58 protein-coding genes (1 of these 58 only partly in view) are annotated in these 57,003 nt (G+C 48.7%); 30 read left to right on the forward strand and 28 right to left on the reverse strand.

All coding sequences use genetic code 11. The annotated features are described in order from the left end of the window. The 5 genes from H6G46_RS04955 to hypB form a co-directional block, all read right to left on the reverse strand. Positions 1-87, reverse strand: an 87-nt coding sequence (locus tag H6G46_RS04955; RefSeq protein WP_242021163.1) for an IS630 transposase-related protein, incomplete at its 3' end; no start/stop codon positions are given. Between the two features lie 204 nt (positions 88-291). After that, a complete protein-coding gene (gene gatB / locus H6G46_RS04960) occupies positions 292-1,779 on the reverse strand; it encodes an Asp-tRNA(Asn)/Glu-tRNA(Gln) amidotransferase subunit GatB (protein WP_014407113.1) in 1,488 nt (495 codons plus the stop codon). A 100-nt stretch (positions 1,780-1,879) separates the two neighbouring features. After that, positions 1,880-3,832, reverse strand: a complete 1,953-nt coding sequence (locus H6G46_RS04965) for a penicillin-binding protein 1A (RefSeq protein WP_010872930.1) — start codon at positions 3,830-3,832, stop codon at positions 1,880-1,882. 192 nt (positions 3,833-4,024) lie between these two features. Beyond that, a complete protein-coding gene (locus H6G46_RS04970; protein WP_010872931.1) occupies positions 4,025-5,599 on the reverse strand; it encodes an NAD(P)H-hydrate dehydratase in 1,575 nt (524 codons plus the stop codon). A gap of 19 nt (positions 5,600-5,618) precedes the next feature. Continuing rightward, positions 5,619-6,476, reverse strand: a complete 858-nt coding sequence (gene hypB, locus H6G46_RS04975) for a hydrogenase nickel incorporation protein HypB (protein ID WP_010872932.1) — start codon at positions 6,474-6,476, stop codon at positions 5,619-5,621. Between the two features lie 182 nt (positions 6,477-6,658). Between hypB and H6G46_RS04980 the strand changes: the two genes are divergently transcribed. The 3 genes from H6G46_RS04980 to H6G46_RS04990 all read left to right on the forward strand — a co-directional run bounded on the left by H6G46_RS04980 (position 6,659) and on the right by H6G46_RS04990 (position 9,349). Continuing rightward, on the forward strand, positions 6,659-7,006 hold the full coding sequence (locus H6G46_RS04980; protein ID WP_010872933.1) for a hypothetical protein: 348 nt from the start codon (positions 6,659-6,661) through the stop codon (positions 7,004-7,006). A 38-nt stretch (positions 7,007-7,044) separates the two neighbouring features. Beyond that, complete coding sequence (locus H6G46_RS04985; protein ID WP_010872934.1) at positions 7,045-7,950, forward strand: LD-carboxypeptidase; 906 nt, start codon at positions 7,045-7,047, stop codon at positions 7,948-7,950. Between the two features lie 403 nt (positions 7,951-8,353). After that, positions 8,354-9,349, forward strand: a complete 996-nt coding sequence (locus tag H6G46_RS04990) for a pentapeptide repeat-containing protein (RefSeq protein ID WP_010872935.1) — start codon at positions 8,354-8,356, stop codon at positions 9,347-9,349. A gap of 75 nt (positions 9,350-9,424) precedes the next feature. On the opposite strand, the gene H6G46_RS04995 is transcribed toward H6G46_RS04990, so the two are convergent. The 10 genes from H6G46_RS04995 to H6G46_RS05040 all read right to left on the reverse strand — a co-directional run bounded on the left by H6G46_RS04995 (position 9,425) and on the right by H6G46_RS05040 (position 18,403). After that, positions 9,425-9,640: a hypothetical protein gene (locus H6G46_RS04995; RefSeq protein WP_010872936.1), complete on the reverse strand. Its 216-nt coding sequence runs from the start codon at positions 9,638-9,640 to the stop codon at positions 9,425-9,427. A gap of 110 nt (positions 9,641-9,750) precedes the next feature. Continuing rightward, positions 9,751-10,569 carry a transporter substrate-binding domain-containing protein gene (locus tag H6G46_RS05000; protein WP_020862325.1) on the reverse strand — a complete coding sequence of 273 codons (819 nt, stop codon included), beginning with the start codon at positions 10,567-10,569 and terminating at the stop codon, positions 9,751-9,753. 61 nt (positions 10,570-10,630) lie between these two features. Next, entirely contained in the window at positions 10,631-11,968 is a 1,338-nt protein-coding gene (locus H6G46_RS05005) for a TRAP transporter large permease subunit (RefSeq protein ID WP_010872938.1), read from the reverse strand. Next, positions 11,968-12,507 carry a TRAP transporter small permease subunit gene (locus tag H6G46_RS05010; protein WP_010872939.1) on the reverse strand — a complete coding sequence of 180 codons (540 nt, stop codon included), beginning with the start codon at positions 12,505-12,507 and terminating at the stop codon, positions 11,968-11,970. The genes H6G46_RS05005 and H6G46_RS05010 overlap by 1 nt, the downstream gene beginning before the upstream one ends. Positions 12,508-12,672: 165 nt before the next feature. Then, positions 12,673-12,990, reverse strand: coding sequence for a 30S ribosomal protein S10 (rpsJ, locus tag H6G46_RS05015; RefSeq protein WP_010872940.1), 318 nt, complete (start codon positions 12,988-12,990; stop codon positions 12,673-12,675). A gap of 138 nt (positions 12,991-13,128) precedes the next feature. Further along, entirely contained in the window at positions 13,129-14,328 is a 1,200-nt protein-coding gene (gene tuf / locus H6G46_RS05020; RefSeq protein ID WP_010872941.1) for an elongation factor Tu, read from the reverse strand. Positions 14,329-14,387: 59 nt separating this feature from the next. Then, a complete protein-coding gene (fusA, locus tag H6G46_RS05025) occupies positions 14,388-16,463 on the reverse strand; it encodes an elongation factor G (RefSeq protein ID WP_010872942.1) in 2,076 nt (691 codons plus the stop codon). A gap of 206 nt (positions 16,464-16,669) precedes the next feature. Further along, a complete protein-coding gene (gene rpsG, locus H6G46_RS05030; protein ID WP_010872943.1) occupies positions 16,670-17,140 on the reverse strand; it encodes a 30S ribosomal protein S7 in 471 nt (156 codons plus the stop codon). A 150-nt stretch (positions 17,141-17,290) separates the two neighbouring features. Next, positions 17,291-17,671: a 30S ribosomal protein S12 gene (gene rpsL / locus H6G46_RS05035; protein ID WP_010872944.1), complete on the reverse strand. Its 381-nt coding sequence runs from the start codon at positions 17,669-17,671 to the stop codon at positions 17,291-17,293. Positions 17,672-17,767: 96 nt separating this feature from the next. Then, on the reverse strand, positions 17,768-18,403 hold the full coding sequence (locus H6G46_RS05040) for a TIGR04282 family arsenosugar biosynthesis glycosyltransferase (protein ID WP_010872945.1): 636 nt from the start codon (positions 18,401-18,403) through the stop codon (positions 17,768-17,770). A 111-nt stretch (positions 18,404-18,514) separates the two neighbouring features. Here H6G46_RS05040 and purD point away from each other — a divergent pair, with 111 nt between their 5' ends. Together purD and H6G46_RS05050 are read left to right on the forward strand one after the other, a co-directional pair. After that, on the forward strand, positions 18,515-19,774 hold the full coding sequence (gene purD, locus H6G46_RS05045) for a phosphoribosylamine--glycine ligase (RefSeq protein WP_010872946.1): 1,260 nt from the start codon (positions 18,515-18,517) through the stop codon (positions 19,772-19,774). 204 nt (positions 19,775-19,978) lie between these two features. Beyond that, positions 19,979-20,593: a hypothetical protein gene (locus H6G46_RS05050; protein ID WP_010872947.1), complete on the forward strand. Its 615-nt coding sequence runs from the start codon at positions 19,979-19,981 to the stop codon at positions 20,591-20,593. A gap of 52 nt (positions 20,594-20,645) precedes the next feature. On the opposite strand, the gene H6G46_RS05055 is transcribed toward H6G46_RS05050, so the two are convergent. The 3 genes from H6G46_RS05055 to H6G46_RS18425 all read right to left on the reverse strand — a co-directional run bounded on the left by H6G46_RS05055 (position 20,646) and on the right by H6G46_RS18425 (position 21,752). Further along, the gene (locus H6G46_RS05055; protein ID WP_020862323.1) at positions 20,646-20,996 is read right to left on the reverse strand and encodes an RpiB/LacA/LacB family sugar-phosphate isomerase; all 351 of its coding nucleotides are present in this window, start codon (positions 20,994-20,996) and stop codon (positions 20,646-20,648) included. A gap of 28 nt (positions 20,997-21,024) precedes the next feature. Beyond that, on the reverse strand, positions 21,025-21,336 hold the full coding sequence (locus tag H6G46_RS18420) for a transposase (protein ID WP_347237682.1): 312 nt from the start codon (positions 21,334-21,336) through the stop codon (positions 21,025-21,027). A 143-nt stretch (positions 21,337-21,479) separates the two neighbouring features. Continuing rightward, positions 21,480-21,752: a hypothetical protein gene (locus tag H6G46_RS18425; RefSeq protein ID WP_020862321.1), complete on the reverse strand. Its 273-nt coding sequence runs from the start codon at positions 21,750-21,752 to the stop codon at positions 21,480-21,482. A gap of 326 nt (positions 21,753-22,078) precedes the next feature. On the opposite strand from H6G46_RS18425, the gene H6G46_RS05065 reads away from it, so the two are divergent. The 3 genes from H6G46_RS05065 (at position 22,079) to H6G46_RS05075 (ending at position 25,555) form a co-directional block, all read left to right on the forward strand. Continuing rightward, on the forward strand, positions 22,079-22,705 hold the full coding sequence (locus tag H6G46_RS05065; RefSeq protein ID WP_020862320.1) for a nucleoside deaminase: 627 nt from the start codon (positions 22,079-22,081) through the stop codon (positions 22,703-22,705). Between the two features lie 148 nt (positions 22,706-22,853). Beyond that, on the forward strand, positions 22,854-23,798 hold the full coding sequence (locus H6G46_RS05070) for a hypothetical protein (protein ID WP_010872951.1): 945 nt from the start codon (positions 22,854-22,856) through the stop codon (positions 23,796-23,798). Positions 23,799-23,884: 86 nt separating this feature from the next. Continuing rightward, a complete protein-coding gene (locus tag H6G46_RS05075) occupies positions 23,885-25,555 on the forward strand; it encodes a carbohydrate porin (RefSeq protein WP_010872952.1) in 1,671 nt (556 codons plus the stop codon). Positions 25,556-25,579: 24 nt separating this feature from the next. Here the strand turns inward: H6G46_RS05075 and H6G46_RS05080 are convergent, their stop codons facing one another. Further along, positions 25,580-25,876, reverse strand: a complete 297-nt coding sequence (locus tag H6G46_RS05080) for a hypothetical protein (RefSeq protein ID WP_010872953.1) — start codon at positions 25,874-25,876, stop codon at positions 25,580-25,582. Positions 25,877-26,177: 301 nt separating this feature from the next. On the opposite strand from H6G46_RS05080, the gene H6G46_RS05085 reads away from it, so the two are divergent. From H6G46_RS05085 to H6G46_RS05095, 3 genes are all read left to right on the forward strand, one after another. Continuing rightward, positions 26,178-28,481: a ribonucleoside-diphosphate reductase subunit alpha gene (locus H6G46_RS05085; protein ID WP_010872954.1), complete on the forward strand. Its 2,304-nt coding sequence runs from the start codon at positions 26,178-26,180 to the stop codon at positions 28,479-28,481. 512 nt (positions 28,482-28,993) lie between these two features. Further along, entirely contained in the window at positions 28,994-30,166 is a 1,173-nt protein-coding gene (sat, locus tag H6G46_RS05090) for a sulfate adenylyltransferase (RefSeq protein ID WP_010872955.1), read from the forward strand. A gap of 42 nt (positions 30,167-30,208) precedes the next feature. Further along, complete coding sequence (locus tag H6G46_RS05095; RefSeq protein WP_010872956.1) at positions 30,209-31,273, forward strand: glycosyltransferase; 1,065 nt, start codon at positions 30,209-30,211, stop codon at positions 31,271-31,273. 49 nt (positions 31,274-31,322) lie between these two features. On the opposite strand, the gene H6G46_RS05100 is transcribed toward H6G46_RS05095, so the two are convergent. The 3 genes from H6G46_RS05100 to chlP form a co-directional block, all read right to left on the reverse strand. Then, positions 31,323-31,709, reverse strand: a complete 387-nt coding sequence (locus H6G46_RS05100; protein WP_010872957.1) for a type II toxin-antitoxin system VapC family toxin — start codon at positions 31,707-31,709, stop codon at positions 31,323-31,325. Further along, on the reverse strand, positions 31,709-31,915 hold the full coding sequence (locus tag H6G46_RS05105; protein WP_010872958.1) for a DUF2281 domain-containing protein: 207 nt from the start codon (positions 31,913-31,915) through the stop codon (positions 31,709-31,711). The genes H6G46_RS05100 and H6G46_RS05105 overlap by 1 nt, the downstream gene beginning before the upstream one ends. A 246-nt stretch (positions 31,916-32,161) precedes the next feature. Beyond that, positions 32,162-33,385, reverse strand: a complete 1,224-nt coding sequence (gene chlP / locus H6G46_RS05110; RefSeq protein WP_010872959.1) for a geranylgeranyl reductase — start codon at positions 33,383-33,385, stop codon at positions 32,162-32,164. 381 nt (positions 33,386-33,766) lie between these two features. On the opposite strand from chlP, the gene H6G46_RS05115 reads away from it, so the two are divergent. The 6 genes from H6G46_RS05115 (at position 33,767) to H6G46_RS05140 (ending at position 37,636) form a co-directional block, all read left to right on the forward strand. Further along, complete coding sequence (locus H6G46_RS05115) at positions 33,767-34,924, forward strand: oxidoreductase (RefSeq protein ID WP_010872960.1); 1,158 nt, start codon at positions 33,767-33,769, stop codon at positions 34,922-34,924. 16 nt (positions 34,925-34,940) lie between these two features. After that, positions 34,941-35,252 carry a DUF433 domain-containing protein gene (locus H6G46_RS05120; protein WP_010872961.1) on the forward strand — a complete coding sequence of 104 codons (312 nt, stop codon included), beginning with the start codon at positions 34,941-34,943 and terminating at the stop codon, positions 35,250-35,252. A gap of 76 nt (positions 35,253-35,328) precedes the next feature. Then, complete coding sequence (locus H6G46_RS05125) at positions 35,329-36,165, forward strand: LapA family protein (protein ID WP_010872962.1); 837 nt, start codon at positions 35,329-35,331, stop codon at positions 36,163-36,165. A gap of 118 nt (positions 36,166-36,283) precedes the next feature. Next, a complete protein-coding gene (locus H6G46_RS05130) occupies positions 36,284-36,637 on the forward strand; it encodes a TMEM165/GDT1 family protein (protein WP_010872963.1) in 354 nt (117 codons plus the stop codon). 202 nt (positions 36,638-36,839) lie between these two features. Further along, positions 36,840-37,349, forward strand: a complete 510-nt coding sequence (locus H6G46_RS05135; RefSeq protein WP_010872964.1) for a glutathione peroxidase — start codon at positions 36,840-36,842, stop codon at positions 37,347-37,349. 26 nt (positions 37,350-37,375) lie between these two features. Continuing rightward, positions 37,376-37,636, forward strand: coding sequence for a DUF3493 domain-containing protein (locus H6G46_RS05140; protein WP_020862315.1), 261 nt, complete (start codon positions 37,376-37,378; stop codon positions 37,634-37,636). Positions 37,637-37,719: 83 nt separating this feature from the next. Here H6G46_RS05140 and H6G46_RS05145 read toward each other — a convergent pair whose 3' ends face one another. The 3 genes from H6G46_RS05145 to H6G46_RS05155 form a co-directional block, all read right to left on the reverse strand. Further along, a complete protein-coding gene (locus tag H6G46_RS05145) occupies positions 37,720-38,361 on the reverse strand; it encodes a hypothetical protein (protein ID WP_010872965.1) in 642 nt (213 codons plus the stop codon). A gap of 42 nt (positions 38,362-38,403) precedes the next feature. Further along, complete coding sequence (locus tag H6G46_RS05150; protein ID WP_010872966.1) at positions 38,404-39,942, reverse strand: sodium:solute symporter; 1,539 nt, start codon at positions 39,940-39,942, stop codon at positions 38,404-38,406. A 146-nt stretch (positions 39,943-40,088) separates the two neighbouring features. Then, positions 40,089-40,556 (reverse strand): hypothetical protein, encoded by a 468-nt coding sequence (locus tag H6G46_RS05155; protein WP_010872967.1) that lies wholly within the window; start codon positions 40,554-40,556, stop codon positions 40,089-40,091. A gap of 221 nt (positions 40,557-40,777) precedes the next feature. Here H6G46_RS05155 and H6G46_RS05160 point away from each other — a divergent pair, with 221 nt between their 5' ends. From H6G46_RS05160 to H6G46_RS05170, 3 genes are all read left to right on the forward strand, one after another. Then, positions 40,778-42,169, forward strand: a complete 1,392-nt coding sequence (locus H6G46_RS05160) for a DUF2330 domain-containing protein (RefSeq protein WP_010872968.1) — start codon at positions 40,778-40,780, stop codon at positions 42,167-42,169. 30 nt (positions 42,170-42,199) lie between these two features. Beyond that, entirely contained in the window at positions 42,200-42,376 is a 177-nt protein-coding gene (locus H6G46_RS05165) for a hypothetical protein (RefSeq protein ID WP_010872969.1), read from the forward strand. 64 nt (positions 42,377-42,440) lie between these two features. Beyond that, positions 42,441-43,229, forward strand: a complete 789-nt coding sequence (locus H6G46_RS05170; protein WP_010872970.1) for an ABC-2 family transporter protein — start codon at positions 42,441-42,443, stop codon at positions 43,227-43,229. Positions 43,230-43,372: 143 nt separating this feature from the next. On the opposite strand, the gene glpD is transcribed toward H6G46_RS05170, so the two are convergent. The 3 genes from glpD to ggpR form a co-directional block, all read right to left on the reverse strand. After that, positions 43,373-45,034, reverse strand: a complete 1,662-nt coding sequence (gene glpD / locus H6G46_RS05175) for a glycerol-3-phosphate dehydrogenase (RefSeq protein ID WP_010872971.1) — start codon at positions 45,032-45,034, stop codon at positions 43,373-43,375. Between the two features lie 145 nt (positions 45,035-45,179). After that, entirely contained in the window at positions 45,180-46,679 is a 1,500-nt protein-coding gene (ggpS, locus tag H6G46_RS05180; RefSeq protein ID WP_010872972.1) for a glucosylglycerol-phosphate synthase, read from the reverse strand. A 275-nt stretch (positions 46,680-46,954) separates the two neighbouring features. Beyond that, a complete protein-coding gene (gene ggpR, locus H6G46_RS18620; protein WP_041428185.1) occupies positions 46,955-47,227 on the reverse strand; it encodes a glucosylglycerol biosynthesis transcriptional repressor GgpR in 273 nt (90 codons plus the stop codon). Positions 47,228-47,467: 240 nt separating this feature from the next. Here ggpR and gghA point away from each other — a divergent pair, with 240 nt between their 5' ends. The 10 genes from gghA to ddpX form a co-directional block, all read left to right on the forward strand. Then, the gene (gene gghA, locus H6G46_RS05185; protein ID WP_010872973.1) at positions 47,468-50,125 is read left to right on the forward strand and encodes a glucosylglycerol hydrolase; all 2,658 of its coding nucleotides are present in this window, start codon (positions 47,468-47,470) and stop codon (positions 50,123-50,125) included. 52 nt (positions 50,126-50,177) lie between these two features. Further along, the gene (glpK, locus tag H6G46_RS05190; protein WP_165746142.1) at positions 50,178-51,704 is read left to right on the forward strand and encodes a glycerol kinase GlpK; all 1,527 of its coding nucleotides are present in this window, start codon (positions 50,178-50,180) and stop codon (positions 51,702-51,704) included. A gap of 74 nt (positions 51,705-51,778) precedes the next feature. Further along, entirely contained in the window at positions 51,779-52,603 is an 825-nt protein-coding gene (locus tag H6G46_RS05195) for an RNA methyltransferase (protein WP_010872975.1), read from the forward strand. A 105-nt stretch (positions 52,604-52,708) separates the two neighbouring features. Next, positions 52,709-53,059: a DUF760 domain-containing protein gene (locus H6G46_RS05200; protein ID WP_010872976.1), complete on the forward strand. Its 351-nt coding sequence runs from the start codon at positions 52,709-52,711 to the stop codon at positions 53,057-53,059. Between the two features lie 149 nt (positions 53,060-53,208). Next, entirely contained in the window at positions 53,209-53,550 is a 342-nt protein-coding gene (hypA, locus tag H6G46_RS05205) for a hydrogenase maturation nickel metallochaperone HypA (RefSeq protein WP_010872977.1), read from the forward strand. Between the two features lie 127 nt (positions 53,551-53,677). Further along, entirely contained in the window at positions 53,678-54,169 is a 492-nt protein-coding gene (locus tag H6G46_RS05210; protein WP_010872978.1) for a DUF4079 domain-containing protein, read from the forward strand. Between the two features lie 12 nt (positions 54,170-54,181). Further along, positions 54,182-55,474, forward strand: a complete 1,293-nt coding sequence (locus tag H6G46_RS05215) for a hypothetical protein (RefSeq protein ID WP_020862311.1) — start codon at positions 54,182-54,184, stop codon at positions 55,472-55,474. A gap of 271 nt (positions 55,475-55,745) precedes the next feature. Beyond that, positions 55,746-56,120: a 50S ribosomal protein L21 gene (gene rplU / locus H6G46_RS05220; RefSeq protein WP_010872980.1), complete on the forward strand. Its 375-nt coding sequence runs from the start codon at positions 55,746-55,748 to the stop codon at positions 56,118-56,120. A 107-nt stretch (positions 56,121-56,227) separates the two neighbouring features. After that, positions 56,228-56,491, forward strand: a complete 264-nt coding sequence (gene rpmA, locus H6G46_RS05225) for a 50S ribosomal protein L27 (protein WP_010872981.1) — start codon at positions 56,228-56,230, stop codon at positions 56,489-56,491. Positions 56,492-56,569: 78 nt separating this feature from the next. Further along, positions 56,570-57,003, forward strand: partial view of a D-alanyl-D-alanine dipeptidase DdpX gene (ddpX, locus tag H6G46_RS05230; RefSeq protein WP_010872982.1) — the 5' portion only. 310 nt of this gene lie beyond the right edge of the window; the window shows 434 of its 744 coding nt (coding positions 1-434); it begins with the start codon at positions 56,570-56,572; its stop codon lies off the right edge, out of view.

Consider the following 57,003-nt stretch of genomic DNA (forward strand, 5'->3'; position numbering starts at 1 on the left):
TTTATATATCTTGGAAGCCTCAGTTATTTTTCCTCCAGCTTCTATATAAGCTACTACCCTTTGCCTTAAATCTAAACTGTAAGCCATTGTTTAAACCTGTTCATTTTGTACACTCCATAATTTTACATTAAATTCTCTCATCGTTAATTGAAATGACTATAAAAATCAAACTTGCAGAGCTTTATAAACGAGTTGATTTTTCCAAATAACCAAGGCAACAATGCTCCCCAACAGTGCAACATCAAGCCATGGGAAGCAATGCCCAAATGCCATTAGTTAGCCGGGGAAACCTTAAGCTTGGGCCAGGAGTTTACCAATTAATTGATTAGTCAACTTTGGATCTGCCTTGCCGCCAGTACGTTTCATGACTTGACCGACAAAGAAACCCTGCATATTGCCCTTACCACTGCGGAATTTTTCCAACTCCTTGGGATGGTCAGCAATGACAGCTTGGATGATGGCAGTCAACTCGTCGGGGTCAGAAATTTGCACCAAGCCCCTAGCTTCAATAATTTTCTGGGGAGAGCCACCTTTTTCCAGCAACTCCGGCAGAATATCTTTGGCAATTTTGCCGCTAATGGTGCCTTTGGTAATTAGATCAATTAACTCCGCCAGGGCCGACGGTTTCAGGGCCAGCCCGCTGATGGTCAAACGGTTGTTGTTGAGGTAGGCGGCAATGTCCTGGGTAACCCAATTGGCCACTGCTTTCGGGTCAGCTCCGGCATTCACCGCTTCCTCAAAATAGAGCGCCACATCCCGGTCTTCGGTCAATACCCGGGCATCATAGGCAGATAAACCCAGTTTCTGTTCATAGCGGGCCCGTTTGGCACTGGGGAGTTCCGGCAAGGTTGCAAACCAAGTTTGTTTCTGTTGCTCGGACACTTCTAAGGGGGGCAAGTCCGGTTCAGGAAAATAGCGATAATCGCTGGAGCCTTCCTTTTTTCGCATGCTGATGGTGCGCTGACTGCCTTCCTCCCAGAGGCGGGTTTCTTGGTAAATCTCCTCCCCGTCGGCGATGGCCTTAATTTGCCTTTCAATCTCATACTCGATCGCCTTTTGGATGGCGCTAAAGGAGTTCATGTTTTTGATCTCCACCTTGGTGCCAAATTCCTTTTGCCCCACCGGACGCACAGAAATATTTACATCACAACGGAGGGAACCTTCTTGCATATTGCCGTCGCTAATGCCTAGGTAACGCACCAGTTGGCGTAAAGACTGGGCATACTCCGCCGCTTCCTGCCCCGTGCGTAAATCCGGCTCCGAAACAATTTCTAGTAAAGGTACCCCAGTGCGATTGAAATCCACCAGGGAATGGGTTGACCCCGCCAGGCGATCGCTCCCCGCATGGACTAATTTGCCCGCATCTTCCTCCATATGTAAACGAGTGATGCCAATGGTTTTGCGGGTAATCTCTTTAGTTTTTTTATCCACCAACTCAATTTCCAAGGAGCCATGCTCCACAATGGGCAAATCAAACTGGGAAATTTGATAGTTCTTAGGTAAATCCGGATAAAAATACTGCTTGCGGTCAAACTTACTGTAGGGGGCAATCTGGCCATTGATGGCTAAGCCAAGTTTAACCGCCGCCGCCAACACTTCTTCATTGAGCACTGGCAGAACCCCCGGATAACCCAAACACACCGGACAGACATTGGTGTTGGGGGGACTGTCAAAATCAGTGGAGCAATTACAAAAAATCTTACTAGCTGTGTTGAGCTGACAGTGGGTTTCTAGCCCAATAATCGCTTCGTAATCGGTTTTAACAGCAGTGGCAGTCATGAATTTCCGGCAGATTGGCTTCCTCCCATTCTGCCATACTCCCGCCGTCCAACGGGCACTTTTCTCCCTCACTAACCCCCAGCGGCGATCGGATCAAAGCCTAGGATTTTTGCTGTTTTTCCGGCTTGGGACGGGGGAATTGGGAAGGAGAGGGGAAGTTTTCCACTGGCATATTTTTGATGGCCTGACTCATAAAAGAGCGCCAAATGGGAGCGGCATAACCCCCTCCTGAAATCCCCTTACCCAGAGAACGGTTAGCATCATCTCCAATCCAGACGGCGGTGGCCAATTGGGGCACATAACCCACAAACCAAACGTTGCGCTCATTGTCTGTGGTGCCAGTTTTGCCAGCAGTGGGACGCCCTAGGTAGGCCGATTTACCTGTCCCTCCCTGGACAACGGAAGTGAGCACTGAAGAAGTACTAGCCGCAGCCCAGGGATCTAACACTTGTTGGGGCTTGGGAGTATTGTCTAGCAGGACATCTCCCCGCACATTGGTAACCCGCAAAATTGCGGTGGGCTCAGAATACCAGCCATTGCTAGCTAGGGTGGCATAACCTACGGCCATATCCAATGGAGTCACATCCACCGACCCCAGGGGCAAGGAAAGAACAGATTGCAATGGTGTTTTAATGCCCATCTGCTTAGCATCCTCAATCACCTTATTAAGGCCAACACGACTACCAATCAACACCGCTGGAATATTGGCAGAACTGGCCACTGCCTGGCGAATGGACATAGAGCCGGAAAAACCGCCGCCATAGTTTTTGGGAGAATAGAAACCTGCTCCGTCTCTCAAACTGATGGGACGGTCTTCAATGGAGGAATCGGGGGTGTATTTTCCACTGGCAAAGGCACTGTAATAAACAAAGGGTTTAAAGGCCGAACCCGGCTGACGACGGGAAATGGTGACCCGATTAAGTTGGCTTTTGTTGTAGTCCACTCCCCCGGCCATGGCTTTGATGAAATGGGTTTCCGGCTCCACCGCCACTAGGGCAATCTGTAAATCCTTTGCCCTTCCCATGCGTCCCCGCAAACCGCTATAGGCGGACTTGACAGTTTTTTCCGCCAGCTTTTGGGTGTCGTAGTCAACGGTACTTTGTACTCTCAAACCGCCCTGGGCCAAGGCTTCTTTCCCGAATCTAGTTTCCAGTTCAGCAATAACTGCATCGGTAACGTAGGGCAATTTGCTGTTTTGCCAAGCAGTGGGTTGACCCAACTTGTTCTGGAGGGGTTCTTTTTTTGCTGCCTCGGCCTCGGCAGGGGTAATCCAACCAATACTGACCATGCGGTCTAGTACGACTTCCTGGCGTTCCTTAGCCGCAGTAAAGTTGTTGAAAGGGCTATAGGCCTCCGGGGCTTGGATCATGCCAGCCAACATAGCCGATTCGGCCAAATCTAGATCAGCAGCGGATTTTTTAAAGTAGCTCTCAGCCGCCGTTTGGATACCGTAGTTATTATGGCCCCAGTAGATATAGTTGAGGTACATGTCCAAAATTTGGTCTTTGTCGAATACCTGTTCGACTCTAATCGCCAAAACCGCTTCGGCCAATTTGCGGGTAAAAACTCTTTTTTGGCTCAGATAAATATTTTTTACCAACTGCATGCTAAGGGTAGAAGCCCCTTCGCTTACTCCACCACTTTTAAAGTTGACTAACAGGGCCCGCCCAATGCTGTTGGGGTTGATGCCTTGGTGTTTATAAAAATTGCTGTCTTCGATCGCCAGTACGGCACGTTTTAGGTTGGGAGAAATTTCCGCCAGGGGCACAATTTTGCGATGTTCTTCCCCGTGGAGGCTGAGCAATTCCCGTCCTTTGGCATCGTAGATATAACTGGTTTGGGCGGGCACGTAGGAAGTTAGACCCCGCACATCGGGTAGATTACGAAAACTAAAGGCCAAGCCAGCCACCCCTCCTGCCACCACAGCGGTAGAAACTAGACCCACCCCCAGAAAAGTGGTGCCGGTGGTGCACAATACCCGCTGGAAAAAATTAGGCTGGGCTTTGGCTTTGACCTTGGTGGAAGACGGTTTTAGGGTGCTAGTGGATGACACGGTGTAAGAACTTCCTCACGCCAGGAAATGGAATTTGTAACCTTGCAGACTCAGATGATTAAAATTAGCTACTCCCCAGGAACAATTTTCCCCGGAATTAATCTTAGTTTAGCTTACCGACATTCGCCCAGAAGTCAACTGAACTAGGCTAACCCAGTCCCAAGCTCGCTTAGAGGGGATTTTTTGCCAAAATCAACTTGAATGGGACAAATTAGCGGGCCAGTTAGCGACATTGGGACCAAGCCACTGGCGACAGGCCGGAATTAAATACTCTGCTAAATGTTGGGCGTCTACCCCCAGAATTGTTCTTTGTTGAGACGCTAAAATACCGGCTTGGGCATGCCACCAGGCTGCTGTTGCCACCCTTTGGGCAAGGTCAAATTTTTCTGGCTGGGCCAAGATACCCCCCATTAATCCCGTGAGGACATCCCCACTGCCTCCTCGGGCTAGGGCTGGAGTACTATCTTTGATTGCCCAGGTGGGGCCCGTTGGACTAGCAATGACCGTTTTAGCCCCTTTGAGCAGCACTGTGGCCTGACACATGGCCGCCGCTGTTTGCACTGCAGTGAGGCGATCGCCTTGGTCAATGTCGGGAAAAAGTCTTTTAAATTCACCTCCATGGGGAGTTAACACGGTGGGGGCTGTCCGTACTGCCAATAGGGGTAGTAATTGTTGCTGAGCCAATTGGTTGAGACCATCGGCATCCAAAATCAGGGGACAATTAACCGACAAAACTTCTTCCACCAGGGGGCCCACGTCCGAGCCTAACCCTGGTCCAAGGGCCACAGCACTGTAACGGGATAGGTCCAAATTGCCCAAACCGGCGATCGCCCCGGAGGGAGTTTCCAAAAGACCTTTCACCAAAACTTCGGGACATTGACTGTGGAGCAAGGCCTTAATCCCCATGGGCACCGCCACTGTCACCATCCCCACCCCACTGGCCCTGGCCCCCAGAGTGGTTAGCAACGCTCCCCCGGCATACTGTTGAGAACCGCAGATCAGTAATAGGTGGCCCTGTTGATACTTGTGGGTCACTAACGGGCGACTGAGGGGCAATGTTTGTTGAGCTTGGTCAGCTCCAAGGACTTGCACTGGCCAAACTTCTCCTAAAACATTGGCGATCGCCTGGGGGGGTAAGCCGATGCCCAATAACTCCGTCTGACCTAGGTGGGCCAAAGCCCTGTCCTGAAAGTAAGCTCGTTTCCAAAGACCAAGACAAAAACTCCGGTCTGCCTCCACTGCTACACCTAAAATTTCCCCCGTATCTGTCTCAATACCTGAAGGTAGATCGATACTGACCACGGGGATAGGTAGATTGTTGATAGTTGTGATTAGGTCGGCGATTGCTCCGGTGATAAGTCTAGTTAAACCAACGCCGAACAAGGCATCAATAATCAGATCGCAATGGGCCAAAGCCTGGACCCCATCCACCCAAGGGATGCCCAAACTTTTGCCGTAGTCAACGTGGTTTTGGGTCAGGGGTTTTAACTTGTCCAAGGGCTGTAAAACCTGAACCTGGTAGCCCTGGAGCTTTAGTTCCCTCGCCACCACTAAACCATCGCCACCGTTATGGCCCGGGCCCACCACCACCCCGATGCGGGGATATGTGCTGAGGGGATAGAGCGTTAGCAATCTCTGGGCGGTCTGTAGAGCCGCTTTTTCCATCAAGGCCGCCACTGGCATACCCTGGGTGAATAGCCAATTTTCAATCTCCTGCATTTGGGCCGCACTGACCACTGCCCGGAACCATGGAGACGTCACTGCCATAATCTTTTTCCTTCAACTCTTAGGCCAATGCTGGATCAACCAACGGCGAATAGTGTTGGAGTTGCCATTGATCCAAATACTCATACCAGGACTGCAATCCTTTCCCCGTGCGGGCAGACACTGCAAAAATTTGGGCTTGGGGGGCCACTTGCCGTAGGTTTTGCCAAGCCAGCTCTGCATCAAAATCCACTGCGGCGGCAATGTCCTGTTTGGTGACTAAAATAACCTGGGCTGATTTGAAGGTGGCGGGATATTTAAGGGGTTTATCCTCCCCTTCTGTGACGGAAAATAATACGACCCGTAAATCTTCCCCTAGATCATAGGTGGTGGGGCAAACCAAATTACCAACATTTTCAATGATCAATTGATCGATATTGTCTAAATCTAACTTTTGGGCCGCCTTGGCCACCATTTCCGCTTCCAGATGGCAAATATTTCCTGTGGTGACCTGAATGGCGATCGCCCCGGCACTGCGGAGACGTTGGGCATCGTTATCGGTGGCTAAATCCCCCACAATGACGGCGGTGGGATGGTCTTTTTGTCGATCGCCGACCATTTTTTCGATCAGAGCAGTTTTACCGGCTCCGGGAGAAGAGAGGAAATTCATCACCAGTAAGCCCTTAGCCTGGAAATAGCCCCGATTCCTTTCCGCTAGGCGGTCATTCTTGCTGAGAATGCCTTGGCCAATGGCAATGGACTGGCGATCGGGTTCAATGGTCACAGTCTGCTGACTTGGACTTTTGCTGTAGTTGCCATGGTGGTGATGATGTTCTTGCTGGTCATGGTCATCATGGCTGTGGGCAAAATTTCCATCGCCATGGTGATGGTGGCTATGGGCAACGGTTCCCACCGCACTACAACCGCAGTTTTGGCACATAATAACCTTCCCCCTCGGGCGGAAATATTAATGTTATGACCCCATGGTAAGAGAGGATGCTTGAAAGAGGTTCTACTTTAATTGCCATTTGGCACAGTAATCTGGAATTGATGGTGGAGACCCAGGTTTGTCTTTTCTGGCTCCATTGATTAAATATCCAATTTCCCAGCCCCATTTTTGTAATGACAGCTCCCCTAACCCTCAACTTACTCCAAGGTTCTGTTCGTTTTCCCTTTAGTGCCGAAGCGGCGATCACCCTCCAGGGGGAGATCAACCAATTGGTCAATCAATTAAAGGCCATTGGTGCTCAGGTTAACCAGGGAGGCCGACCGGAGAAGCAACAGAATTTGGAATATTGCCACAGTGGAGAAGTCTTTTTAGAAGTATTTTGCAACCCAAATATTTACCCCAGCCCCTTTGCGGCTAAGGTATTGCTCACACTACGGGATGACCGGATTCGTTTGACCACGGAAGCGGAATTGCCCAGACTCATTGAAGATTTGGCTGAATATCTAGCCCAGCATGGTTAGATCCAGCCCTGGTAAACCTTGTAAACAGTGCCCAACCAATGTCTTCCCTGCCCAAAAATTTTCTTCAACCTCTCCCTCTCCAACCAGGCGATCGCCTCACTGTGGTGTCCCCCAGCGGTAGTCTGCGGGAATTGGCGGACTTGCAAAAAGGGGTGGATATTTGGCGATCGTGGGGCTACGAGGTAATTTTCAGCCAAGGTTACCACAATCGCTTCGGCTACCTAGCGGGAACAGATCAACAACGTAGGCAAGATTTACTCCACGCTTGGTTAGACCCCCAGTGTAAAGGAATTTTATGTAGTCGGGGGGGCTACGGCTCCGCCCGGTTGCTGGAAGATTGGCAATGGCCGGCAATTAGCCAACCAAAATGGGTGTTGGGTTTTTCCGATGTCACAGGGATTTTATGGAGTTTGCTCAAATCAGGTATTATCAGCCTCCACGGCCCTGTGTTGACTACCCTCAGCGATGAGCCGGATTGGGCCCTGGAACGGTTGCGTGGGCATCTTCAGGGTCTTCCCCTTGCACCATTGACCGGGAACAGTTGGCAGAAAGGAATGGCCCGAGGGCGTTTAGTGGCAGGTAATTTAACCGTTGCTACCCATTTTTTAGGAACAGAATGGCAACCAGATTTTGAAAACGTAATTTTGGCGATCGAAGATGTGACCGAATCCCCCTATCGCATTGACCGCATGGTGACCCAATGGCGAGCCTCCGGCAATTTATCCCAGGTAGCTGGCATTGCCCTGGGGCGGTTCAGTGAATGTGAAGCTCCCGCCGGATTCCCCAGTTGGACAGTGGAAGAAGTCCTTGGCGATCGCCTGGGGGATTTGGGCATACCAGTGGTGGCGGATTTACCGTTTGGTCATGGCGGCGTCAATGCCATTTTGCCCGTGGGTAGCAAAGCGGAATTGGATGGGGACGCTGGCACCCTCAGCTTTTTGTAAAGTTTTATCATCTTTTGCCTCCGGAGATATTCATTGTCATAGCTCCGGTATTAATGCTCCAGATTGGTCTGGGCAATAGCTTTGTGGCGATTATGGCCGGGGGAAAAATTCATAAAACTTATTAAAATTATTTGTTAATGAGTTTATAGCTTAACTACAAAAAGTTAATAGCTTGCTGGCATAAATAATCAATTTTTCTTGAAAAATATTTAGAAAAAATCTTTATACAGCAAAGGTTATGGACTCCACTCTCTATCTTAAGACATAGACAATTTTATTCTTAATAAACAATTAAGAATTGTGTCAGCCCGGCAAAAAAGTGTGTCCAAATAGTTTGTTTTAGGTAAAATCCATTACAGACGGAAGGATTTTTCTGGGCAAATATCTATTCAACGTCACTGCTGTGCTTTCATTGATCAAAATTGCCGCCGCCCAAACCCAGTGGCCAAAGAGAGACAACAGTAAATATTCTCGACATGGAGTTTCCTTGTCTATGAACATCAATCCTCTCCTGCGGGCCTACGAACACGGTGTGCGCCGCTTTCCTCGGGAAAATTTACAAAATGCTGACCTATCGGGATTCACTCTGATTTCTGTCGATTTTGAGCGCACGAACCTGATTGGTAGTAATTTGCAGCGCACCTTTTTGACCAAAGCCCGCCTGGGGCACTGCCAAATGAACTGGGCAGATTTGACCTATGCCAAACTCAACCAAGCAGATTTAAGCCATGCCGATCTGACCAAAGCCAGTCTCTACGGGGCTTTTGCAGTTAAAACTAATTTCAAAGGAGCTAAGCTGAGCGGGGCAACCCTAGCCCATGCCAATCTCCGGGGAGCTAATCTGGAGCAGACTAATCTGACCGGAGCTAATCTGTTTGCTGCCAATTTACGGGAAGCCAATTTCCAGAAAGCCGATTTTTCCTGGGCTAATTTACAGGAAGCTTGCCTTAGTCTGGCTAATTTGCGCGATGCTAGGTTGTGGGCAACGGATTTGCGCCGGGCTTTTATGAAGGAAATGGATTTAAGTGCTCTCAGTCTCCACGGTTTAGCCATGGATGGGGCGAAATTAACCGGCAGTTGCCTGCGGGACACAAACCTTAGTCACTCCAGTTTGCGGGGCGCTAACCTCCGGGGGGCAGATTTAACCGGAGCAAATCTCACTGGAGTGGACCTGACCGGGGCTGATCTGATGGGGGCCAACCTAACCCAGGTAGTTTGGCACGATGCCGTGGTGGAAGGCGTTAATTGGGAAGAGGCGATCGCCGACCAGTCCATGTTTCGCGAAGGGATATTAGGACTGGGAAACCATCACAATCATCGCAGTCATAACGTCCACCAGGGGCGCCAGGGACTAAATATTAGTTGCTTTGGGGGCCTGCAGGCCGCCTATGTCATTTAGCTGAAATGCACTGCAATAATTAAACAGTTGATTGATAATAGTCAATCAAAAGTACCACCGGCGGAAGAATCACCCCTAAAAGATTAATGCTTCCAGGAGAGCGGCACAGCCGAAGGATGCCAGGGCAACTTTAATCAGACGCAGTCCCTGCTGATTCAACCAATCCCGTTGGCGACGGAAAAACATGTAGGCATTCATGGCCCCCATCAAAAAGAACAGCAGAGAGAGCCAGTTGGTTTCTTTGGTAGCTGTGTCTGCGGAGGACATCGCCCAGGTCTGTGAGGATTGCATGTTTGATTTCTCTAGGTAAACCAACTTTGACAACTACACCTTAACAAAAGCCAAGGCAATTGTAAACCTTTGTTAAGTATTGTTGACTGGGGTGAAATTTTCTGCATTTCTTAGAAGGGCAGGCCCCAGGCTTGCCATTGTTGCCGGAGCCAACCAGAAGCCCGCAATTGCAGTAGGGTTTGGTTAACTTCCCGTTGGAGAGCCTGATGTTGCAATCCTTTGGCCATGGCGATCGCTAAGGGGTTAACTGTTAATTGCAAAGGTAAATGATAGTAATCGGATTGGGATTGGGCCCAGCCGCTCAGCACGGAATTGTCCCCAGCAAAGGCCATGGCTTGGCCCTGTTCTAGAATTTGATAGGCTTGGTCGTAGGAATCTACCCCCACAAGGGTAGCTTGGGGAAATGCTTGTTTGATAACGGGAATGGTGCCGCTGTTATTAAGCACCGCAATGGTGTGAGCCTGGTTGCGGTCTATGTTTTTCAGGGAGCTGTTTTTGCTAATTAAACCAACTCCGTCCATATAGTAGGGCGGGGAAAAATCCACCAGGCGATCGCGAGCAGGATTTTGGCCCATTTGGGCAATGATTAAATCCACGTCACCATTGAGTAATAGGGGAAGCCGGTCCTGATTCTGTACCGGAACCAACTCCACCGCCGTTTCATCCCCCAGCAAAGCCAAAGCTAAACGACGGGCCAAAGCAATTTCTAAACCAGTTAATTCCCCCTGTCCATCCCGAAAACCCAAAGGTCGTAAGTTATCCTTCACTCCCACCCTTAATTTACCCCGTTGCCGAATGGCTTCTAGGCTGACTTCTCGGCTAGTCATAGCTATCCCGTTGGTTTCCAAGACCATGGTTTGGGCCGTCGCACTGACAGTTAAACCCGGAATTAAAAATAGTAAACAGCTAGCGACAATTAGGCTACGCATGGAAAGAGTAGTATAAGTAAAAAAGCAGAAAAATTTCCCCATAGGTAGAAAATTAATTACTTTATTGAACACTTAAAGAAGGTAACCAATTAATCAGAGCAGGGAAAATAATAATTAACAACAACACTAAAACTTGCAAGCCAATGAAGGGCACAGCTCCCCGATAAATTTGTCCAGTGGTCAAGCTAGCTGGTGCCACTCCCCGTAAGTAAAAGAGGGCAAAACCAAAGGGCGGTGTGAGGAAGGAGGTTTGTAAATTGGCTCCCACAATGACACCGTACCAAATTAAATCAAGGTTTAGTGCCTCTGCCACAGGCTTAAACAGAGGCAGAACAATAAAGGCAATTTCAAAAAAGTCAATGAAAAATCCCAGGATGAAAATGGTGATCATACTAATGGCTAAAAAGCCAATTTGGCCACCGGGTAAATTAGCCAAAAGATCAAACATAAATCGATCGCCTTCCAGCCCCCGGAACACTAAGCTAAACGCAGTTGACCCCAATAGGATTAGCATCACCATGCTGGTAATGCGTAGGGTGGCGTCACAGACTTCCCAGAGGGCTTTCCAGTTCAGACGTTGATTAAAATGGGCCAAGGCGATCGCCCCGATGGAACCCACGGCCCCTGCTTCGGTGGGACTAGCAATGCCGAAGAAAATACTCCCCAGCACCAACAGAATTAAAACTAACGGGGGCAACATCACCTGCACTATACGTCTGCGTAATTCCTGGCCGCCAATGTTCCTAACTTCGGCCGGTAAAGCCGGGGCTAAGTCCGGTTTTAACCAGGCAATTATCAAGACATAAAGGGCAAAACTGCCGGCCATCATTAGTCCTGGAAGGAGGGAGCCGATAAATAAGTCCCCCACGGAAACTCCCAATTGATCAGCTAAAACGATCAAAACTACGCTAGGAGGAATGATTTGTCCCAGGGTGCCAGAGGCGACAATGACACCGGATGCTAACTCTTTGCTGTAGCCATAGCGCAACATAATGGGTAGGGAAATTAAACCCATGGCCACAACGGTGGCCGCCACAACTCCGGTGGTTGCCGCCAGCATAGTACCCACTAGGATCACCGCCAGGGCTAGTCCTCCCCGCAAATGCCCCAGGATAATACCCATGGTTTCTAATAGTTGCTCAGCAATGCCAGACCGCTCCAGCATGGATCCCAAAAAGATGAAAAAGGGAATAGCCAGCAGAGTACCATTGGCCATAATGCCAAAAATCCTTTGGGGCATGGCGGACAAGAATATGGGGTCAAAGGAACCTAAAGCCGCGCCGATGATGGCAAATAAAATCGCCACTCCCCCCAGGGAAAAGGCAACGGGATAGCCACAGCCCAGGAAGACCAATGCCCCCACAAACATCATTGGCCCTAACCAATCGTAGTCCACCATTAACCCCTAGCCTCCGTATCAACATGACCAAGGGCGATCGCCAGATTTTTAATTACTTCCGCAATGCCTTGGAAAATAAGTAGGACAAAACCGACAATAATCATGGTTTTAATGGGATAACGGGGTAATCCTCCCGGATCCGGCGAAGTTTCCCAAATGTGCCAGGAATTGATCACCGATTCCCAAGAATAAAAAATCACTAGCCCACAAAACGGGAATAAAAATAAACAGGTACCCAATAAATTCACCCAAGCCCGCTGGCGATCGCCAAGGGATTTGTAAAAAATATCCACCCGCACATGGTCATTGGTTTGCAGGGTGTAGGCAGCACCGAGAAGAAAAACTAGATCAAACAAATACCATTGGGCTTCTAGCAAACCATTGGAGGCCAAGTTCTGGCCTACTAAGCGGCCGAGGTAGCGCCCCACCACATTCCAGCCGCCAGTTAGTACCATTGCCAATACTAACCATGCGGTAAATTTCCCAATCCAAGCGGTGAATTGATCGATAAGCTGGGCAATTTTGAGTAATTTGTCCACTAATTACTGGCCTCCCTCAGCCAAAGAACTTCCCATAAAAATAGAGCAAATTCTAGATGTTCAGACTACAACCTAGACCAGCAAGTTTCGCCATTAAACAAATAAAAAATCCTCACCATTTTACTAGCGAGGACAATTTGACTCTAAAAATAAGAATGTCAAATTCTATAGCTTGACTTCGATATCAACCCCGGCAGGGAGATCCAACTTCATCAGAGCGTCAATGGTCTTGGAAGAAGGCTGATAAATGTCGATAATGCGGCGGTGGGTGCGGGTTTCAAAATGTTCCCGGGAATCCTTATCCACGTGGGGAGAGCGCAACACACAATAAATTTTCCGTTTGGTGGGCAAAGGAATCGGCCCCACAGCGGCGGCATTAGTACGATTAGCGGTATCAACAATTTTGTCGCAGGATGTATCGAGGAGGCGACGGTCAAAGGCTTTGAGGCGGATACGGATTTTTTGTTGTTGCAATGTTGCCATGGAAATTTAACTCAGAATTAGCGGACTGTTTAATTGTCAAGGTTCAGAAAGTTGAATAGTCAGTGGGGCTGGCCCAGTCAGAAAAAACTTACCGTAACCAACCCAACACCAACTACATCATGAATGTTGTTCTAAGGACTACTTCAAAATCTTAGAAACAACACCGGCGCCGATGGTACGACCACCTTCGCGGATAGCAAAACGCATCCCCTGTTCAATGGCGATCGGGTTAATGAGCTCAACGGTCATTTTGATACGATCCCCAGGCATAACCATTTCCACAGCACTGCCGTCGTCAGCGGTGTAGCTTTTGATGGTACCGGTTACGTCAGTGGTCCGTACATAGAACTGAGGGCGGTAGTTGGCAAAGAAAGGAGTGTGGCGGCCACCTTCTTCTTTCTTGAGCACGTAAACTTCCCCTTCAAATTCGGTGTGGGGAGTGATGGAACCGGGTTTAGCCAAAACCATACCCCGTTCGATGTCCTCTTTTTGAATCCCCCGGAGGAGCAGACCCACGTTGTCCCCAGCCATTCCCTCTTCAAGGGTTTTTTGGAACATTTCCACACCGGTAACAGTGGCTTTACGGGTATCTTTAATGCCGACGATGGAAATTTCTTCGCCAACTTTAACTTTTCCGCGCTCAATCCGACCGGTGGCAACGGTACCACGACCAGTGATGGAGAATACGTCTTCCACCGCCATCAAGAAGGGCTTATCAACTTCCCGCTCAGGGGTGTCGATGTAGTCGTCAACGGCTTTCATGAGTTCAAGAATCGCATCTTTGTATTCTTTTTCTCCTTCGATCGCCTTGAGGGCAGAGCCAGCAACGATGGGAATGTCATCACCGGGGAAATCGTAGTCGCTGAGCAATTCACGAACTTCCAGTTCCACCAATTCCAGCAGTTCTTCGTCGTCCACCATGTCTTTCTTATTCAAAAAGACCACCAGTTTGGGAACCCCTACTTGCTTAGCCAAAAGAATGTGTTCCCGGGTTTGGGGCATGGGGCCATCAGCGGCGGAAACCACCAGAATCGCACCGTCCATCTGGGCAGCACCGGTGATCATGTTTTTCACATAGTCAGCGTGACCAGGACAGTCTACGTGGGCATAGTGACGGCTATCGGTTTCATACTCAACGTGGGCAGTATTGATGGTAATGCCCCGGGCTTTTTCCTCAGGAGCCGCGTCAATATCTTCATATTTCCGGGCTTTGGCACCACCCAATTCCGCCAAGGTCATGGTGATCGCCGCCGTTAGGGTGGTTTTACCGTGGTCAACGTGACCAATGGTGCCAATGTTTACGTGGTCTTTCGTCCGTTCAAATTTTGCGCGTGCCATGAATAAATAAGTCCTTTGATTGTTTCTACACAGATTGCAGTCCTAGGAGAACTGCCGGCTTAGGCATAGCCTCTGCTTTTGGCGACGATCGCCTCGGCAACATTACGGGGTACTTCTGCATAATGGCTAAATTCCATCGAAAAAATACCCCGGCCTTGGGTTTTTGACCGGATATCGGTCGCATAGCCAAACATTTCCGCCAATGGAACACTAGCGGCCACTTTGGCTATGCCCTGCTCCGTTTCCTGGCCCTCAATATGGCCCCGACGGGCATTGAGGTCACCGATCACGTTGCCCATGAAGTCATCAGGAACTTCAATTTCGACTTTCATGACCGGCTCTAGGAGCACAGGGTCAGCTTGGCCCACAGCCTCCCGGATTGCCATGGAACCAGCAATCTTGAAGGCCATTTCCGATGAGTCCACATCATGGAAAGACCCATCTACCAAGGTGGCTTTGAGGTCAATGACCGGGTAGCCCGCCAATACCCCCGAAGCACAGGCTTCTTTCATCCCCTGTTCCGACGGGGCAATGTATTCCTTGGGAATAACGCCACCGACGATTTTAGAGACAAATTCAAAGCCCGTCCCTGGCTCGGTAGGCTCCACCTCAATGACCACATGGCCATATTGGCCCTTGCCCCCACTCTGGCGAATAAATTTACCTTCTGCCTGTACTGCCTTACGGATGGTTTCCCGATAGGCTACTTGGGGAGCACCCACATTGGCCTCCACCTTAAATTCCCGTAGCATGCGGTCCACCAGAATTTCTAAATGCAATTCTCCCATGCCAGCAATTACCGTTTGGTTGGTCTCGGGATCGACACTGACGCGAAAAGTGGGATCTTCCTCGGATAAAGATTGTAAAGCTTTGGAAAGCTTATCCATATCCTGTTTAGTTTTTGGTTCCACCGCTACGGAAATAACTGGCTGGGGGACAAACAAGGATTCTAAAATAATCGGCTCTTGGTCATCACAAAGGGTATCCCCAGTGAGGGTATCCTTGAGCCCCAACACTGCGCCCAAATCTCCGGCATTTAACTGGTCCACCTCAATGCGGTCATCGGCTTTGAGGATGATTAATCGGGAAATGCGTTCCTTCTTCTCTTTGGTGGAATTCAATACATAACTGCCCTTTTCCAACACGCCGGAATAAACCCGCACGAAGGTGAGCCGGCCAAACGGGTCCGCCATTACTTTGAAGGCCAAAGCTGACAGGGGAGCTTTATCTTCCGCCGGTCTGGTGGCTACTTCGCCATCGGGTAGATGTCCCTCGATCGCCGGCACTTCTAGGGGGGAGGGGAGGTAATCCACCACCGCATCGAGTAAAAGTTGAACTCCCTTATTTTTAAATGCGGAGCCACAAAGCACTGGCACCATGGTCCCAGCAATGGTTCCCCGGCGCAGGCCGGCTACTAACTCATCGGCGGTTAACTCTTCCCCTTCCAAGTATTTCTCCATCAGAGCATCATCTGCTTCCGCCACCGATTCCACTAGGCGCAGGCGATATTCTTCCGTTTTATCCTTCACTGAATCGGGAATGGGAACTTCCTGGATATCTGTGCCCAGATCGTTTTTGTATAAATAGGCCTTCATGCGCACCAAATCCACAATGCCTTCAAACTCCGCTTCACTACCGATGGGAATTTGAACGGGCACCGCATTGGCCCGTAGGCGATCGCCAATCTGTTGACAGACCCGGAAAAAATTAGCCCCGGTGCGGTCCATCTTATTGACGAAGGCAATGCGGGGCACTTGGTATCGTTCCGCTTGACGCCACACTGTTTCTGATTGGGGTTGCACTCCACCCACGGAACAAAATACAGCAATTACTCCGTCCAACACTCGCATGGAGCGCTCCACCTCAATGGTGAAATCCACGTGCCCCGGAGTGTCAATGATGTTGATATGATGCCCCAACCAATCGGTACTAATAGCGGCGGCGGTGATGGTGATGCCCCTTTCCCTTTCCTGGGCCATCCAGTCCGTTACTGCCGTACCTTCATGAACCTCACCGATTTTATGAACCACGCCAGAGTAGAACAGAATCCGTTCCGTCGTGGTGGTCTTACCCGCATCAATGTGGGCGGCGATACCAATGTTACGTATTCGTTCTAGGGGCACTGTGCGAGCCATAAAGTTTACTCCTAACCGGGGGTTCGACCAAAAACAAGCTCTCTCTTTCCCAAGGGAAAACGGGAGGCCATTAACAATTCTATACGTTTTCCCCGACCTTTCTAGATCTGCAACTAAATCTAGGGGGAATTTTCCTGAAAACTAACCCAGGGAGGCGTGGGGGCAACTCAACCCCAAACCTGTATCAATGTTGCCTTGCCTATTGCCTAGTAGCGGTAATGGGCAAAGGCCTTGTTGGCTTCGGCCATGCGGTGGGTTTCTTCCCGCTTTTTGATGGCGGCACCGGTTTCATTGGCGGCATCCATAATTTCGTTAGCCAATTTGCTTTCCATGGTGCGACCACCCCGAGCACGGGAAAAATGCACCAACCAACGTAAAGCTAGGGCAGTTCCCCGGGCAGGACGAACTTCCATGGGTACTTGGTAGGTGGCACCACCAACCCGGCGGGCTTTAACTTCCACCAGGGGAGTCAAGTTTTTGATTGCCTTTTCAAACACTTCCAAGGGATCTTCGCCAGTTTTCTCACCAACGGAGGCCAAGGCATTGTAAACAATGCTAGAAGCTAAGGATTTTTTGCCGGAGCGCATTACCCTACGGATGGTCATACTCAGCAGAGTGCTGTTGTAAACGGGATCCGGGGGCACAGGGCGCTTTTTGACATTGCCACGACGAGACATAACTTTTTACTCTTTTTGCTCTGGATAACGATTAAAAGTTGTGATTACTGCCAAACGTTTCGGGCTGGGTTGCCGAAAGTAAGGGGAGTGGTAAAGCCAGCTACACCTTCACTGGACAGGGGCGGCTAGGCTAATGGAAAGTTGGGAAAGTTATTTCTTCGCTTTTTCCCGTTTGGTGCCGTATTTGGAGCGACCCTGTTTGCGGTCTTTAACTCCGGTGGCGTCCAACGTGCCCCGCACAATATGGTAGCGAACCCCAGGCAAATCTTTTACCCGACCGCCCCGGATTAGTACTACGGAGTGTTCTTGCAGGTTGTGGCCAATGCCAGGGATATAGGCAGTTACTTCAAACCCGGAGGTGAGGCGTACCCGGGCCACTTTCCGGAGGGCGGAGTTGGGCTTTTTGGGGGTGGTGGTGTAAACCCTAGTGCAGACTCCCCGCCGTTGGGGACATTGCTTGAGGGCAGGGGATTTAGTTTTCTTCTGTACCTTCGAGCGTTCGCTACGAATTAGCTGCTGGATAGTTGGCATGTGTTAAATATAGTGGGAATTAGGATCGTTCTCCTAATAGATAAGAAAATCATCGACAAATTTTCATCATACCGCTGCCTATTTAGCGCTGTCAACCTAAGTTTTATCTGCTGCGATGAAGGTGACGGGTAGGTATTGCAAGTCCGTGGGATGGTCTATGTCCGGTAGGGTTGGTAAGTCGTAAGGGCGATCGCCATTTTGGACAATTTTTGCCAAGGTCTGTTGGTAAACGACTCCAGTGCCCCAGTCAATTTGCTCGAAATAGGCTGGGTTGAAGTTGGTCAAGCCCATTAGATAATAACCGCCATCCAGGGCCGGCCCCAGCACTACCGGGTAATTATCCAAGGCAGTGAAGGCGGTTTGGAGTAGTTCTTGAGTAATACCAGGGCAATCAATGCCGATAATCACAACTTTGTTGCCTCCCTGCCCAAAGGCCCACTGGCAAGACTGTTGCAGGCGATCGCCTAAATCTCCAGTTCCTTGGGGTTGATAACAAAAATTAGTTCCTAGCCACTGTTCCATCTGCTGTCTAGTTCCGCCAGTGTAAAAAACAGTTATTTGACAAGGGGCATCGGTTTGGCAGCGAAAATTATGGGCGGTTTGAACGGTATGTTCCGTCAGTTGTTGCTGTAGCTTGGCCGCTCCCCTAGAGCCAAGGGCAGGGATCAGGCGAGTTTTGGTTTTTCCGGGTTCTGGCCAACGGGTGAAAATAATTAAATGCTGTTCAGCCATGGAAAGTGGGGGGGCGGAGATAAATAACTCCAGTCAACTCCGGCCATTCTGTTAATCTTGAGAACGGCTAATTTATCATAATTTTTCCAGCAGTTGTAGAGGTTACAGTCCATGAAAGTGGCAGTTATTGGTAGCGGTGGACGGGAACATACTTTGGCTTGGTCGTTAGTTCGATCGCCGGAGGTGAGCCATTGCTATTGCTTGCCGGGAAATGGCGGTACTGCTGGGTTACCGAAAACAGAAAATGTGGCGATCGCCGTGGATCAACTGGGGGAAATTTGTGAATTTTGCCAAACGGAAAAGATTAATTTAGTAGTGGTGGGGCCGGAATTGCCCCTTACCCTGGGGTTGACCGATCAATTACAAGCACTGGGTATAAAAGTTTTTGGCCCCACCAAAGCCGGGGCAGAATTGGAAGCGAGTAAATCTTGGACTAAACAGTTATTAATCGAAGCGGGAGTGCCCACAGCTTTTGGGGAAACTTTCACTGAGCCAGCTCCAGCCCAGGCCTATGCCACGAAAATGGGAGCTCCCATTGTGGTGAAAGCCGACGGTTTAGCCGCTGGTAAAGGGGTGATTGTGGCCCAAACTTCAGCCGAAGCAACCACGGCGATCGCCGAATTATTTGACCAGGGCTTTGAAAAAATTGTGGTGGAGGAATTTTTACCGGGGGAAGAGGTGTCCGTGCTGGCCCTCTGTGACGGCAAAACAGTTATTCCCCTGCTACCAGCCCAGGACCACAAACGCATTGGGGAAGGAGACCAAGGGCTCAATACTGGTGGCATGGGAGCCTACTGCCCTGCTCCCATCGCCCCGCCAGCGGTCATAGACCAGGTGCAAAAACAAATCCTACAGCCCACTGCTAACGCTTTAGCTAAACGGGGCATTGATTACCGGGGAGTATTATATGCCGGCTTAATGGTCAGCCCCACCGGGGAAATTAAAGTGTTGGAATATAACTGTCGTTTTGGTGATCCTGAAACCCAAGCGGTGTTGCCCCTCCTGGCCACTCCTCTAGAAAAGGTATTGATGGCCTGTGTGGAACAAAACCTAGAGCAATTGGGACCTCTGCAATGGCATTCCGGTAATGCTGTTTGTGTGGTGGTGGCCGCTGGTGGTTATCCCGGCAGTTACCGCAAAGGAGATGAAATCAATGGTTTGGCTGAAGCCGAAGCTCAAGATGTTAAGGTATTCCATGCTGGCACAGAATTAAAGGAAGGCAAAGTTTTGACCAATGGAGGCCGGGTATTGGGAGTCACCGCCCTAGGAAAAGACTTATCCACGGCGATCGCCACTGCCTATCGGGGAGTAGAACAAATTGACTTTGATGGTATGTATTACCGACGGGACATCGGCCACAAAGCACTTTGACAAGGAGTTGGGAACGGAAATTCTTCGGGGAGAATGGATTGGGGTAAAACAAATTTCCCCTGGGGCCGGAGAGGAAAAGACCAGTGGCCTTGGCAATGGCAAAAGTAAACCAATGGTGTCCTAAAGAGATCAACCGGGAATGTTAATATACGTTGCAGTTTGCCTTGAACTACCTTCCTACATTTGCCCTTCCCCAATTTGACTATGCTTCAACGTCTTGTGCACATATTGGCTTTAACTGTCTGCGGCCTTGCCGTGGTCTCCAGTTTGACTCCGTCAGTCCGGGGACAGGGGGTCACGGAGGTGGAGGAAGTGATTATCGAGGGTAGTGGTCCCGAAAATTCTAGGGAGTTTCGTCCCCTCAACCAAGAAGGTAGTATCTTGAGCGTGGGCGCCGGCCGTCGCTTAATGAATGAAGCTAATGAGGCTATTAATCTTAACCAGTACACAGTGGCTCTGGAAAAACTACAGGAAGCCCGCAAGATTTTTAACCAATTGTCCAACTTTCATCTGCAATTAGCTAATAGTTTCTCGGGCATTAACACGGTTATTTTTGAAGAACAAAGAATTGCCGCTCTGGAAACTGGTCAACTGCGGGATGAAGCTACCTACCGTTTAGCTCTAGTACATCGAGCCAACAACGAACCAGCTTTGGCGGTGCCCCTGTTGCTACAAATTATCCGTTCCCAGAATCCCACCACGGACTTGGGCAGAAAATCCTACCAACAGCTTTATGAATTGGGTTTTGTAGCTTCTCCGTTTGAGGGACCCACCCCCACTGGCACCAATGCGGCCCCTACTGCCCCGGTGGTTAATTAGCCCCAGTTGTGGTCAGCAACATCTTGACTGGACGGTGGAATGCTTACTTGGATTAGGTTTGGCTAGAATATTTTTGCTCGATCGCCGTCACCAGTTGAATACAATCCAATTCTTCCGGTTTGACTTGTTCCGTAAACCAGGCGGCCAAAATTTCCTTGGCGATCGCCGGGGAAGTGGCCCGTAAACTCATTACCAGCACATTGACATCGTTCCACCAACGGGTTCCCTTGGCAGTTTCCGCATCCCTCACTAGGGCGGCCCTGATACCCGGTACTTTATTGGCCGCAATGGAGACACCCGTTCCCGTCCAACAAAATAGTATGCCTTCCTCTACGGTTTGACCGGCCACCGCTTCCGCTAATTGTTGGGCAACCAATGGCCAGGGGTCTTTTTCCCCTGCCAAGGCGCCAAATAAGCAAAGAATGAGATAGTTAGGACAGCTCTCTCAACGCTATATCCAATGCAGCAATCAGCGATTCTCCATTACTAACCAGTTGGGCAACATAACGTTTTAGTTTCGCCCAGAACTTCTCAATTTTGTTCAAGTCCGGTGAATATGGTGGTAAAAATATAACCTCACACCCAGCTTTTGCTAACAATTCCTTGATTCTTTCTTTCGGATGAAAGCTTGCATTATCCATAATTAGTATCTGACCTGGTATTAACTCTGGTAACAACATTTCTTCTATCCACCTGCATACTACTTGGGCGTTGCAGTATCCTTCAAATATCATTGGAGCTATTGTAGTTCCATTCTACCAACAACTTATTATGCTGACTCTCTTGGTTCTATGTCCTAATTTAGTCCCCTTAAATCCCTCTGATTTATGACAGTAACCATAGGGGTAGTCCAGGGTATCATCTAGACCAGCTTGACCCATATAAGTCAATCTTTCTGGCGCATATTGCTTGAGCTCATTTTCACATTCCTTTCTTCTTCATCTATTTCCCTGTAAATATAAGTTTTTTTTCTGGTAAAATCTACTTTCTTTAAAGCTTGACCTATTCTTGTTTTACCGAGCGTCTCGGGCCATTTCTCCGCCATTTCCCTTTGAGTTAAATGACTATTCTCCTCCGCAAATTCTTTGAATTTATCTAAATCATTTATTTTCGGCTGTGGACCACGATGGTAGTCTGTTACTGGGCATACACTTCCCATATACCTCTTTTTCTTAATTCATAGGTCTAATGTGTTGCGACTAATGTTTAGCGTCCTACACACCTGGCTTTTTTTCTCACCTCTTTCCACTGCACTTACTGCTTTTTCTCTCAGGTCAATACTGTAGGGGGCTGGCATCGCTTTTTCCTTATCTTTATCTTTTTCCTATATTATGTCCTAATCTATGCTATGTCCTAATCTATGCTATGTCCTAATCTATGCTATGTCCTAATCTATGCGATTTTTGCTATATGGCTTTATTAATTTTTATTAAGATTTGATTAAATCTTGAGACATCTTTTTTTCAGAAATGTACATTAACTTTATTGTTAGCAGGTAAAGTAAAAAAAATCATGTCATTTTCAGAATCTAAAATTATTGACCGCTTACTTTCAGTGATTGAACAGGATATTGTTCCTAAAACCCGGGAGGGGGTTAAAGCCGGAAACAAACTATTTGGTGCGGCAATTCTTAAAAAGGAAGACCTATCAACGTTAGTATCCAGTACGAATACAGAAACGGAAAACCCTCTCTGGCATGGTGAAGTCCACACCATGAAAAAACTCTATGAACTTCCCCGGAAAAAGCGTCCTAATCCCCGGGATTGCATTTTTCTTGCCACCCACGAGCCCTGTTCACTTTGTTTATCAGCTATTACCTGGGGCGGATACGATAATTTTTATTATCTTTTTAGTTTTGAAGATTCTCGTGATTCATTTAATATTCCCCATGACCTGCGTATCTTAAAAGAGGTATTCAAGGTAGAAAATGGGGACTATTCCCATGATAATTACTATTGGAAAAGTCATGATTTGGTCAAGCTAGTTGATGGCTATCAAGGAGAATTAAAGCGGTCTTTTCTGGACCGCATTGAAAATCTAAAGGCTGTTTATGCTGAAATGTCTGATGTGTATCAATCCAGTAAAGGAGATGCAGACATTCCTTTAGATTAATCTTATTTTTTCTGGAAATAAATTTGATGAATTATAAAATTTTAAAACTTTTACCATTACCCAACTTCACTGGACAAATTAAGTTACTAATTCATTAAAATTTATTGATTTTTGTCGCGAGCACTTTTCGTTTGTTTTTTAGATAGTCATGGATAAATACTCTAATCCAGAGAATAAAGAATGCGTTAATACGGTGCTTTTTGCTGAATTAGTTGCCCCTGAAGATGAGCCAAAATACTTGGCTGATCAAAGGCAACTAATTTTGTCTGCCCAACAACAAATTGGTTTTATTAATGCTGATTTTTTAGCTCCTATTCCAGAAACTAGAACTGAGTGGTTAACAATTATTCAATTTGCCCAAGAAAAAAATCTTAACCACTATCTAAACTCGGAAGAATTTAAGATTCTCTTATCTCATAAATCTTATGTGCAATTATCTAAAAGACAGTTTTTGTCAAATTTTACCCAAAAAGCTTCTATGCTGATTACAACCACTCTAAAGCCAGAAAATGAAGCAAATTGGCTCGAATGGAATGACAAAATTAATAAAACAATGAGGAAGTTTCCTGGCTTTATTGAGTCAGATATTCGGCCATCAATCATAGAACAAAAAGCCAATAACAAAACCTGGATTGTTAATTTTCAGTTCGATAACTTGGATAATCTTAACCACTGGCTCAATTCTCCAGAAAGAGAAGTATTAATTGAAGAGGGCTCTTCTTTTTACGAGGAATCCGTAGTGAGTCAGTTTCCCAGCGGCTTTTCTAGTTGGTTTGATGTTGCAGGAAAACCAACAACACTAGCCCAATGGAAAATGCCTCTTATAGTGGAAATGGGATTATATCCTATGGTGCTTATCCAAACTAAGTTCCTTGGTTTTCTAAATATTTTTCCATTACCTGTGGTTCTTTTAATCAATACCTTGTGCTCCTGTATTTTGCTTCAATATTTTGTAATTCCAGTTATTCAAAAAATGATGCGTTTTTGGCTTTACCCGCAAAAATATTATAAAGAAAAAATTGACTTTTGGGGAAGTGTAATAGTGGCTTTATATTTGCTGTTTATCTGCAGAGTAATGGTGTTTGTATTTTAATAATTGAAGTTGTCTGAAGCGTCTCAATATATCAAAAAAGCTTTATTATTTTTCGCACTATTTTCTCGACTCATCCCTTCTCCATCATGACTTTTTATTATTTGCTTTTTGGTGTGCAGGATTTAGGATTAATACTGTTTTCTAAATTTCTTTCTGCAAATTCTAACTATTCTTGGCTTAAGCTTAGCCTCACTTTGGCGATCGCCATCTTTCCCCAGTCGAAAATTCTGGCCGAGTCTATGCCAGAAGAGGAAGTTGGCAAGATAAATTTAGTTACAGAAATAGAATTTGATGATCAAAATAATAGTAAAAACAAAGAAAATATAGATATATTTCTTAATAAACAATCCCAGTTTCATTTTGCTAAAGATGTTAGAATCAGTCCTTTAAAAGCTTTAACTCCAGGAGAATTAGGGGACTGGCAAGAAGAGGCTGTGCATTATGCCCAGATATTACAGATAAACAATTTTGACCCAGACCATGATCACCATCATGAACCCCATCAATCCGTAGTCGCTATCAGTGGCAACCCCGCCGCCTCTAACATGTTAGTGGGTACAGGACAACTAGGTCAATGGTTAGGGTTAGACGAAAACAGTCCCCTTCGTTTAGGGGGCATTTTTATGGGCAATATTAGTCAACAAATTTCCGGCGGCAATCAGCCTGGTTCCACCGATTTTAATGGAGCTTTAATTTTAGGTTTGGGAATAGATTTAGAAAAAGCAGTGGGTTGGAAAAATGCTTTTTTTGAAGTGGAAGGTTTGCAATATAACGGCCAACCAGTCAACTTTGCGGCAGGTTCTGTCCAGGGCTATAACTCCATTGAAGCCGGGCCCCCTTTGAATCGCACGGAATTGTACCAACTCTGGCTCAATCAAACCTTTCTTGATAATCGCCTTTCTTTTCGGGTGGGCAAGTTAATCCCTTCGATGAATTTTGGTTATGTGGGGCGACCCTTTGTGACCCAAACCAATCCGCAATTATTCACTTCCACCACCGGCTTAATTTATACTCCCGTATTTGTAGGGCCGGCCATGTTGGGCTTCATTCCCGGCTACTACAATTCAGCTTTTGGTTTATATGGTTCATGGAAATCCTGGGGTGCCCCCGGCGACAATCCCGCTACTCCCAATGGTTGGTACACCCAAGCGGGAATTTATGACGGCAGAGGCGCACAGGGAGTACAAACGGGTTTAACTTGGCCTAATTTTTCCGGTGCGTTGTTCAGCGTGGCAGAAGTGGGGGGAACCTGGACTCCCTACGCTGATGATCCGGCAACCGGTTGGGGCAGTGTGGCGGTAGGGGGATGGCGACAGAGTGGTCCGCTAACGGCCCCTGGGGGCGCATTTGAAGCCCAAACGGGGGGCATGTATGCTTACTTGGTGCAAAAACTAGGTAAATTCCGGGATAGCGAAGATCAAAACGGTATTGTTGGCTTTGTCCAAGGTGGTTGGAACAGCTCCAGCACAGCTTTAATGCATAGTTCCCTCGGCTTTGGTTTAACTTTCATTGCCCCCTTTGGCGATCGCCCGTTGGACAGTTACGGTTTCGGTTTTTCCTGGGCCAGGCTAAATGCTAATCCCCTAGCGGGCTACGGCTTTAATAGTTACGAAACCATGATCCAGCTTTATGCCCAGTACCATCTGGTGGGTAATTTATTTATTCAACCGGTGCTGACGGTTTTACCTACTCCCGGTAGTGGTGGGGCTGGGGCTCCTAGTGTAAGTGGCACTGTACAACTCACTTTCCCCTTCTAAAAAACTTCTAGAAAATATGTCCAACTATTCCGGCTGAGAATTGGCAGGGGTGGATTCCACCTCCCCAGTTTCCGCCTCCAGGGTCGATGGAGATTCTACTAAGTTTTCCGGAGGGGTGAATTGGGGTGGCTCCGAATCACTGCCGGTGTTAATTTTGGGAATAAAATCTGGTCTTTTTGATCTTTCCCAACCCACAGGGCGTTTGGAATTGTACCAGGCCACCAAACCGATGGACACCGCCGCCACCAAACCCACAACATAGACCGCTACAAAGTAGGTGGGAAACGTGCCAGCAACCGCCAGGATGGGTAGAGCAAACATATTTTTTAAGAAATAATAGTTGGGGGGGGGAACGAACCCAATCTTAACAAAAATTGTTATCAGGGCAATGGCTCACCCTGGGGTGATTTCAGACATTGAAGGATTAATTCTAGGCATTTGGTAGCCAATTTAGCAACCCGATCCCCAGGGGGGTGGCCTATGATAAAGTGCCAGATGTGGAGTAAGATCAGTGTCGGCCACACCATATCTGTGGCTTAATTTATCTAAGCTCTCACTTTGGGCCCTTGACCCTGTCAGTTTGTTCCGCTACCCTACGAAGTCCCCCTGACTGTCTTTTTCTATGCATCCCACCCTCATCAGCGCCCCTATCAGCTCCTCCGCCAATGATGCCCATGCCGGCACTAGCCAGGGTTCCCATCAGGGACATCGCATACAAGTGATCCGTAGAGATGGCTCCTCAACTCCCCTAAATATTGGCAAAATTCGGGCAGTGGTGGACTGGGCTTGCCTTGGGTTGGAAGTGAACTCCATCGCCCTAGAAGCAGGGCTAACGACTAGGTTGAGAGAGGGGATTAGCACTAGAGAGATTCAAGATAATTTAATTAGCTGCGCTCTGGAAATGTGCAGTCCCAACGAACCAGACTGGCGCTACGTGGCTGGCCGTTTACATGTTTGGAGTCTGTGGAAAGATACCCTAGTGCGTCGGGGATATCAGTATGGGCAGTATCTACGCACGGTACAAACCAAGGTCACCAATGGGGAATATGACTCCCGCATCTTGACTTACAGCGAAGGGGAATTGCAGGAAGCGGGCTGTTGGATTAACTCGGACTGGGACACAGACTATGACTATGCCGGGGCAGTTTTATTAACTAGCCGCTATCTATTACCCAACGAATTACCCCAGGAAGCGTTATTAACCTGTGCGCTGCTATTAGCTTCGGTGGAAGCCCCCGATCGCCGTTTGCAATGGGCCCGGAGATTTTATGAATCAATTGCAGCCCGTAGAATTTCTTTAGCCACCCCAATCCTGGCTAATTTACGAGTGCCCGGTGGTTCTCTGACTTCCTGCTTCATTGTGGCCATGGAGGATAACCTGGAAAGTATTTTTGGGGAAATTACCAATGCTGCCAGAATTTCCAAAAACGGTGGTGGAGTGGGAGTTAACGTTTCCCGCATCCGGGCCACCGGCAGTTGGGTAATGGGTAAGCCCAACGCTTCCGGAGGGGTGATTCCCTGGACAAAACTGCTCAACGATACGGCGATCGCCGTTAATCAGGGGGGGCGCAGAGCCGGAGCCGTAACCGTAGGGCTGGATGTGTGGCATTTGGACGTACCAGAATTTCTGGAAATGCAGGCGGAAAATGGTGACCAACGACGTAAAGCCTATGATATTTTTCCCCAGTTAATCTTGCCCGATGAATTTATGCGGCGGGTCATTAACAAAGAAGATTGGACGTTAGTGGACCCCTACGAAGTTAGGGAAAAAATGGGCATTGAGTTAGCCGAACTCTGGGGGGAACAATTTGAAGGTGCCTATCGAGAAATTGAGTCAAACCTCGATACCACCATTACCCTCTACAAACGTATTAATGCCCGGGAATTGTTTAAGCAGATAATGCGTACCCAGGTAGAAACCGGGATGCCCTATCTTTCCTTTAAAGACACTATCAATAAAGCCAATCCTAATAAACATTTAGGTTATATTCCTGGCACTAATCTTTGCTGTGAATCATTCTCCAACGTTACCCCTGGTCAGGATGCCCATTGCTGTAACCTAGTTAGCCTCAACCTTGCCAATCTAGACTTGCAAGACATTGCTGGGGTCAGTCAGATTGCTGTGCGGATGCTGGATAACACCATTGAATTGACTGCGCCTCCCTTTGCCGATGCTAAAAGCCATAACAATAAATACCGCACCATCGGGGTGGGAGCCATGGGGTTAGCAGACTGGCTGGCTAAACGTCGTCTGAATTATGACGAGTTAGCGGATATTAATCGCTTGTTCGAGGAAATCGGCTATTGGTGCACCCAATCCTCCATGGAATTGGCCAAGGAACGGGGAGCTTACCCTGCTTTCCCCGGTAGTGACTGGCAAAAAGGTTTATTAATTGGTTCCAAACCCGTCAGTTGGTTTCAAGCTAATGCGGCTAAACCGGAACGATGGGAAAAACTCTCCAACGACATCCAAACCCACGGCATTCGCAACTCCCACATTACGGCGATCGCCCCCAACACATCATCATCCCTAGTCCAAGGTTGCACTGCCAGCATTTTGCCGGTCTATAGCCGCTTCTTTTACGATAAATGGGCTAAGGGCACTGTCCCCATTGCACCGCCCTTCATTGGTAATTGTTTCTGGTTCTACCCGGAGAATAAAACCATGGACCAGCGCAAAGTAGTCAAAGCCGTGGCCGCCATCCAACAATGGACAGATACGGGCATTTCCATGGAGTTATTATTTAACCTCAATGCGGGCATTTATTTCCCTGAAGAACCGGAAAGAAGCCTCAATGCCAAGGACATTTTTGACACCCTGGTCATGGCCTGGGAGGCCGGTTGTAAGGCGATCTACTATATTCGCACTGTACAAAAGGATGACTTTAAGGATTCCTCCGATGGCTGCGTTGCCTGTGCTAATTAGATAATCTAAAAACTTGTTCACAAGCTTGAGGAAATGATGCTTAGTTTCCCTTGAAGGTCGTTGATGCCAACAAGGCTAGGATCCGTGGCAAATTTCCTTGAAAAGGGTAATTTTGACGGATTTTTTCTGATGGCGTTGATTTAGCTACATTCTTTTAAATATTGGGCGACGGAAACCGTTTTGCCTCTGCAAAGTATAGGCTTAGAAACTCCCACTCTTGTCCAGGAATCTTTGGATGGGATTGTGATATTAACCTCCGTTAGTCCAGGGTTTGTGCAGAAGATTTCACCCAGATCAAAAAATACCCATCAGGGCTAATGGTAAACCTCATAACTTTGAACAGAGTTGGGTAGCAATCATTAATGTTTTCCTGATTAGTTGCCCGGATTCTATCCCGGTGGGCTGACAAGATAGTGCCGCTAGTTGAGTTTTGTCGCCCCTCCATGGCAATCTAGTCTGGGGTTTAATCAATCTTTTTGCTAGTCATCTCCCCTATCCATTACCAATTAACCATGACCACTTCCCTTGCAGCCATTGCCCCCCACGGCGGCCAACTGATCAATCGCCTCGCCCCGGAAGCAGAACGCCAGGAATTTTTGGCGATCGCCGATAAATTGCCCAGGGTGCAACTGGATGAACGGGCCACATCGGATTTGGTCATGATTGCCATTGGCGGTTTTAGTCCCCTCAAGGGCTTTATGGAGCAGGACGACTACGAGCTGGTGGTGGAAGAAATGAAACTCAGCAACGGTTTGCCCTGGTCGGTACCCGTGACTTTATCAGTGACAGAGGAAGTGGCCGCTCCCTTGGAAGTAGGCAGTTGGGTGCGGTTGGACAACAGCGCTGGTAAATTCATCGGTGTGTTGGAGCTGACCCAGAAATATCACTACAACAAAGCCCACGAAGCTAAAAACGTTTACCGCACCGACGACCAAGCCCACCCTGGAGTCAAGGTGATTTATGACCAAGGCCCTGTTAACCTGGCCGGCCCCATCTGGTTACTGGAGCGGGAACCCCATCCCCTGTTTCCCAAATACCAAATTGACCCCGCCGCTTCCCGTCAGTTATTTGCCGAGCGGGGCTGGAAAACCATTGTCGGCTTTCAAACCCGTAACCCCATCCACCGGGCCCATGAATACATTCAAAAATGCGCGCTGGAGGTAGTTGATGGCCTCTTTCTCCATCCTCTGGTGGGGGCAACAAAGAGTGATGACATTCCCGCCGATGTGCGGATGCGTTGCTACGAAATTATGGTGGACAATTACTTCCCCAAAGAGCGGGTCATTCTGGGTATTAATCCTTCCGCCATGCGCTACGCCGGGCCCCGGGAGGCTATTTTCCATGCCCTGATTCGCAAAAACTATGGCTGTACCCATTTCATTGTAGGTCGGGACCACGCCGGGGTGGGGGACTACTACGGCACCTACGATGCCCAGGAAATTTTTGACGAGTTTGCCCCGGAAGCGCTGGGTATTGTGCCGATGAAGTTCGAGCACGCTTTTTACTGCAAAAAGACCCTGCAAATGGCCACCACTAAAACCAGTCCCAGTGGCCCAGAAGACCGCATTCACCTCTCTGGCACTAAAGTGCGGGCTTTGCTTCGGGATGGACAATTGCCGCCACCGGAATTCTCCCGCCCTGAAGTAGCCCAGGAATTAATTCGGGCCATGCAGGGGGAAAGCTAAAGGAATTAAGGGAATTATTTCTCCAATTCTTGGGCATTAAATATGCGCCTACTATTTGTTTCTAGTCCCGTCAGTTCCCTCAATTCTGGACGGTTGGGGGGAGTGGCCCTGAACTTAAAAAACATCACCCGCACCATGGTCAGTCGTGGCCATGAGGTCAAAATTGTCGCCCCCAAGGGTTCGGCGATCGCCGGTTTGCCCATCCAGGAAATTGCCGGGGCGTTGCAGCCTTTAATTCCAGAGCCGACCTACCACGATCCAGTACTGATGCCAGAGGATGCGGTGGTGGCCCATATGTGGGACTACATCAGGGAAGTAGAACAAGATTATGACTTAATTGTCGATTTTGGCTATGAATGGTTACCTTTTTACCTTTCCCCTTTTTTACAGCGGCCGGTATTGCACTATGTTTGCATTAGCTCCTGGAATGCAGTTATGGACCAGGCGATCAACCGGGTGGCTCAGCTATGTCCCGGCACATTGGGGGCCCACACCCAAGCCCAGGCTGAAACCTATGCTGTGGCGGATTCTTTCCGCATTTTGAGCAGTGGCATTGATTTGGACCAGTATCAATTTGTTCCTAAATCAGGTAAAACTTTGGCTTGGGCCGGTCGCATTTCCCCGGAAAAGGGTTTGGAAGATGCCTTTGCAGTGGCTCAAGCAACCAATTTGCCTTTGCAAGTTTTTGGTTATCTCCAGGATGAACAGTATTGGCAGTCCCTAAAACGCAGTTATCCCCAAGCCCAGGTGGAATATAAGGGCTTTTTGCCCACTGCTGAATTCCAACAGGCTTTAGGTCAGTGCCAAGCCCTAATAATGACCCATAAATGGGTAGAGGCTTTTGGCAGGGTTGCAGTGGAAGCCTTAGCCTGTGGGGTGCCGGTAATTTCCTATGACCGGGGTGGCCCAAGGGAAATCGTCGAAACCGAGCAAACAGGATTTTTAGTACCCCCCGACGACGTTCCGGCTTTGGTGGCCGCTGTAGGAAAAATATCAGCCATCGACCGGGCCAATTGTCGTTCAGTGGCTGATCGCCGTTATTCTCTCCCTGCCTATGGCGATCGCCTGGAGCAATGGTTCACAGATGTGATGAATTTTTACCAATAAACGTCCCTAGAATTGGCGGGCACAACAGTTTCGTTCAGGTCGCTATTTTCTACAACCACAGGCGTTGAATCGGATAATCATCCAGAGCTTGATCACGACTGACTAAAATAAGAGAATGATTAATCGATTGGGATACCAAAATACGATCAAAGGGATCTTTGTGGTGCAAGGGAAGATTATAAAGTTTAATTGTGTCTTTTAGTGTAATAGGTAATAGCTTGAATCGGGTTCTTTGAAAACTAGCTTCAATACTATTGAAATCACCACAGAGAGAAAGTTTACCAATTTTTAGTTTAATAGAAATTTCCCAAAAGCTGGCAATACTAACAAAAACGTTATCCATATTTTCTAAGGTATCTTTTGTCGTCACAGGCAAGTTAGAGTCATCTTCTGCTAACCAAATAAAAACGTGGGTGTCTATCAAAACAGAATTCATTACATATACTCCTCAAATTCTTCTAAGGGGGCATCAAAGTCTTCGGGTAGAGGTAAAATAAAAGTTCCTTTCATCGATCCTGCTAATGGCTTTTGGGGCGCATTTAAGGATTTATTCATTAAATATTCAGCATAGTGTAAAAGCTCGATTTTTAAGTCATCAGGCAGATTTTCAGCAATGTTTAATAGGGCAGCTTCAGTAGTCATTTGAAAATCCTTGAATTTAATGTAATTGGTCAATTTGAATAATCTGCGTTAAATTTTCAATTTCTTCCTTACGGTCTAACAGATCATTATCAAAAGGATACTTAGGGAGATTAGGATTAATCTCAATATCTCTAGGCTTAAGTCGCATAAATTAAAAAATTGGTAAAAATAAGACAATAAAAAGGTGAGCCAAAACTCACCTCTCTACTTTATTGAAAAATTAGTTAAACTAACAAGCCATTAGCATTAAGGGGCTAAAGCGTTACCCCGGAGCAAGCTACCAATGGTTTTGGCGGTAATTTTCATTTGCACCAATGGATTGGCGGGTACCACGGTTTTGTACAGGTAACTGTCAAAAGTTAGCTTTTGCACATCGATGTCGGAACACATTTCCACAAAGGCTTCTCTGGTGGCATCGGTGCGATAGAAGACCCGTTGCAGAATATCCAACACCAAATAGGTAGCGCCGTAGCGTTTATCCCATTGTTTGATGTATTGTTTCAGATCGGCTTCGGTGGGCACCCGTTGGCCATTATTGCTGGTGGCCACAATGGTTTCCGCACACATACGGGCGGATTTGGCGGCAAAGTAAATGCCTTCCCCAGAGGATTTGGTGACGGTACCAGCGGCATCCCCCACTAGGGCTACTCGACCAACCACCCGCCGGGGCCGGGGATGTTCAGGAATGGGATGGGCTTCCACTTTGATGATTTCTCCGCCTTCTAGTTTTTTGGCAGCCCTGGTGCGGATGCCAGCCTGTAAGTCTTTGATGCGGGCTTTGTTCACCTTCATGGTGCCGGTGCCCACCGCCACGTGGTCATATTTTGGGAATACCCAGGCGTAGAAATCCGGAGAAACGTCATCGCCCACATACATTTCTGCTAGTTCATCGTAGTAGGCCATTTTGTCTTCCGGCAGACGAATCCGCTCTTGGAAGGCGATCGCATAGTTGTAATCCCCAGCGTCAATGGCTTTGGCAATGCGAGAGTTAGCGCCATCAGCCCCAATCACCACATCTACTTTTAGGATTTTCATTTCCCCAGTGGTGCCACCAACGCTGTGGTCGGCATAGTGGAGGGTGTAGGGATCACTATCTTTGCTAGGAATGTCTAATTTATAAACGGTGCCATTAATGACTTTTGTACCCAGTTTCTCCGCCCGTTCCCGGAGAAAACCATCCAGCACTTCCCGGCGGCACATGCCGATATATTCGTCGTCCTTGAGGGTCTGACCGATGTTGACCTCGATGTTGGAAGGGGAGATCATTTTCATCTTCCGTACCCGGCGGTCAATGATTTCCGGGGGCAGATCAAACTCATCCACCATACAGAGGGGAATTGCTCCACCACAGGGTTTGGCGTTGTCTAGCTTACGCTCAAACAGGTAGGTTTCAATTCCGGCTTTTACTAAAATTTCGGCGGCGGAAGAACCAGCGGGGCCTCCTCCAACGACTGCTACCCGTAATACCAAAGCCTTTCTCCTAAATTTCTTTTAATAAAAAAAGTGAGCGAGCACGGATCGCATCCTATCACGGTCTTTTTGCTTAGGGGTAGGCGATCGCCGCTGGGACGGCAAAGTTGCAATAGAGCTTTACAAAACCGTTACAAAACTTCATGCTAAGCCTGGTCACCATAGTATTAACCCAGTTTTAACCATTGATTTGATCGAGGTAAAAATGACAGTTTTCCCCAGCAGCAGGGGGAGAAGGCAAAAAGCCTCTTTTTTTCCTAAAATAGTTTTGAGCCAATTACTACCAGTGATTTTCCCGAATCTATAGCGCTGAGCTAGGCTGGAATAACCTGGTTTTCAATTGGATTTTGGCAACTATTGAGACTAAACGAACCTGCGACTATGGCCCCATCAATTTCCCCTGTCACCCAACCTTTGGTTTCCATGGCGATCGCCCCCACGGTGGTGATTCGTAGTGCTTTGGCTAAAGCGGGGGAACATTTGCAAAAATTGGGGAGTAAGGGCCTAGTGGTAACGGGTAGCCACTCTGCTGAGTTGGGGGAAAAGTCTTTACAAACATTGCAGAAAAATTATGGTCTGACCCTGCCTCTGGCCAGCTATTTACCTGACTGCGCCGAGTCTTCCCTCGAACAGTTGCGGCGACGGGTTCACCAGGAACAGCCAGATTTTATCCTAGGTATTGGGGGAGGCAAAGCCCTAGATACGGCTAAGTTATTGGCCCATCAAACCCAATTGGCGATCGCCACAGTACCTACCTCGGCCGCTACCTGTGCGGGTTGGACTGCCTTGGCCAATGTTTACAGCGAAACGGGGGCTTTCCGTTATGACGTGGCCCTAGACCGATGCCCGGATTTATTGATTGTGGATTATGAATTGATCCAACGGGCTGAACCAAGATTACTAGTTGCCGGCATTGGAGATGCGATCGCCAAATGGTATGAAGCTTCCGTTAGTAGTGGTCAATCCAGCGATACTTTCACCGTGGCCGCTGTACAACAAGCTCGAATTTTGCGGGATATTCTTTTCCAAAAATCCGCTGAAGCCCTGGCCCAACCGGGTAGCGAAACCTGGCGGGAAGTGGTGGATGCCAGTTTGTTGATGGCGGGGGTAATCGGTGGTTTGGGTGGTGCTAACTGCCGCACCGTCGCAGCCCATGCAGTCCACAATGGTTTGACCCAATTGCCCCAGGCCCACCATGCCCTCCACGGGGAAAAAGTCGCCTATGGCATTTTGGTGCAGTTACGCTTAGAAGAATTGGTCAGCGGTAATCAACTCGCCGCTACTGCCCGTCGCCAATTACTGAGCTTTTACGATGAGATAGGTTTACCCAAAACCCTGCAAGATCTGGGTCTGGGACGAATTTCCCTGGAGGAATTACGACAGACGGCGGAATTTACCTGTTTACCCAATTCGGACATTCACCGCTTACCCTTTACTGTGACCCCAGAAACGTTGATGGCGGCCATGGTTTCCACCCTAGTGGAGGAACAAGGTACTCGCCAATTATTTGCCCAAATTCAAGATAATTCCGGTCTTTAAATGTGAATGATCAAAAATGTTAACCGTTACTAATTATCCCCATATTCGTAAAATAGACGACCAGCCAGCCCATCTGGAAAGATTGCCTCGCATTCAAGTTGCCCATATTGTGATGGACTATCTTTCCCATGGTTGGTCTGTGGATGAAATGTGCCGCCAACATCCCTATCTAAAGCCTTCGGAAGCATATTCTGCTATGGGCTATTATTTCGATCATCAAGAAGAAGTTGATCAACAGATTCAAGAACAGTGGCAGTCAATCCAGGAAGCAGATTCTCAACCAAAATCACCTTTTTACTCCCGTCTGAGAAGCAGAGGTATTTTATAAGTGACGGTTAATATTTATTTAGATGTCCATGTTCCCCTGGAGATTGGTGATCAGTTACGCCATTGATTAAAAACTTATGCAAGGTTTACTGCTCATTTTTTTGATAGGAACAGGATTAATTTTTTTCCTGCAAAATCGACAGCCCATACAACTAAATTTTTTCGGCACCACTGCTGAGTCTGCCCTAGCTAGCTTCACCTTGCCCCTGGGGTTGTGGGTAGTACTATTCCTCACCCTGGGAGTTTTCACCAGTGTGCTGATCAATGTCCTGAGTTCCCTAGGTCAACCCAAAGCCAGGCCCCAAAATTTTCGCCCCAATCCCCCCCGGCGATCGCCATCGGAATCCTTTGAGCCACCGCCGCCCCCCACCACTCCCCCTAGTCCCCAACGGGCACCGCAACCAGTCACCATGGCAGAAGAATGGGATTGGGATGAGCCAGAACCGGATTTGGCTGATTGGTCTGACCCCAAACCCCCGACTCGACCCCGGCCCACTGTCCAAGATTCCCCCCGCCCTGCCCCCAGGAATAGGGAAAAATTTCCGCCGGAAACAATAGGGCCCACTCCATCGATAGCCTCTGATGATGACCAAGGCGATCGAAATGATCAAGGAGATAATCTGCCCCCTCTTGCCCAAGAGGAAATAATTTCCCCACCTCCCAGGGAGCCTTTACCGGATCTGCGACAATTTGAAGCTCCCCAAACCCCCCAAAACACGAAACGGGAGGGTACTATTTATTCTCAGCAATATCGCCCAGCCCGGCCTAAAGCTGAGAAAAACGAGCCCTCAGATACCAAGCCTCCCCGTCCAAGTGGTGTATATGATGCTCCCTACCGGGTAATTAATTCGGCTCCCAATCCCCCCGTGGCAGAAGAAAATAACGGGGCTGATGAGGAAGAAGATTGGATTTAAGCTGTTCGGCAATCCCGGCGATTATCTCGCCCATACTTTTGCTTAGGAGATTGGAGTTAGGCTTGGAAAGTCCCCCAATCCGCTAGGCTATCAAAAAGAGCAGGGTCTATGGGCCACTGTGTCCCCACCATTGCCGCTGTTACTTCCGTCCAGTCAAACCGCCGTGAGCCAAGATCTACCCGCCTCTCCCAATTATTTTCGCCCGGTATTCTTTTCTACCTTTTTGACCATTTTTTTGGCGGAAATGGGTGATAAAACCCAATTGAGTACCTTACTAATTAGCGCTGAGTCCCAATCTCCCTGGGTGGTGTTTGCCGGCTCAGCCCTAGCCCTAATTTCCACTAGTCTGTTGGGGGTTTCCCTGGGGTATTGGATTGCCCGCCGTCTTGATCCGCAAATCCTCGATTTCTCTGTGGCTCTGTTATTGCTCCTCATTGCTGGGTTGCTGATGGGGGACGTGGTCAGCGCCTAGGCTCAGCACCACAAACATTCCGATATTGAATTTCATTATTCTTGCCTAAAAACGTGGTAAAGCCCCTAGCTTTAGTCATGGCTAGTATAGGAACCTTGGGGCAATCTGCTCCCCTCTAAGTTTTTGTTAGACTACAGAAATTGTTGATTGATTTGTTGAGTTAGACAAGTCTTTTTTTACTGTTTTTACTTCGCTAAATTCTATGACTGCCCAAGCCAACAACACAATCTACGGTTTTTCTGCCAATGCCTTGGATGGTTCCCCCGTAGCTCTGAGGGACTTTGAAGGTAAAGTGCTGTTAATTGTCAACACCGCCAGTCAATGTGGCTTCACTCCCCAATACCAAGGACTCCAGGCTCTATACAATCGATTCGGCGATCGGGGTTTTACGGTGCTTGGTTTTCCCTGTAATCAGTTTGGCCAGCAGGAACCCGGTGGCTCAGGGGAAATTAAAAACTTTTGCGAAACCCGTTATGGAGTAACTTTTCCCTTATTTGAAAAAGTGGAAGTCAATGGTCCCAACGCCCATCCCCTATTTAAGTTTTTAACCGCAGCTAGCCCTGGTATGGCCATTCCTTTTTTGGGTGGTGCGGAGGACATTAAATGGAATTTCACTAAGTTTTTGGTCGATCGCCAAGGTAAAGTGGTCAAACGCTACGGTTCCATCGCCAAACCCGATGAAATTGCGGCGGACATCGAGAAATTGTTGTAATTTTCTGACCCCATTCCTGCAAAATTTTGCCTACTAACAAAGACCAATTTGAACGCTTAAAGGCTGAGGCCGAGGCTCCCTATCGAGGTTTCCGCAAATTTATCTACCTGGGCTTGGGGGCTTCCGGCCTGATTGGCGTATTTATTTTTAGCCTCCGACTGCTGGCCGGCTACGACCCGACGGAGATTTTGCCCAATTTGGCCCTCCAACTGGGGGTAGTGGCCCTGATGACTTGGCTATTTCGCTGGGAATCGAGCAAAAACCAGGGCAACAATGGAGACAATTAGAATGCGTCCTCTCCCCTAGAAATTTTGGCGATCGCCTGGTCAAAATTCATTCCGGTGTGACCAGGGCTTTAATCATCAGGGCATCAATTATCAATGAACTGCAACGCATTAAGAAACGTGCGGGCCGCATTATCTCTGGTGCTGGTCAAGGGTTGTATGACCCCCATGGCATAGATTTTATTCCCGACTAAATAGGCACGAAAAGTCACTCTTTCTGTGTCACTTTCAAAAGTAAATTCCGAGCCTTGATAATCCCCCAAAGTTACCGGGCGCTCATTCATGAGGGAAAAGGTTTCCGTCGGGGCTACCCTGGCTTGCATAGCGGTGAACAGGGCCGCAGGGTCGTTAATTTGTTGCTCAGTTAACCCTGTGGCATAGGCCGCCACATAACGATGGTCGTTGTCGGTGCTGGTCAAGGTTTGAAAATTTAAATCCCCTTCAGCGGTAGCAATGACAACGTTATCCTGGGCCAAAATTCCTGGGGGCATCCAAAAAGAAACATTACCCTGGCTAAAAACAATTAACTGCCAATTGTTAGCATTGGTGCGGATAGGCGGTACACCGCTGGGGGGACGTTGGAACCGCAGAGTGTCCTGGGATTGGGGACGACCCGTTTCAAAAAAACTCCGCAGATCTTGGTTGGGGGACTGGGCCATTACTTGGCCCGTGGTTGATCCTCCCACAACAGTGGCGATCGCCGTAGCGACAAATAGTGAGTACTTCATAAAAAAGCCCTTAAATTCAACAAAACTCAAACAGTTAGTTCACTAGCCCAAATCTTGGTCATCGGCTCCCGGCCTGGCCACAACATTGGTGCCCGGAGCATCTGTGACCGGATGCCAAATGGTCAAACCGAGTAAATGCTTAGGAGTGGGGGCGCTGGCAAAGAGGGAAATCCCTAAAGCTAGCAGAACAGCCAGGGGAGCAGTGACCGCCGAGCGCCAAATGCCAGGGAAAGTAAGCCAACCGGCATTGGAAGCAATAATTACCAGTAAAACTGCCGCCACGGTGCCGTAAAAAGCACCCAGAGCATTAATGCGGGGAAACAAGACCCCCATCAGAAAAATCCCCAACAGCGGTCCCAAAAACATGGTGGTATAGGACACCAAGAATTCTAGTAGATCCTGCCCGGTGGAAGCGGCATAAATAGCGGAAAAAATTGCCACTACGCCCCAGACAATAATTAACCCCTGGGCCACCCGGACTGAGCGCATTTCGCTGGCTTGAATATTTATGTAACGGTCGTAAAAGTCCACCGTCATGCAAGTGGCCAAAGAATGCAAAGCAGAATCGATGGAAGACATGGCCGCCGCAAAAATCGCCGCCACGAGGAATCCCGATGCCCCAGGGGGGACTTGGTTGACAATAAAATAGGAAAGGATTTCATCGGGTTTGATATTTCCTGGTAACCCTCCCTGGAGTTGGTAAAAGCTGAATAGCAAAACCCCTAGTAACAGGGTGGCCCCTACTCCTAAAACGCCGGAAAACCAACCGAGAAAGATGGCTTTGCGGGCTGATTGCTCATCGGCACAGGAAACATAACGCTGGACTGACTGTTGATTAGTCCCCGCCACCGCAAAAGCTAAAATGCCGTAGGCGATCAACGCTGTGGGTAGAGAACGAATGGAAGCGGGATCCCAATCAAAATTAAATACCACCAACTTGCCGTTTTCCCCAGCAATGCGCCACAGTTCCCCAAAACCCCCTGGCACAGCGGTAACTGCGGCCCAAATGCCCGCCCCCAAACCGACGAAAATCATGCCAAATTGCAACACGTCCGTCCAAACTACGGCGGTGATTCCCCCGGCAACGGTGTAAATAATCGAAACCACCCCCACCATCAAAATGGCAGTATTCGTACTAATGCCAGTTAGCACCGATAACACCAGGGCGGCGGCGTATAAAAGTCCCCCTAGGCGGGCAATGACAAACAGCAGAAAACAAAGGGAACCGAGGGAACGGGTTTTGGCATCGAAGCGCCTTTCCAAATATTCGTAGGCAGTGGTGAGATTGAGCCGGACAAAAAATGGCAAAAAGACAGCAATGACTAAGCCATAGCCGATTAAGTCTCCCAATTGCAGTTGCAAATATAAAAAGCCGTGGCCGTAACCCTCCCCCGGGCCCCCCAGCAAAGAAGCGGCGGAAAAAGAGGTGGCAATGATGGAAAAACCTAGGGCCCACCAGGGAATTTGCTTTGCACCCCGGAAATATTCATCGGTATTATCTTGTTTGCGACTGGCGATCGCCCCAATGGCAATGACAATCGCCGAATAGACCAGCACAATGGCCCAGTCAATCATGCCCATGAAAAATCAAACTCCTTGGCAATGTGGCAATATTCCACCCTACAGGTTTTGGGACGTAGAGCACCGCCAGATTGATCCCAACTACAGGGAATGAAAGTGAAAAAGTCTGTTTTTTCCGACAGAGGAAAGAGCTTGATTGGTTTTAACTATAAACAAGCAGCCAAAATGTCCTGTTCCAGGGCACCAATGGTGCTGATTTCCTTTAAGCCCTGCAACGTTAAGTCAATATTGTTACCACTGCGGGCCACTGGCGATCGGGGAACTAGGTTCAGGGCAAAACGGCTGGGGGGCTGCTCCCCATAGGGGTCTTCCACTACCAAATCCAACGCTTGGGCAGAGACGGCGCCATGGGTACAAGCAAACTCAGACTGGTAAGCAAAAAAAGCTCCTATCAGTTGATTGCCCCGTACCTGAAAGATGAAATATTCCTGGCCCACTAACCCCGGCTGGGCAGATTCACCATAAAAATGAACACCTTGGCGCAGAGGAAAATTTTGGGCTGCAACGGCCATTGGTGTGATTAAATTTCCTAGTCCCATAAAGGCAAAGCTTAGTAGGGCGGTGGAAAATTTGGCCAGGCGATCGCCGCTGCCTGGAAGTAGGAAAAGTAACATAATTTTGTAGGTGGGAGGAGTAAGGTTAATGATTAAATCATTACTTCTAACTTAACAATCATTCACGAAACTGAGCTTCCCCCGATAGTATGATGATCCAAAAATTAACAAACTTTCATTAATTTACTGATGGCGATCGTCAATGATGCGGACTATATTGCAGATTGTCAGTAACCATCTCGGCAGTTTTTAAGCCAGCGAGACCCATAACTCCCATAACTATGGATAAAGCCATTCGGAAAATTTTTGCCTATCTTCGTCCAGGGGTCATCCTAGTCGCTTGCTTGCTGAGCCTATTGTTTTTTGTTCGGCCTGCCCTGGCTTTTTGTGGTTTTTATGTAGCCCAGGCTGACACTAGTCTTTATAACCATGCGTCCCAGGTGATCATTGCCAAAGACGGCGATCAGACAGTGCTAACCATGGCCAACGATTACCAAGGGAAAGCCCAAGATTTTGCCCTCGTGGTGCCGGTTCCGGTGGTGCTACAGGAAGACCAAGTAAACGTAGGGGAGAGAAAAATTATTGAGCGTTTAGACAATTTTAGTGCCCCCCGTTTAGTGGAATATTTTGACAATAATCCCTGTGAAACCTACGGCGGCCGTCAATTTATGGATGCAATGCCAGCGGCCCCCAGCATGACCAGAGGATTGCAAGAAAAAATAAGCAATGAAGCGTTGGGAGTCACCATTGAAAATCAGTTTTCGGTAGGAGAATACGACATTCTCATCCTCAGTGCCAAGGAATCCAATGGCCTAGAAACTTGGTTAAACCAAAATAATTACCGCATTCCCCCTGGAGCGACCGATGTATTGGGAGCATATATTAAACAAGGGCTAAAGTTTTTTGTTGCTAAAGTCAACCTGAAAGAATTCGATCGCCAAGGATTTCAAGCCTTACGGCCGCTGATGATGGCCTATGAATCCCCCCGGTTTATGTTGCCCATTCGTTTAGGTATGGTGAATGCAGATGGCCCCCAAGAATTAATCGTTTATCTACTCTCTCCCCAAGGAGCGGTGGAAGTTACCAACTATCGCACTGAAAAAATTCCCTCTAACTTAGATTTACCTGAATTTGTCCAGGGGGAATTTGGCCAGTTCTATGGCGCTATGTTCGACACTGCCTATAAGCGCTCCGGCAAAAATGTTGCCTTTCTGGAATATGCCTGGGACATGGGCAGTTGTGATCCCTGTTCGGCGGATCCCCTTTCCCCCCAAGAACTAGAAGAAGCCGGAGTATTTTGGTTAGACCAACCCAGTGCTAGCCCCAATCCTTCCTTCCGGGGTATGCCTTTCCCTGGCAACAGCAATGTGTTCATCACCCGTTTACATTTACGCTACACCCCCGACAAATTCCCGGAGGATTTACGTTTTCAAAACACCGCTAACCAGGAATTGTTCCAAGGGCGTTATGTCCTACGGCGTCCCTATCGTGGGGAAATGAATTGCACCGCCGCCAACACCTATCGTCAAACGGTGCAAAAACGCCAACGGGAAGAAGCCAAGACCCTTGCTAATTTGACTGGTTGGCCCCTGGGGGAAATTGAGGACAAAATTAACTATCTGGAAGGCCCCCGGGATTCTATTCCCTGGTGGCGCAAACTCTGGCCCCGTTAAAGTTGAAGTAACTTATACATCTCAATTGCCATGGATCCCTTAACCAAATTAGTTTTAAGCGCCACTACCCTGCCCGTGCTTTCCGCCCTGGGTTTAGCCCGTTGCCTTGGTCAACGCAGTGAAGCCCTAGGTAAACTTTCCGAAGAAGTGTTCCGAGGCGATCGCCTGCCGGTGTTACCCTTTCCCGTCGAAGAAGAAGCAGGTTAAAGTGAATACTCCCCCCAAACCTTGGCTGGGGATAGCGGGTGAGTTGTAATTTGACTAAAACTTTATGGGTCATTTTCCCCACAAACTGCGGGTGCTGTTGAGCGTTTACTTTGCCCAAATGGTGGAGTACCGGGCAGAAATTTTCTTTTGGATTTTGTCCGGCTCCCTGCCTCTAATTTTGATGGGCGTGTGGGTGAAAGCAGCGGAGAGTGGCGACTTTACCCTTGACGCGATCCAGGTGGCCCGGTATTTTTTTGCTGTCTTTGTGGTGCGCCAGATGACCACCATCTGGGTAATTTGGGAATTTGAAAAGGAAGTGCTGGAAGGAGTTTTATCTTTCCGTTTACTGCAACCCCTAGATCCGGTGTGGCATCATATAGCCCGCCACTGGGCCGAAAAAATGACCCGCCTGCCCATTCTGGCTATTTTGACTGTTCTTTTTTTCTCCCTCTATCCCGAAGCCTTTTGGCTGCCCGATCCCTGGCATTTTATCCAAGGGCTAATTGGCATTGTCTGTTCCTTTACCTTGTACTTTTTGATTCAGTACACCTTTGCCCTCTGTGCCTTTTGGACGGAACGGGCCAGCGCCCTCCAAGACCTCTGGTTTTTGTTTTATATTTTTCTGTCGGGCGTTATTGCTCCCCTAGAGACCTTTCCCGACGCAGTAAGGCAAATTGTTTTACTCACCCCGTTCCCCTACGGTGTTTACTTCCCCGCCGCCGCTTTGGTGGGTTTACCTTTGCCCTTCTTCAAGAGTTTATTAATTATTGGTGTTTGGATTGGCATATTTGCCCTGCTTAACCGTTGGCTATGGCGACAGGGTTTGAAACAATATTCTGGCATGGGAGCGTAGGGCCAGGGCCCTTTGCCTGGTTTCAGGTTACTATTCTCAATTGACCCACTAAAGTGACCCCAATGCTGGGGGATTTTTTTCTAGCTTCTCCCCCGACTTGGGATTCAATTCCCCCATTTAATTGGGGCTTGGCCTAACTTTTTTCAGTGGAGACAATAGTCGGGAATGCAGTTTTGCTCCATATATTCATGGTACTTTTGAATTTGCTTGTCACATTGCTCCTGGGTCCAGCCACAATGGTCTGTTAACGTTTGGCAAATGCCGGCCAGGGCGCTAAAGCCATAATCGTTAGTCACCATGGCGATCGCCGTACGTCGTCGACAAATATCCACCAAGGTGTGGGCCATTTCTGCTTGTACTGCAAAAACAACTTGGGCTTTGATATCCGGCAAGGAAGGAATAATCCTTTCCCCCAACTCCGGCGCTCCGTGGACTAAGGCTAAAATGTCTCCAGCCCTGGCTCCGTAAAGGCAAAATAAATGTTGAATAGAATGACGCTCCAAATGATTGCCATATTTATCCATGGCAGTTTCCAAGGACAGGGGATAGGCTTCTGCCCCCGGTAAAGGTTGGGTCAGGGTTGGACAGGGAGGAGCAGAGCGTCTCAGCTTGCCATAAACCTTATCCACCATTTCTTCTCCCACCTGGCGATAGGTGGTCAACTTACCGCCAATTAGGGAAATCAAATTATTAACTCCGTCTTGACTATGGTCATAAAGAATATGGTTGCGGGTAATACTGCCGGCCTTTTTGCCATCGGTGTAGGGCAGAGGGCGCACCCCGGAATAGGTGAAACGCACATCCTGCCTGGTTAACTGAGCTGCTGGCATCACCCGGTTAGTTTCCGCAATCAGGTAATCAATCTCGTCATCACTGGCTTTAACCCTGTCGAGGGAACCATCATAGCGGTGGTCCGTGGTGCCAATCAGATATTTACCCAACCAGGGAATGATGAAATAGGGCCGTTTATCCACAAACGCTTCCACATATAAGGCTGAAGCGGGGGCTCCAGGGAAGGGATCCACCACAATATGACTGCCCTTGGTGCCACCAATTTTTCTTTCTTGGACAATGGCAACGGGTTCTCCCCCTCGATGGGCTAAGCCACAAACTTCATCTACCCAGGGGCCAGTGGTATTAATGACGATCGCCTGGGCGCTATTAACAGTAAATTTTTCTCCGCTCAGTTGATCCTGGCAATGGATGGCGGTAATCAGGTTATTTTCCCCTTTCTCCAACCCCTTCACAGCCACATAATTGAGCATGGCCGCCCCGGCCTTTTGGGCCGATAGGGTCACTTCTAAATCTAACCGTTCCGCATATTCCACCTGGCCGTCAAAATATTGGGCTCCTCCTTTTAAGCCTTTTTTCTCCGCCGCTCGGAACAGTTGCTGGAACTGTTGGGGGCTTAACATCCTATGGGAAGGGAGGGTTTTATCAAAACTGAGGATGTCGTAAAGAATCATGCCCGCCTGAATTTCCCAATAGGCCCGGCTCGACCAGTCGTACACCGGAATGGTCAACTGGAGGGGCTGGACCAAATGGGGGGCGGTGTGGAGCAGAACTTCCCGCTCCCGCAGGGATTCCCGCACCAGATTAAATTCAAAATATTCCAGATAGCGCAGGCCGCCATGGATTAAGCGGGTGGACCAACTACTCGTACCACTGGCGAAATCATCCTTTTCGATCAGGAGGGTTTTTAGGCCCCGTAGGGCTCCGTCCCGGGCCGTGCCAACCCCGTTAATGCCTCCCCCAATCACAATTAGGTCATAGGCCGTATTTTGGATTTCTGGGAAATTACGCATGGCTGGGTAATGCTCCAATGAGGAATAAATCGTGCAATTGAATGGAAAAAAGCCCCCTAAACTCTAACTTTGGGCAATTTTTAGGGGGTTTGGACAATGGTTATTTGGTTACCATCCGCCGACCACAACTGGCATTGGCGATCGCCTACATTTGGGGGGGCTCTCCCAGTACCACATCGGCGTAGGCTTCCCGCAGTAGGTGATTGGCCCATTGTTGAACGTCGTAACGCTTAATGGCGGCGTACATTCTCCCCATGCGTTTTTTCTGTTCGTCTTTGTCCATGGCCAGGGCCTGGTCAATGGATTCGTCCATACGGCTGGAAGCGTAGGGGTTAGTCAACACCGCATCGGGTAGTTCCACCGCACAACCGGCAAATTCCGAGAGGATCAGAACTCCTTCTTCGCCATTTTTAGCCACCACATACTCCTTAGCCACCAGGTTTAGCCCATCCCGCAGGGGAGTGATCCAGGCAATGTCGGCGGCACAGAACAGGGCAATGAGCTCCTCATAGGCTAAAGGAGAGGTGAACAGCATCACTGGTGTCCAGGACAGTTTGGCAAAGCGACCGTTAATTTTCCCTGCCAGTCGTTCAATTTCGTTTTGGGCGTTGCGATAAATACGCATTCCCTCAGCGGCCTTGGCTACGGGGACTACCAGGCTAATTTCCCCCTGCAATTCGGGGCGACGCTCCAGTAGACGTTCATAGCACATCAACATTTCCTTGGTGCCCTTCACGTAATCCACCCGCCCAGCGGAAACAATTAGCCTCTTACCGCCTAAATCTTGTTTAATTTCAGCAACTTTTTGTTGCACACTTTCTTTGGCCACGATCGCCCGGATATTTGCCGGATTGGTGCCCACGGGAAACGCATCGAGGTTAATGAGGCGATCGCCATAACGCAACTGGGTGGTGAGTTCCGGTTCCGCCAGGGCCGTACCGTAGGGGGTAAAGGCTTGGTCTACCACAACCCGTCTGGTGATTTCCACCGGCTTGAGACTACGGGCCACGGCGACAAAATTTTCTACGTAGCGGGGAATATGAAAACCACAGAGATCACAGGCCAGCAAGCTTTCTACGATCGCCTCCCGCCAGGGCAAAATATTGAAAATATCAACGCTGGGGAAGGGGGTGTGGTGGAAAAAGGCAATCTTGGCGTTGGGCTTGAGCTGACGAATGTAAAGGGGCGCTAACCAGAGGTTATAGTCGTGGACCCAAAACAATGCATTGTCATCGGCATCGGCACAGGCCGCCTCGGCAAATAAGCGGTTAATGTGCTGAAAATTATCCCAATCAGAAGAATCGTAGGTGAACTGCCAGGGGAAAGAGTGGAGAATGGGCCAAAAGGCTTCCTTGGAAGTGATGTGATAGAAGTTTTTTACCTGCTCCGCCGTCAGGGGCACCCGGCGCACCGTACAACGATCGCCAAGGCCTTCAATGGACATATCCGCCTGAAAATCATCCTTTTGCTTCGGCGAAACCTGTTTCCATGCGACCCAGGTGCTCTGTTCCGCATCGGCAAAAAAACTTTTGAGGGTGGGCAAAATCCCGTTGGGACTCTTTTTCTCTCGATACACCGTTTTGCCATTTTCCCTAACTTCGTCGTAGGGCTCACGGTGGTAAAGGATCACAAGGGATGAATTCATAAAATCAGCGGTCTCCAAAATCAAGAATCAAACAAAGTAACTATTGGGTTAGTCTAGTACGGCTAATGCACCCGACTTCCCGGAACCCAAGTTAATTCCCGCCGGGGCATTTTAGTACGTTGAATAAAACTTTTCACCGCTAATATCGGTACAGAAAAATTGATTACGTCCTGGGCGAGTCCACAGACATCGCGTTCCCCTGTGGGGGCAATTACGGTAACGGCTCATAAATCTTTGTTAAAGATTACTTAACCCGTCAGTAAAATGCCGTAACACTAATTACCTTTTCCCCTTACTCCAGAGGAGAACAGCAGCGGCAAGCCACCAATCTCTGGTTTTTGGAAAGCCGCCCCTGGACTATGGAAAAAGTAGTTACTTGTTAAGTATAGTAACAGAAAAAGCTTTTCTGGCAAGATTTCTGCTTCTGGAGTTGGGGGTATCCTCTGGAAATTTACCCGTCGATTGCGGTAAATTCTATTTTTTTTGTTAACCTTAAAACTATTGCCATGGGCAGGGTAAATTGATTTTTTCTTGTTGTTTGATCCCATTTTCCAGTCTTTTTGACTTCCATTCAGTCAGGATAATTTTTGCAGTTTTTTTATGGAGTTTTGATAACATTGAGCTTTGCCCCCGGCGATCGCCTAGGGATAAACAATAAACGTGTGAACTAATATGCCTGGATTTATCCCTGGATTGACATTGTTTTTGCCCCCCTAAGTCAGCAATGACAGAGTTGAAAATCCCTTACTCCCCAGCAATTTCAGCTTATTTTGAGCTTATTTTTCAGTATGAAAACATTGAATCGTATCCATCTGGTCGAAGAAGAAACAGAAAAACTAATGGCTTGGGCCCGGAGTGTCACGGAATCGCCGGAGAACTATTTCCAAGCGGCCCGGGAAGTGGTGAAAAAATTGGGGGGCCATTACCAAGGGGATGGCCTAACCCAAGTGGGATTTTGGGTGCCCCGGTTAGCGGGGGAAGGGGCTTTTACTGAAAAGTTAATTTACCTAGAGGTGTTTACGCCCCTGGGGGAGATTGATTTCCAAGCGCCGGAACAAACTGGCTTGTTTCGTTGGGAAAGGATTGAATTGCCGCAACAGGGGGAATTTGTTTGGGCTGTGCTGTCGGGGATGCGGCCAGGCACCAGAGATCAAGCTGGTTCTTTCTATTGGTTGCGCTATTACGATTCCATTTTGTCCAACACGTTGGTCATCCGTGATCCCCTGACCTATTCCCTGCCCTACGGTGTTTTTGCCCCAGCGGAACTGTACGATGTGGAAAAAATGCAGAGGGAACGGGCGGATTTAGATTATTTACGGCGATCGGCTGCCCTGAACCATTGCCAAGAAAATCCTGAAAATGTCTTTGATCCGGAGCAGCTTAAGGCCCAGCGGGCGGCGGTGCTTAACCCGGCCATTCCTGTGGATCAAAATTTGCATCCCGATGAAGACAGCGAAGCGGCCATTTGTCGGGTGGGGGCCATGGCCAATATTTTGCAGATCCACATCAATACCGCTTCCCCGGAAGGCACCCTGGTGGGACTCACTAAAATTTACCAACGGCTGGGGGAAAAAATTCTCCGGCACGAACCCCTCAGCGACGCGGAACAGAATTATTTGGGCTACGACGCCATCCAACTATTGCCCATCGAACCCACCATTGAATATCGCCTGGAAGATTTCAACCAAGACCACGAATTTTTCTCCATTGCCGGGGAAGAGGTGGAGGAAATAGAAGTGGAAGAAGGGGCTGTGGTGGTGGAAGAGAAAATCAAAGTTACCCTCCGCAAACCCAATACCCAAAATTGGGGCTATGACGTGCCCATTCTCGGTTCCGGAGCCACTAATCCTGCGGTGTTAGGTACTTTGCGCCCGGATGAATTGGTGGACTTGATTGCCACGTTGCACAATTTTCCCAGCGGCCCCATTCAGGTAATTTACGATTTGGTCTATGGCCATGCCGATAACCAGGCGTTGGAATTGCTCAATCGGCAATATTTTAAAGGCCCCAATATGTACGGCCAGGATTTGAACCATCAGTTGCCCATTGTTCGGGCCATTTTGTTGGAAATGCAACGGCGCAAAATTAATACCGGAGCCGACGGTATTCGGGTGGATGGGGGCCAGGATTTCCGCTTTTTTAATCCCCTCACGGGACGGGTGGAACAGGACGATGCCTATTTATTAGCTATGAGCGATGTGGTGCAGGAAATCCAAGGTTGTAAACGGTTACTGTTCACTATTTTTGAAGATGGCCGTCCCTGGCCCGAAGACGGTTGGGAAGAGAAATCCACCTATAGGGAGTTAATTGAGCTGCGGCCGGAATCCTACCAGTGGGGTCCCCTAATTTTTGCCCATAACACCCCCTCCCTCAAGGGTTTTTGGCAACGGAAATGGGAACGGGTTTGTGAGGTGATGTACAAAGGCGATCGGTGGATCACTGGCTGTGGTAACCACGATACGGTGCGCCGGGGTAACCAAATTGACCACCATAACTCGGAAATTAACTGGAATTTGGGCACAACTTTGCCGGAAGTGTTGCACAATGCCTACGACAATCCGGCCACCTTATTGTGGGTCTATGGTTTTTGCCCGGGCTTACCGATGGATTTTTTAAATGCCATGATGCACAGTCCCTGGGGGTTTTTCCGCAACACCGATGAACGCTATGGCGTGAAAGTAGCTTTTGAAGAAGCGGGTTTTCTCGATTGGCAAATTTCCCCGGAGTTATACCAGCACCCCCAACTATTTCCCCAACTAAAGGCCCTGGGTTTTAAAGATTTGGCACTGTTGCAACGGTTTATGAAGGCAGTGGCCGATGCCATGGTGAAAAAAGATTTTCAGCTCGAAGCGGTAGCTAAGGCCTGTCGCCATTGTTTGGGCTATGAGCCTGAGGAAGATGGGGACGCGGCGGCCTGTGATCTGGAATTACTCAGTCAGTTTAAACATGCCGAACAACCGGAATTTGTTACCCGTTTGGATGTGCCGAAGTTGAAAAAATTTGCTAGGGCTTTTATGGAAGATGGCCACGAAGCTTGTCGGGTATCCTATCATTTCGACCAAGTGGACCCAGAAAGAAGTCGTTTTAACTTGGCATTGCGCAATTACCGACGGCAACATCCCTGGTTACACCACAATCTCCAAGACGGCGATCGCTTTAACCGCATCCATGAAAATGACCACACTCTTTTTTATGGTCTCAGGACTAACCCCGCCACAGCCCACAGTGATGATCCTGAAAAGGTGGTGATGGTGACCCATATGGAGGGAGATCCTGCCATTGTTACCTTGGGGGACTGGTTACAACTGGATTTGCAGGAATGGGAAGTGGCGATCGCCACCCCGGGGGTGAATGTGGATTCCACGGCGGATTCGTTACGGGTGTTTGAGTTGCGGGATGGCCAGGGTGTGATTTTGCGCAACAGTCGCTCGAAGAAGGAATGCTAGGGCCAACCAGAGCAAGGATTTTTTTTGATTAATTTTTCGGAGGTTACCGTCTATGACAGCAAAACATAATCAGTATGTAATGGCCCTGGATTTGGGCACCACCGGCAATCGAGCTATTTTGTTTGATTACGAAGGCAATATTGTCGGGCAAGCTTACAAAGAGTTAACCCAGTTCTATCCCAAGGCTGGCTGGGTGGAGCACGATGCCCTGGAAATCTGGCGGGATACGAAAACAGTCATGCAGGAAGTGGTGCAAAAAACCGCTATCCAACCCCAACAAATTGTGGCGATCGGTCTAACGGTGCAACGGGAAACGTGTTTGCTCTGGGATAAGACCACTGGCCAACCCCTCCATCCGGCAATTGTCTGGCAGGATCGACGCACTGCTCACTTTTGTGGAGAATTAACCGCGGCGGGCTACGTGGACGAAATTTATGAGCGCACCGGCCTCGTGTTAGATGCCTATTTTTCGGGCACCAAACTCCATTGGTTATTGGATTGGGTTAAACAGAGTAAGAGTGTCGATCCAGCTAATCTGTTGGCGGGCACCATTGATAGCTGGGCCCTCTGGAACTTAACTGGGGGTAAAGTACACCGCACGGACCACAGCAATGCTAGCCGTACTATGGTGCTCAATTTAGACAGCCTCATCTGGGATGAAAAGCTGTTGGATTTATTCACCATTCCCGCCCAGATTATGCCGGAGGTGCAACCTAGTTTGAGTTACTTCGGCGTTACCGACCCGGAAATTCTGGGGGTAGAAATTCCCATTACCGCCATTTTTGGTGACCAACAGGCGGCCCTCTATGCCCACGGCTGCGATCGCCCAGGATTGCTGAAATGTACCTACGGCACGGGGGCTTTTTTGGTGGCGAATACGGGGCAAACGGTAACCCGTTCCCAACATCGCTTACTTTCCACTGTGGCTTGGACCCAAACCAACCGAGACAAAAGCTTGACAAGGGATTACGCCTTGGAAGGAAGTATGTTCACTGCTGGTTCCTGTGTGCAATGGCTACGGGATAAGTTGGGTTTAATTGAATCAGCGGCGGCCAGTGAAAGCCTAGCCCGCAGTGTGGATAGCAATGGCGGCGTTTACTTTGTGCCGGCCCTAAGTGGTTTGGGGGCTCCCCATTGGGACATGAATGCCTGTGGCGCTTTTCTTGGCTTAACAGCAGGGGTAACTAAAGCCCATCTAGTCAGATCGGTTCTAGAGGCGATCGCCTTCCAAGCCCGGGAAGTGGTGGAGGCCATTAACCAGGATAGTCCCGCCCCCATTCAACAACTGAAAGTAGATGGAGGAGCCTGTAACAATGACTTTTTGATGCAATGCCAAGCGGATGTTTTAGGCATTCCCGTAGAACGGCCTGCGGTGTTGGATGCCACGGCCCAGGGAGCCGCCTTTGGAGCCGGGCTAACGGTGGGATTTTGGCAAGACTACCGGGCTTTGGTGGAAAATCGGGCCATTGACCGGGTATTTGAACCAGGAGTAGGATCCGCCGATGCCCAGGCAAATTTTTCCGTTTGGCAAGAGGCTGTCCGCCGGGCTAAAAATTGGGTGGAATCAGCTTCAAATTAGGTTTTTCCGAACCTTCCACCACGGGACGATAAGCTTAATTTGTCTTCAATTTCTGCCCATGCGTATTCAGGAAGGTGTATCCGTTGACCAGTGACATTGCTTCCATCACCAGCACCCAAAACCCCCTGGTTAAACAATTGCGCCAACTGCACCAAACCAAGGGACGGAAACAACAGGGTCAACTTTTGCTGGAAGGCACCCATTTGCTCGAAGTGGCCTTAGCCCAGGGCAAAGGCTTTAACCATGGCTGTTTCACCGCAATGTGGCAGGAAAAAAATCCCGTCTTGGCCGATCGCCTAATGGCCCAGTCTGTCCACAGTTATTTGGTCAGTGGGGAAGTTTTGGCAAAAATGGCCAGCACCGTTAATCCCGACGGCGTGGTAGCAACTTTAACCATGGATCAATTTTGGCGATCGCCGCCCCCCCATGCTCGGTTAGGCCTAGTGCTGGAAAGATTACAGGATCCAGGTAACCTGGGCACTATTCTTAGAACCGCCGCCGCCACCGGAGTGGAAGGAATTTGGTTAACCGCTGACTGCGTTGATCCCACCAGCCCAAAGGTCTTGCGCTCCTCCGCCGGTAGTAGCTTGCTTTTGCCCCAGCAACAACTGCAATCTTTGCCGCCACTCTTGGAAAAATTTCACACCCAGGGATTACAACTCATTGCCACCGTTCCCCAGGCAACCCAAACTCTCTGGGAAATTGATTTTCAGCGGCCCACCATAGTCATTTTTGGTAGTGAAGGCCAAGGGCTCAGCGCTCCCGTGCTGGAACTAACCACCCATCAAGTGGCCATTCCCCAGGCTCCCCAGGTGGAATCCCTCAACGTGGCGATCGCCGTCGGGGTAATGCTCTACGAAGCTCGGCGACAACAATGGGCGGCATCAACACCAGGGTAAGTTCGGTTCTTTGCCCTCCGGTTTTTTCCTGAAATTGTTACATTGTGTTTATCCCATCGGAATCAATCCCAAATCGAGTTCCATTACTAGAAGAGGAGATCCACTGTGACCCATGAACCCCAACGTCCCCAACCGTTATTCGCTGGCAATGAAGCCCCAGGCAAAGATAGTTTGTGGACATACGTTCAAGAATTAAGCCCCGAAACCATTGCCCAATTATCTCGCCCCGATTCCCAGGAAGTGTTTCAGGTGATGGAGCGCAACATTATCGGTCTGTTGGGAAATTTACCCCCGGAGCACTTTGGGGTAACCATCAGCACTAGCCGGGAAAATTTGGGCCGTCTTTTAGCCTCCGCCATGATGAGTGGCTATTTTCTTCGCAACGCCGAGCAAAGGTTAGGATTTGAACAAGCTTTTAAAAGTAGCAGCAACAGCAACGAGAATACCGAATACTAACACCGAGTTCTATGAGGTGGGATCTGTCCAGATCAAAGCCTCTGCAGGCACCCTAAAGAATAGCTAGATTTTGCTTCTAAGTTTTGGTTTTCCGCCGCATTGTTCTGGGATTGCCCTGTCTGGAAAATGAACTACCCAGAGTTAATCATATGCACGAAGTTAGTCTGATGGAGCAAACTTTGGCGATCGCCATTGCCCAGGCGGAAGACCATGGAGCCAGCCAAATCCATCGTTTAACCCTGCGGGTGGGGCAACAGTCTGGGGTGGTGGCCGATGCCCTACGGTTTGCGTTTGAAGTGGTGCGACAAAATACCATGGCCGCCGAGGCGAGATTGGAAATTGAAGAAATTCCCGTTACCTGTCGTTGCCAACACTGCCACGAAAATTTTCAGCCAGAGGATTGGATTTACCGCTGTCCCCACTGCGACCAGATTAGCCAAACAGTAATGGATGGCAAACAGTTGGAACTAGCATCCCTAGAACTGAGTTGAGCATGGGCCAAGTCCTAACCGGGGGAGGAACCGCTGTCACCATGGGCTGTGTTAAATTTCTTTAAGCAACCGTAGTTAGATTTTTTCCAAGCTGTATTAACTACGACCAATCATCAACTTAATTAAAATGATGTTTCCTCTACTGGCCCTTGAGATTCCTGAACCGATTAAAATTTATAGCCAATTTGGCCACCCCATTATGATGTGGGCGTTGTTCTTCACTTCGGTGTACGCCATGTGGCTGGGCTTCCAGTCCCGACAAATTCGCTCCGCAGAACCGGAAAAACGGAAGGAGTTGCTCCAAAAAGATGTTAAGGGTAAACACTTTATCCTCGGCTCTCTCCTACTTTCCCTAATGGTGTTGGGGACCATTGGCGGCATGGCGGTTACCTATATCAACAATGGCAAGCTGTTTGTCGGTCCCCACTTACTCGTTGGTCTCGCCATGATTGGTTTAATCGCTACGGCGGCGGCGTTGGTGCCCTGGATGCAAAAGGGTAATGAAACAGCCCGCTTAACCCACATCACCCTAAATATCACATTGATTGGTTTATTTGGTTGGCAAGCTTTCACTGGGGTGGAAATTGTCCAAAGAATTATCAGCAAATTGGGCTCCTAGGTTGTTACTGTTTTGCAAACTTTGCCCGTATTAACCAATCCCGTTGACGTTTTAATCCTGTCCAATGGCCCAGGGGAAGTGACCACCTGGGTTCGTCCTGTTGTGCAGGCTTTGCGTCAACTTTTGGGCTACAGCCACCTGAGGATTTCGGTGATGCTTTCCCCCTGTCCCCATGCCATGGGTAGGGAAGCGGAGGTGGTGCGTAGCTATCCAGAAGTGGACCGGGTGCAGAGTAGTGAACATTTTTGGAATTTCTTGCTCTGGGGGAAAACGGCCGAGTCATGGTCCTGGCATTCCCAAGGGGTGGTGCTTTTTTTGGGGGGAGATCAGTTTTTTGCCCTGGCGATCGCCAAACGGTTGGGCTATCGTTCCGTGGTCTATGCCGAGTGGGATGCCCGCTGGCCCCGGTGGATTGATGCCTTTGGGGTGATGAATGAACAAGTACGCCAAGCTTTACCCGAAATTTATCGATCAAAAGCCACCGTCGTGGGGGATTTGATGGTGGATGTTGATGCCGCCGACGCTCCGGTAGGTCCATCGGCAAAACCTTTAATCGGTCTCCTGCCCGGTTCTAAGGCAACTAAACTGACCCAGGGAGTGCCCCTGGAAGTGGCGATCGCCGTGGAGTTACAGAAAACCCATCCCCAATGCCGATTTGTGCTTTTTTTGGCGCCCACTGTAGATTTGGAGCAATTGCAGAGCTACGGACAGGTCAAAACCAACCCCTTGGTTAGTTCCATGGGCAATATTGAAATAGAAGTAATGGAAAAAGAGGGGCAAGAATCCTATTTGTTGGCAGCAACGGGATTAAGAATTGATATTTGTCGCCAATTTCCCGCCCTGACGGAGTTGAAAAAATTGACCTTCGCCCTAACCACTGTGGGGGCCAACACCGCTCAACTGGGAGCTTTGGGCATCCCCATGGTGATTTTATTGCCTACCCAACACACGGAAGCGCTGAAGCATTTGGACGGTTTACCAGGATTAATTGCTCGCATTCCCTGGGTGGGACAACAATCCACCCGCCTGATTAATTACCTCATTGCCAAGAAAAAACGTCTCTTTGCTTGGCCCAATCTCTGGGCTGGTCGGGAAATTGTGCCGGAATTGATGGGGGATCTAACGCCAATGGGGGTGGCTAGTCAATTAACGCCCTGGTTAGACCATCCTGAACAGTTAACCCAGATACGTCAACAATTACAACAGGTGCGGGGCCAATCCGGGGCGGCGATCGCCATGGCCGAGTTGGTGGCAGAACAAATTGCGGTCCAGCAAACACCAGTTAGGATGAGTTTGACAAAATAGCTAGCAACTTAGAAAATAGAAGATCGCTTGTCAACTATCCCGCTCGGATCAGGTTACGACAACCATTACCCAAAAATGCCAGAGCTTAATATTTTTCTGTTGTTTCCCTAGGATCTGTTTGTAATGCCCCCCTAGCCCCCCAATTCTGGGGGGGATCAATTTCAAAGTCCCCCAACGTTGGGGGATTTAGGGGGCAGAGTTAACAAGTTCCTCAAATAAACCAGAAAACTTAACGGCGGCATACCTGTACGGCAATTTACGCAAATAAATTATGAGTTACGCCATTATTGAAATTGGGGGAACCCAAATTCGGGTTGAGCCCGGCCGTTTTTACGAGATTAACCACCTCGACGCCGCACCGGAAGACAGCTATGTGGTCGATAAGGTGTTGCTAGTCAAAGACGGAGACAATGTCACCATTGGCCAGCCCTACGTCGCTGGAGCCACTGTAGAAGGGGAAATTCTCTCCCACCGTCGGGGTCGCAAAGTCATCGTCTACAAAATGCAACCCAAAAAGAAAACCCGCAAAAAACGGGGTCACCGCCAAGAGCTCACCCGCCTATTGGTGAAATCCATCTCCGTCAACGGCACGGCGATCGCCGAGGCCCTCGAAGTGGATGCTAAAACCCCAGTGGTGGCTGGTTAAGACAACAACCAGTCAAATTTGGCTAGTATTGTAGGTCGGGTACAATCAGAACTCGCTGGCTAGCCTGAAAAAAATTTGTTAACCATTAACAGGAGACATTAATAACCATGGCCCATAAGAAAGGAACGGGGAGTACCCGGAACGGTCGCGATTCTAACGCCCAACGCTTGGGAGTCAAACGCTACGGTGGTCAAACCGTTACCGCTGGCAGCATCATCGTGCGTCAACGGGGTACCCAAGTTCATCCCGGCAACAACGTCGGCCGGGGCAAAGATGACACCCTTTTCGCTTTGATTGACGGTGTGGTTAAGTTTGAGCATAAAACCAGAAGCCGCCGCAAAGTGAGTGTTTATCCCGCCACTGCTGAATAAACTTCCATCAAGTTAGAATGCTTAAAATCCTCCAAATTCTGGGGGATTTACTGTTTTTACCCCTGTAACTCAGCTTCGATGTCCTTTGATACCCCGCTCAAACCCTATCTTGCTATTCCCATCCAAGATTGTGGTGAACCCCTCGCCCCCATCAATCTTGAAGGCGTTAAATCGCTTAAACCCCATCCCTACGCACAAGTAGGAGCGGATTACCAAGGGCGATCGCCTTACGTATTGCGTACTGGAGTTTTAAAAAGATTGGATCAGGCTCGGTTGACCTTGGCTGACATTGAGCCGAGCTGGGAGATTTTAGTATTTGATGCTTACCGCCCGATCGCCGTTCAACAGTTTATGGTGGATCACACTTTTGCCGAAATTGTGGCGAGAGATGGCTTACAAGGCCAAGTTTTAACCCCCGAACAAAAGGAAAATATTTATCACCAGGTTTATCAAATTTGGGCCGTTCCCAACAATAATCCCCTCACCCCTCCGCCCCACAGCACGGGAGCAGC

It is taken from the genome of Synechocystis sp. FACHB-908 (genome assembly GCF_014698595.1).
Classification (GTDB): Bacteria; Cyanobacteriota; Cyanobacteriia; order Cyanobacteriales; family Microcystaceae; genus Synechocystis.

What these genes read in the sequence shown, in the direction of transcription:
- H6G46_RS05150 (WP_010872966.1), bottom strand. Translation starts at nt 39,942, where the DNA reads ATGGGCATGATTGACTGGGCCATTGTGCTGGTCTATTCGGCGATTGTC.
- rpsJ (WP_010872940.1), bottom strand. Translation starts at nt 12,990, where the DNA reads ATGGCAACATTGCAACAACAAAAAATCCGTATCCGCCTCAAAGCCTTT.
- H6G46_RS05005 (WP_010872938.1), bottom strand. Translation starts at nt 11,968, where the DNA reads ATGGTGGACTACGATTGGTTAGGGCCAATGATGTTTGTGGGGGCATTG.
- hypA (WP_010872977.1), top strand. Translation starts at nt 53,209, where the DNA reads ATGCACGAAGTTAGTCTGATGGAGCAAACTTTGGCGATCGCCATTGCC.
- rpsL (WP_010872944.1), bottom strand. Translation starts at nt 17,671, where the DNA reads ATGCCAACTATCCAGCAGCTAATTCGTAGCGAACGCTCGAAGGTACAG.
- H6G46_RS05100 (WP_010872957.1), bottom strand. Translation starts at nt 31,709, where the DNA reads ATGAATTCTGTTTTGATAGACACCCACGTTTTTATTTGGTTAGCAGAA.
- gatB (WP_014407113.1), bottom strand. Translation starts at nt 1,779, where the DNA reads ATGACTGCCACTGCTGTTAAAACCGATTACGAAGCGATTATTGGGCTA.
- H6G46_RS05155 (WP_010872967.1), bottom strand. Translation starts at nt 40,556, where the DNA reads ATGTTACTTTTCCTACTTCCAGGCAGCGGCGATCGCCTGGCCAAATTT.
- hypB (WP_010872932.1), bottom strand. Translation starts at nt 6,476, where the DNA reads ATGTGCCAAAACTGCGGTTGTAGTGCGGTGGGAACCGTTGCCCATAGC.
- tuf (WP_010872941.1), bottom strand. Translation starts at nt 14,328, where the DNA reads ATGGCACGCGCAAAATTTGAACGGACGAAAGACCACGTAAACATTGGC.
- sat (WP_010872955.1), top strand. Translation starts at nt 28,994, where the DNA reads ATGACCACTTCCCTTGCAGCCATTGCCCCCCACGGCGGCCAACTGATC.
- H6G46_RS05085 (WP_010872954.1), top strand. Translation starts at nt 26,178, where the DNA reads ATGCATCCCACCCTCATCAGCGCCCCTATCAGCTCCTCCGCCAATGAT.
- H6G46_RS05050 (WP_010872947.1), top strand. Translation starts at nt 19,979, where the DNA reads ATGCTTCAACGTCTTGTGCACATATTGGCTTTAACTGTCTGCGGCCTT.
- rpsG (WP_010872943.1), bottom strand. Translation starts at nt 17,140, where the DNA reads ATGTCTCGTCGTGGCAATGTCAAAAAGCGCCCTGTGCCCCCGGATCCC.
- H6G46_RS05120 (WP_010872961.1), top strand. Translation starts at nt 34,941, where the DNA reads ATGTTAACCGTTACTAATTATCCCCATATTCGTAAAATAGACGACCAG.
- gghA (WP_010872973.1), top strand. Translation starts at nt 47,468, where the DNA reads ATGAAAACATTGAATCGTATCCATCTGGTCGAAGAAGAAACAGAAAAA.
- ggpS (WP_010872972.1), bottom strand. Translation starts at nt 46,679, where the DNA reads ATGAATTCATCCCTTGTGATCCTTTACCACCGTGAGCCCTACGACGAA.
- H6G46_RS04970 (WP_010872931.1), bottom strand. Translation starts at nt 5,599, where the DNA reads ATGGCAGTGACGTCTCCATGGTTCCGGGCAGTGGTCAGTGCGGCCCAA.
- H6G46_RS05040 (WP_010872945.1), bottom strand. Translation starts at nt 18,403, where the DNA reads ATGGCTGAACAGCATTTAATTATTTTCACCCGTTGGCCAGAACCCGGA.
- ggpR (WP_041428185.1), bottom strand. Translation starts at nt 47,227, where the DNA reads ATGGGATCAAACAACAAGAAAAAATCAATTTACCCTGCCCATGGCAAT.
- H6G46_RS18425 (WP_020862321.1), bottom strand. Translation starts at nt 21,752, where the DNA reads ATGGGAAGTGTATGCCCAGTAACAGACTACCATCGTGGTCCACAGCCG.
- fusA (WP_010872942.1), bottom strand. Translation starts at nt 16,463, where the DNA reads ATGGCTCGCACAGTGCCCCTAGAACGAATACGTAACATTGGTATCGCC.
- H6G46_RS04980 (WP_010872933.1), top strand. Translation starts at nt 6,659, where the DNA reads ATGACAGCTCCCCTAACCCTCAACTTACTCCAAGGTTCTGTTCGTTTT.
- H6G46_RS05145 (WP_010872965.1), bottom strand. Translation starts at nt 38,361, where the DNA reads ATGAAGTACTCACTATTTGTCGCTACGGCGATCGCCACTGTTGTGGGA.
- H6G46_RS05210 (WP_010872978.1), top strand. Translation starts at nt 53,678, where the DNA reads ATGATGTTTCCTCTACTGGCCCTTGAGATTCCTGAACCGATTAAAATT.
- rplU (WP_010872980.1), top strand. Translation starts at nt 55,746, where the DNA reads ATGAGTTACGCCATTATTGAAATTGGGGGAACCCAAATTCGGGTTGAG.
- H6G46_RS05125 (WP_010872962.1), top strand. Translation starts at nt 35,329, where the DNA reads ATGCAAGGTTTACTGCTCATTTTTTTGATAGGAACAGGATTAATTTTT.
- H6G46_RS05165 (WP_010872969.1), top strand. Translation starts at nt 42,200, where the DNA reads ATGGATCCCTTAACCAAATTAGTTTTAAGCGCCACTACCCTGCCCGTG.
- H6G46_RS05070 (WP_010872951.1), top strand. Translation starts at nt 22,854, where the DNA reads ATGGATAAATACTCTAATCCAGAGAATAAAGAATGCGTTAATACGGTG.
- H6G46_RS05080 (WP_010872953.1), bottom strand. Translation starts at nt 25,876, where the DNA reads ATGTTTGCTCTACCCATCCTGGCGGTTGCTGGCACGTTTCCCACCTAC.
- H6G46_RS04985 (WP_010872934.1), top strand. Translation starts at nt 7,045, where the DNA reads ATGTCTTCCCTGCCCAAAAATTTTCTTCAACCTCTCCCTCTCCAACCA.
- rpmA (WP_010872981.1), top strand. Translation starts at nt 56,228, where the DNA reads ATGGCCCATAAGAAAGGAACGGGGAGTACCCGGAACGGTCGCGATTCT.
- H6G46_RS05135 (WP_010872964.1), top strand. Translation starts at nt 36,840, where the DNA reads ATGACTGCCCAAGCCAACAACACAATCTACGGTTTTTCTGCCAATGCC.
- H6G46_RS05105 (WP_010872958.1), bottom strand. Translation starts at nt 31,915, where the DNA reads ATGACTACTGAAGCTGCCCTATTAAACATTGCTGAAAATCTGCCTGAT.
- glpK (WP_165746142.1), top strand. Translation starts at nt 50,178, where the DNA reads ATGACAGCAAAACATAATCAGTATGTAATGGCCCTGGATTTGGGCACC.
- H6G46_RS05095 (WP_010872956.1), top strand. Translation starts at nt 30,209, where the DNA reads ATGCGCCTACTATTTGTTTCTAGTCCCGTCAGTTCCCTCAATTCTGGA.
- H6G46_RS04995 (WP_010872936.1), bottom strand. Translation starts at nt 9,640, where the DNA reads ATGCAATCCTCACAGACCTGGGCGATGTCCTCCGCAGACACAGCTACC.
- glpD (WP_010872971.1), bottom strand. Translation starts at nt 45,034, where the DNA reads ATGCGTAATTTCCCAGAAATCCAAAATACGGCCTATGACCTAATTGTG.
- purD (WP_010872946.1), top strand. Translation starts at nt 18,515, where the DNA reads ATGAAAGTGGCAGTTATTGGTAGCGGTGGACGGGAACATACTTTGGCT.
- H6G46_RS05115 (WP_010872960.1), top strand. Translation starts at nt 33,767, where the DNA reads ATGGCCCCATCAATTTCCCCTGTCACCCAACCTTTGGTTTCCATGGCG.
- H6G46_RS05160 (WP_010872968.1), top strand. Translation starts at nt 40,778, where the DNA reads ATGGATAAAGCCATTCGGAAAATTTTTGCCTATCTTCGTCCAGGGGTC.
- H6G46_RS05170 (WP_010872970.1), top strand. Translation starts at nt 42,441, where the DNA reads ATGGGTCATTTTCCCCACAAACTGCGGGTGCTGTTGAGCGTTTACTTT.
- H6G46_RS05000 (WP_020862325.1), bottom strand. Translation starts at nt 10,569, where the DNA reads ATGCGTAGCCTAATTGTCGCTAGCTGTTTACTATTTTTAATTCCGGGT.
- H6G46_RS05075 (WP_010872952.1), top strand. Translation starts at nt 23,885, where the DNA reads ATGACTTTTTATTATTTGCTTTTTGGTGTGCAGGATTTAGGATTAATA.